At 32.1% G+C, this 57,671-nt stretch carries 59 protein-coding genes and 6 tRNA genes (1 of these 65 cut by a window edge); 31 read left to right on the top strand and 34 right to left on the bottom strand.

All coding sequences use genetic code 11. The features are described 5' to 3' along the window. Positions 1–756 carry the 3' portion of a UDP-N-acetylglucosamine 1-carboxyvinyltransferase gene (gene murA / locus WDZ41_01835; protein ID MEX0940073.1) on the top strand. 588 nt of this gene lie to the left of the window's left edge, so 756 of the gene's 1,344 nt are visible here — the last part of the coding sequence; its start codon lies beyond the left edge, outside the window; its stop codon occupies positions 754–756. Here murA and WDZ41_01830 read toward each other — a convergent pair. Together WDZ41_01830 and WDZ41_01825 are read right to left on the bottom strand one after the other, a co-directional pair. Further along, positions 736–1,581, bottom strand: coding sequence for a FoF1 ATP synthase subunit gamma (locus WDZ41_01830; protein ID MEX0940072.1), 846 nt, complete (start codon positions 1,579–1,581; stop codon positions 736–738). The genes murA and WDZ41_01830 overlap by 21 nt on opposite strands. A gap of 90 nt (positions 1,582–1,671) precedes the next feature. Next, positions 1,672–1,899 carry a ChaB family protein gene (locus WDZ41_01825; protein MEX0940071.1) on the bottom strand — a complete coding sequence of 76 codons (228 nt, stop codon included), beginning with the start codon at positions 1,897–1,899 and terminating at the stop codon, positions 1,672–1,674. 129 nt (positions 1,900–2,028) lie between these two features. Here WDZ41_01825 and WDZ41_01820 point away from each other — a divergent pair, with 129 nt between their 5' ends. After that, the gene (locus tag WDZ41_01820) at positions 2,029–2,604 is read left to right on the top strand and encodes an NYN domain-containing protein (protein ID MEX0940070.1); all 576 of its coding nucleotides are present in this window, start codon (positions 2,029–2,031) and stop codon (positions 2,602–2,604) included. A 4-nt stretch (positions 2,605–2,608) separates the two neighbouring features. Further along, on the top strand, positions 2,609–3,031 hold the full coding sequence (gene tsaE, locus WDZ41_01815; GenBank protein MEX0940069.1) for a tRNA (adenosine(37)-N6)-threonylcarbamoyltransferase complex ATPase subunit type 1 TsaE: 423 nt from the start codon (positions 2,609–2,611) through the stop codon (positions 3,029–3,031). A 152-nt stretch (positions 3,032–3,183) separates the two neighbouring features. Here tsaE and WDZ41_01810 read toward each other — a convergent pair whose 3' ends face one another. Beyond that, positions 3,184–5,304, bottom strand: a complete 2,121-nt coding sequence (locus WDZ41_01810) for a hypothetical protein (GenBank protein MEX0940068.1) — start codon at positions 5,302–5,304, stop codon at positions 3,184–3,186. A 380-nt stretch (positions 5,305–5,684) separates the two neighbouring features. On the opposite strand from WDZ41_01810, the gene WDZ41_01805 reads away from it, so the two are divergent. From WDZ41_01805 to WDZ41_01715, 19 genes are all read left to right on the top strand, one after another. Next, a tRNA-Tyr gene (locus WDZ41_01805) sits at positions 5,685–5,770 on the top strand. Positions 5,771–5,792: 22 nt separating this feature from the next. Further along, positions 5,793–5,868: transfer RNA gene (locus WDZ41_01800), tRNA-Gly, on the top strand. A gap of 9 nt (positions 5,869–5,877) precedes the next feature. Beyond that, a tRNA-Thr gene (locus tag WDZ41_01795) sits at positions 5,878–5,953 on the top strand. A gap of 85 nt (positions 5,954–6,038) precedes the next feature. Beyond that, a tRNA-Thr gene (locus WDZ41_01790) sits at positions 6,039–6,114 on the top strand. A 46-nt stretch (positions 6,115–6,160) separates the two neighbouring features. Next, entirely contained in the window at positions 6,161–6,322 is a 162-nt protein-coding gene (gene rpmG / locus WDZ41_01785; protein ID MEX0940067.1) for a 50S ribosomal protein L33, read from the top strand. An 8-nt stretch (positions 6,323–6,330) separates the two neighbouring features. Further along, positions 6,331–6,407 (top strand) — tRNA-Trp (locus WDZ41_01780). Positions 6,408–6,462: 55 nt separating this feature from the next. After that, on the top strand, positions 6,463–6,642 hold the full coding sequence (gene secE / locus WDZ41_01775) for a preprotein translocase subunit SecE (protein MEX0940066.1): 180 nt from the start codon (positions 6,463–6,465) through the stop codon (positions 6,640–6,642). Positions 6,643–6,687: 45 nt separating this feature from the next. Next, positions 6,688–7,212, top strand: a complete 525-nt coding sequence (gene nusG, locus WDZ41_01770) for a transcription termination/antitermination protein NusG (protein MEX0940065.1) — start codon at positions 6,688–6,690, stop codon at positions 7,210–7,212. A gap of 28 nt (positions 7,213–7,240) precedes the next feature. Continuing rightward, positions 7,241–7,666 (top strand): 50S ribosomal protein L11, encoded by a 426-nt coding sequence (gene rplK / locus WDZ41_01765; protein ID MEX0940064.1) that lies wholly within the window; start codon positions 7,241–7,243, stop codon positions 7,664–7,666. Positions 7,667–7,686: 20 nt separating this feature from the next. Further along, positions 7,687–8,373 carry a 50S ribosomal protein L1 gene (rplA, locus tag WDZ41_01760; protein ID MEX0940063.1) on the top strand — a complete coding sequence of 229 codons (687 nt, stop codon included), beginning with the start codon at positions 7,687–7,689 and terminating at the stop codon, positions 8,371–8,373. A 16-nt stretch (positions 8,374–8,389) separates the two neighbouring features. Continuing rightward, positions 8,390–8,911, top strand: a complete 522-nt coding sequence (gene rplJ / locus WDZ41_01755) for a 50S ribosomal protein L10 (protein ID MEX0940062.1) — start codon at positions 8,390–8,392, stop codon at positions 8,909–8,911. A 74-nt stretch (positions 8,912–8,985) separates the two neighbouring features. Continuing rightward, a complete protein-coding gene (gene rplL, locus WDZ41_01750; GenBank protein ID MEX0940061.1) occupies positions 8,986–9,369 on the top strand; it encodes a 50S ribosomal protein L7/L12 in 384 nt (127 codons plus the stop codon). Positions 9,370–9,466: 97 nt separating this feature from the next. Then, a complete protein-coding gene (gene rpoB / locus WDZ41_01745) occupies positions 9,467–13,789 on the top strand; it encodes a DNA-directed RNA polymerase subunit beta (GenBank protein ID MEX0940060.1) in 4,323 nt (1,440 codons plus the stop codon). Further along, positions 13,782–17,915 (top strand): DNA-directed RNA polymerase subunit beta', encoded by a 4,134-nt coding sequence (rpoC, locus tag WDZ41_01740; GenBank protein ID MEX0940059.1) that lies wholly within the window; start codon positions 13,782–13,784, stop codon positions 17,913–17,915. The genes rpoB and rpoC overlap by 8 nt, the downstream gene beginning before the upstream one ends. Before the next feature lie 17 nt (positions 17,916–17,932). Continuing rightward, a tRNA-Val gene (locus WDZ41_01735) sits at positions 17,933–18,007 on the top strand. Between the two features lie 30 nt (positions 18,008–18,037). After that, positions 18,038–18,310 (top strand): 30S ribosomal protein S15, encoded by a 273-nt coding sequence (gene rpsO, locus WDZ41_01730; protein MEX0940058.1) that lies wholly within the window; start codon positions 18,038–18,040, stop codon positions 18,308–18,310. Positions 18,311–18,344: 34 nt separating this feature from the next. After that, positions 18,345–20,438 carry a polyribonucleotide nucleotidyltransferase gene (gene pnp / locus WDZ41_01725; protein MEX0940057.1) on the top strand — a complete coding sequence of 698 codons (2,094 nt, stop codon included), beginning with the start codon at positions 18,345–18,347 and terminating at the stop codon, positions 20,436–20,438. A gap of 7 nt (positions 20,439–20,445) precedes the next feature. Then, on the top strand, positions 20,446–21,204 hold the full coding sequence (gene rph / locus WDZ41_01720; GenBank protein MEX0940056.1) for a ribonuclease PH: 759 nt from the start codon (positions 20,446–20,448) through the stop codon (positions 21,202–21,204). 7 nt (positions 21,205–21,211) lie between these two features. Then, positions 21,212–22,177 carry a hypothetical protein gene (locus WDZ41_01715; protein MEX0940055.1) on the top strand — a complete coding sequence of 322 codons (966 nt, stop codon included), beginning with the start codon at positions 21,212–21,214 and terminating at the stop codon, positions 22,175–22,177. An 82-nt stretch (positions 22,178–22,259) separates the two neighbouring features. Here the strand turns inward: WDZ41_01715 and WDZ41_01710 are convergent, their stop codons facing one another. From WDZ41_01710 to WDZ41_01695, 4 genes are read right to left on the bottom strand one after another with little or no spacing between them, the layout of a single operon-like run. After that, positions 22,260–22,907 carry a DUF502 domain-containing protein gene (locus WDZ41_01710; protein MEX0940054.1) on the bottom strand — a complete coding sequence of 216 codons (648 nt, stop codon included), beginning with the start codon at positions 22,905–22,907 and terminating at the stop codon, positions 22,260–22,262. A gap of 21 nt (positions 22,908–22,928) precedes the next feature. Then, positions 22,929–24,245 (bottom strand): hypothetical protein, encoded by a 1,317-nt coding sequence (locus WDZ41_01705; GenBank protein MEX0940053.1) that lies wholly within the window; start codon positions 24,243–24,245, stop codon positions 22,929–22,931. Then, entirely contained in the window at positions 24,246–24,635 is a 390-nt protein-coding gene (locus WDZ41_01700; GenBank protein MEX0940052.1) for a hypothetical protein, read from the bottom strand. Further along, the gene (locus WDZ41_01695; protein ID MEX0940051.1) at positions 24,589–25,446 is read right to left on the bottom strand and encodes a hypothetical protein; all 858 of its coding nucleotides are present in this window, start codon (positions 25,444–25,446) and stop codon (positions 24,589–24,591) included. The genes WDZ41_01700 and WDZ41_01695 overlap by 47 nt, the downstream gene beginning before the upstream one ends. Positions 25,447–25,564: 118 nt before the next feature. On the opposite strand from WDZ41_01695, the gene trpS reads away from it, so the two are divergent. Then, positions 25,565–26,569 carry a tryptophan--tRNA ligase gene (gene trpS, locus WDZ41_01690; protein MEX0940050.1) on the top strand — a complete coding sequence of 335 codons (1,005 nt, stop codon included), beginning with the start codon at positions 25,565–25,567 and terminating at the stop codon, positions 26,567–26,569. Positions 26,570–26,633: 64 nt separating this feature from the next. Beyond that, positions 26,634–27,212 (top strand): hypothetical protein, encoded by a 579-nt coding sequence (locus WDZ41_01685; protein MEX0940049.1) that lies wholly within the window; start codon positions 26,634–26,636, stop codon positions 27,210–27,212. A gap of 14 nt (positions 27,213–27,226) precedes the next feature. On the opposite strand, the gene WDZ41_01680 is transcribed toward WDZ41_01685, so the two are convergent. The 9 genes from WDZ41_01680 to hflX all read right to left on the bottom strand — a co-directional run bounded on the left by WDZ41_01680 (position 27,227) and on the right by hflX (position 37,021). Next, positions 27,227–27,964 (bottom strand): hypothetical protein, encoded by a 738-nt coding sequence (locus WDZ41_01680; protein ID MEX0940048.1) that lies wholly within the window; start codon positions 27,962–27,964, stop codon positions 27,227–27,229. Positions 27,965–27,976: 12 nt separating this feature from the next. Continuing rightward, the gene (locus tag WDZ41_01675) at positions 27,977–28,738 is read right to left on the bottom strand and encodes a hypothetical protein (GenBank protein ID MEX0940047.1); all 762 of its coding nucleotides are present in this window, start codon (positions 28,736–28,738) and stop codon (positions 27,977–27,979) included. A 3-nt stretch (positions 28,739–28,741) separates the two neighbouring features. Next, entirely contained in the window at positions 28,742–29,320 is a 579-nt protein-coding gene (locus WDZ41_01670) for a hypothetical protein (GenBank protein MEX0940046.1), read from the bottom strand. Between the two features lie 426 nt (positions 29,321–29,746). Further along, positions 29,747–30,766, bottom strand: coding sequence for an ankyrin repeat domain-containing protein (locus tag WDZ41_01665; GenBank protein ID MEX0940045.1), 1,020 nt, complete (start codon positions 30,764–30,766; stop codon positions 29,747–29,749). 7 nt (positions 30,767–30,773) lie between these two features. After that, a complete protein-coding gene (locus WDZ41_01660) occupies positions 30,774–31,805 on the bottom strand; it encodes an ankyrin repeat domain-containing protein (protein ID MEX0940044.1) in 1,032 nt (343 codons plus the stop codon). 104 nt (positions 31,806–31,909) lie between these two features. Beyond that, positions 31,910–34,150 (bottom strand): UvrD-helicase domain-containing protein, encoded by a 2,241-nt coding sequence (locus WDZ41_01655; protein ID MEX0940043.1) that lies wholly within the window; start codon positions 34,148–34,150, stop codon positions 31,910–31,912. Positions 34,151–34,239: 89 nt separating this feature from the next. Then, positions 34,240–35,163 (bottom strand): hypothetical protein, encoded by a 924-nt coding sequence (locus tag WDZ41_01650; GenBank protein ID MEX0940042.1) that lies wholly within the window; start codon positions 35,161–35,163, stop codon positions 34,240–34,242. 99 nt (positions 35,164–35,262) lie between these two features. Beyond that, positions 35,263–35,823, bottom strand: a complete 561-nt coding sequence (locus tag WDZ41_01645; protein ID MEX0940041.1) for a hypothetical protein — start codon at positions 35,821–35,823, stop codon at positions 35,263–35,265. 97 nt (positions 35,824–35,920) lie between these two features. Further along, complete coding sequence (hflX, locus tag WDZ41_01640) at positions 35,921–37,021, bottom strand: GTPase HflX (GenBank protein MEX0940040.1); 1,101 nt, start codon at positions 37,019–37,021, stop codon at positions 35,921–35,923. A 116-nt stretch (positions 37,022–37,137) separates the two neighbouring features. Here hflX and WDZ41_01635 point away from each other — a divergent pair, with 116 nt between their 5' ends. The 7 genes from WDZ41_01635 (at position 37,138) to WDZ41_01605 (ending at position 41,697) form a co-directional block, all read left to right on the top strand. Next, positions 37,138–37,536, top strand: a complete 399-nt coding sequence (locus WDZ41_01635; GenBank protein MEX0940039.1) for a hypothetical protein — start codon at positions 37,138–37,140, stop codon at positions 37,534–37,536. A 9-nt stretch (positions 37,537–37,545) separates the two neighbouring features. Further along, positions 37,546–38,865 carry a signal recognition particle protein gene (gene ffh, locus WDZ41_01630; protein ID MEX0940038.1) on the top strand — a complete coding sequence of 440 codons (1,320 nt, stop codon included), beginning with the start codon at positions 37,546–37,548 and terminating at the stop codon, positions 38,863–38,865. A 38-nt stretch (positions 38,866–38,903) separates the two neighbouring features. Beyond that, on the top strand, positions 38,904–39,155 hold the full coding sequence (gene rpsP, locus WDZ41_01625; protein MEX0940037.1) for a 30S ribosomal protein S16: 252 nt from the start codon (positions 38,904–38,906) through the stop codon (positions 39,153–39,155). A gap of 8 nt (positions 39,156–39,163) precedes the next feature. Continuing rightward, positions 39,164–39,397 (top strand): KH domain-containing protein, encoded by a 234-nt coding sequence (locus tag WDZ41_01620; protein MEX0940036.1) that lies wholly within the window; start codon positions 39,164–39,166, stop codon positions 39,395–39,397. Then, positions 39,394–40,692 carry a tRNA (guanosine(37)-N1)-methyltransferase TrmD gene (trmD, locus tag WDZ41_01615; protein MEX0940035.1) on the top strand — a complete coding sequence of 433 codons (1,299 nt, stop codon included), beginning with the start codon at positions 39,394–39,396 and terminating at the stop codon, positions 40,690–40,692. Before WDZ41_01620 ends, trmD begins: the two co-directional genes overlap by 4 nt. A 127-nt stretch (positions 40,693–40,819) precedes the next feature. After that, positions 40,820–41,251 (top strand): 50S ribosomal protein L19, encoded by a 432-nt coding sequence (rplS, locus tag WDZ41_01610; protein ID MEX0940034.1) that lies wholly within the window; start codon positions 40,820–40,822, stop codon positions 41,249–41,251. Positions 41,252–41,322: 71 nt separating this feature from the next. Beyond that, positions 41,323–41,697, top strand: a complete 375-nt coding sequence (locus WDZ41_01605) for a hypothetical protein (protein MEX0940033.1) — start codon at positions 41,323–41,325, stop codon at positions 41,695–41,697. Between the two features lie 34 nt (positions 41,698–41,731). Here the strand turns inward: WDZ41_01605 and WDZ41_01600 are convergent, their stop codons facing one another. The 18 genes from WDZ41_01600 to WDZ41_01515 all read right to left on the bottom strand — a co-directional run. Beyond that, positions 41,732–42,691, bottom strand: coding sequence for an ankyrin repeat domain-containing protein (locus WDZ41_01600; protein ID MEX0940032.1), 960 nt, complete (start codon positions 42,689–42,691; stop codon positions 41,732–41,734). Next, complete coding sequence (locus WDZ41_01595; GenBank protein MEX0940031.1) at positions 42,688–43,635, bottom strand: ankyrin repeat domain-containing protein; 948 nt, start codon at positions 43,633–43,635, stop codon at positions 42,688–42,690. Before WDZ41_01595 ends, WDZ41_01600 begins: the two co-directional genes overlap by 4 nt. A 24-nt stretch (positions 43,636–43,659) precedes the next feature. Further along, positions 43,660–44,067: an ankyrin repeat domain-containing protein gene (locus WDZ41_01590; GenBank protein MEX0940030.1), complete on the bottom strand. Its 408-nt coding sequence runs from the start codon at positions 44,065–44,067 to the stop codon at positions 43,660–43,662. A 3-nt stretch (positions 44,068–44,070) separates the two neighbouring features. Further along, the gene (locus WDZ41_01585) at positions 44,071–45,009 is read right to left on the bottom strand and encodes a hypothetical protein (GenBank protein ID MEX0940029.1); all 939 of its coding nucleotides are present in this window, start codon (positions 45,007–45,009) and stop codon (positions 44,071–44,073) included. Next, on the bottom strand, positions 45,010–45,756 hold the full coding sequence (locus tag WDZ41_01580) for an ankyrin repeat domain-containing protein (protein MEX0940028.1): 747 nt from the start codon (positions 45,754–45,756) through the stop codon (positions 45,010–45,012). Beyond that, positions 45,749–46,516 carry an ankyrin repeat domain-containing protein gene (locus tag WDZ41_01575; GenBank protein MEX0940027.1) on the bottom strand — a complete coding sequence of 256 codons (768 nt, stop codon included), beginning with the start codon at positions 46,514–46,516 and terminating at the stop codon, positions 45,749–45,751. The genes WDZ41_01580 and WDZ41_01575 overlap by 8 nt, the downstream gene beginning before the upstream one ends. Before the next feature lie 26 nt (positions 46,517–46,542). Further along, positions 46,543–46,941 carry a hypothetical protein gene (locus tag WDZ41_01570; protein MEX0940026.1) on the bottom strand — a complete coding sequence of 133 codons (399 nt, stop codon included), beginning with the start codon at positions 46,939–46,941 and terminating at the stop codon, positions 46,543–46,545. A 158-nt stretch (positions 46,942–47,099) separates the two neighbouring features. Then, positions 47,100–47,471, bottom strand: a complete 372-nt coding sequence (locus tag WDZ41_01565; protein ID MEX0940025.1) for a hypothetical protein — start codon at positions 47,469–47,471, stop codon at positions 47,100–47,102. 155 nt (positions 47,472–47,626) lie between these two features. Then, positions 47,627–48,022, bottom strand: a complete 396-nt coding sequence (locus WDZ41_01560) for a hypothetical protein (GenBank protein ID MEX0940024.1) — start codon at positions 48,020–48,022, stop codon at positions 47,627–47,629. Between the two features lie 148 nt (positions 48,023–48,170). After that, the gene (locus tag WDZ41_01555) at positions 48,171–48,905 is read right to left on the bottom strand and encodes an ankyrin repeat domain-containing protein (GenBank protein MEX0940023.1); all 735 of its coding nucleotides are present in this window, start codon (positions 48,903–48,905) and stop codon (positions 48,171–48,173) included. A gap of 7 nt (positions 48,906–48,912) precedes the next feature. After that, the gene (locus WDZ41_01550) at positions 48,913–49,629 is read right to left on the bottom strand and encodes an ankyrin repeat domain-containing protein (GenBank protein MEX0940022.1); all 717 of its coding nucleotides are present in this window, start codon (positions 49,627–49,629) and stop codon (positions 48,913–48,915) included. A 95-nt stretch (positions 49,630–49,724) separates the two neighbouring features. Then, positions 49,725–50,264, bottom strand: coding sequence for a cyanophycin synthetase (locus tag WDZ41_01545; GenBank protein ID MEX0940021.1), 540 nt, complete (start codon positions 50,262–50,264; stop codon positions 49,725–49,727). Positions 50,265–50,269: 5 nt separating this feature from the next. Continuing rightward, complete coding sequence (locus WDZ41_01540; protein ID MEX0940020.1) at positions 50,270–51,118, bottom strand: Mur ligase family protein; 849 nt, start codon at positions 51,116–51,118, stop codon at positions 50,270–50,272. 90 nt (positions 51,119–51,208) lie between these two features. Then, the gene (locus tag WDZ41_01535) at positions 51,209–51,775 is read right to left on the bottom strand and encodes an ankyrin repeat domain-containing protein (GenBank protein ID MEX0940019.1); all 567 of its coding nucleotides are present in this window, start codon (positions 51,773–51,775) and stop codon (positions 51,209–51,211) included. Between the two features lie 120 nt (positions 51,776–51,895). Beyond that, the gene (locus tag WDZ41_01530) at positions 51,896–53,362 is read right to left on the bottom strand and encodes a cryptochrome/photolyase family protein (protein MEX0940018.1); all 1,467 of its coding nucleotides are present in this window, start codon (positions 53,360–53,362) and stop codon (positions 51,896–51,898) included. 2 nt (positions 53,363–53,364) lie between these two features. Continuing rightward, a complete protein-coding gene (locus WDZ41_01525) occupies positions 53,365–54,738 on the bottom strand; it encodes a deoxyribodipyrimidine photo-lyase (protein MEX0940017.1) in 1,374 nt (457 codons plus the stop codon). 48 nt (positions 54,739–54,786) lie between these two features. Then, complete coding sequence (locus WDZ41_01520) at positions 54,787–55,908, bottom strand: hypothetical protein (protein ID MEX0940016.1); 1,122 nt, start codon at positions 55,906–55,908, stop codon at positions 54,787–54,789. Between the two features lie 84 nt (positions 55,909–55,992). Beyond that, positions 55,993–57,671 (bottom strand): right-handed parallel beta-helix repeat-containing protein (locus WDZ41_01515; GenBank protein MEX0940015.1); only part of this gene is annotated, 1,679 nt, incomplete at its 5' end.

The raw sequence follows: 57,671 nt of genomic DNA, 5'->3' as shown, positions 1-57,671 counted from the left end.
ATTTTAATGACAGCAACATTAACAAAAGGAAAAACAATAATTGTGAATGCTTCTTTAGAGCCAGAAGTAATAGATTTAATTGCGGTGCTGAAAAAAATGGGAGCGCATATACATATCGAAAATCCAGCAACTATTGAAATTGAAGGAGTATCATCATTAAAACCTATAGATCATACGGTTATGATGGACCGATTGGAAGTGGGTGGTTTATTGCTTGCGAGCGCAATAACTGGTGGGAACATTTATTTGCCAGAAGCACAAGCAAATCATTTAGAGGTTTTTTTAGAAAAATTAACAGAAATGGGCCATAGCATTACCTGTGAAATGCCAAGAGGAATTAGATTAAAAGCTACGCTTAGTCCAAAAGCAGTTTCGTTTAGAACGGCGCCATTTCCAGGTTTTCCTACTGATTTGCAAGCGCCTATGATAGCGGCTCTTGCGCTCGCAGAAGGTGATAGTATTGTACATGAAACAGTATTTGAAAACCGATTTCTTCATATACGTGAATTACAAAAAATGGGAGCACAAATAGAAGTTAATGGTGATCGAGCTCGTATAAGAGGAGTTGAACGATTATATGGTACGTCAGTTATTGCTTCAGATATTCGTGCGTCTTGTGCGTTAGTATTAGCAGGGCTGGCTGCGCAAGGGAGTACAACTATTATTGGCATTCATCATTGGCGACGTGGTTATGAAAACCTGGAAAATAAATTGAAAGCGCTCGGAGCTAAAATATCATTGAAGACTAGCAACTAAATCAGTAAGTTCGCTGGTAATTTTTGCTTGCCGCAGTTTATTATAATCTAAACGCATAGCTTCAAGTAAATTAGATGCATTCCTGGTAGAACTATCCATTGCAATAAATCTGGATGCTTGTTCGGCAATGAGTGATTGAAACAAAATATCTTCGACAATACTTTGTAAAAGAAAATAAGAAAGTTGATCCAAAATGACTTCAGGATCTTGTTCCCAATGGAATGGTTCATTGAGTTGTATATTATTAGTGATATGTTCTTGAAAAGGAATGAGTTGATACGCCGTAGGTATTTGCGCAAAAAAAGATTTAGGAAAATTATAATAAATGGTAATTGAAGAATAAGGAATTCTTGCATGCCAAATATGATGGACAATTTTTTGCGCAATAGCGAGCACTTTTCCTTGCGTAAATTCTTCAAATTGCATAACGGTTGTGCCAAATTTATTGCCAATATAATCTATCGCTTTTTTGCCAATGACAATTGTTTGTAATTCTTGTCGATTGGTTTGGGTAATTTCTTTTTCTAAAAAATGAAATAGATGTATATTAAAATTACCACAAAGACCTTTTTGAGATCCAATAATAATATTTAATGTAGGACCATTTTCTTGTTGTGGCCATAAGATTGGTTGCTGCCATTCTGGTAATACATGCAAAATTGATTGAATTAATTCTGATAAAGCTTTGCGAAATTCTTGTAGTGAACTTTTTTGTGTTTTCAAACGGCTATGAGAAGACATTGAAATCAATCGCATTGCATGAGTGACTTTTTTGATTGTTCCCACTGCTTTTATACGTTGCCTCATAGCAATAAGTTCTGACATACGGATATCCTAATTTTAAGCGTGTTTATTCCTTAATGTATCTATTTTTCCGTTAATTTGCAATGAGAAAGGGGATATTTAAATAATGTGTTATTTTTTTACCCATTTTCCTTTATTATTTTTTTCATATTCTTTTTTTACGGCGGCCCACGCTACTCGTGCACTTGTTTCTTCTAAAGAAGCATCATCTCTGCGCTTGGAAGGATCTTGATATTCTTGATATGCATTATTATAAGCTTTTAAATAAATTTCTTGCGCATGTTCAGGCAAATTATTTTGGACGCTTTCGGGTAAATCTGTAATCGATTTGTAGGGCATTTTTTCCTTTTGCTTTTATTTTTATCATAATGAAACTAAAAGAATTTATGGAATGGTTTAGAACTTTAGACATTTTTATTTAATTTCTTAAACTAAGGTTTAGTTCCTTTAATATTAGAAAAGTTTGATATGATAATAGTTATAGATGCGTATAATTTACTAAAGCAACGATTTCAGAGCGATATTTCAGATGAAGAAAAAAGTAATTATATTCAGATGTTGAATAAATATGCGCGTAAAAAAAAACATAAAGTAGTTCTTATTTTTGATGGCGGTTATTTTGCAATGCCTTCACGCGAAAAAATTGGACAAGTAATCATAATTTATCCAGGAAGAGATAAAAGTGCTGATGATGCAATTAAAGAATATTTATATACACATAAAAATAAAGATTTAGTTCTTGTTTCTTCAGATCGCGAGCTTGTTGATTATGCCGATGAATTTGATATTGTTTCCATCGATTCTTTAGCTTTTGATAGTTATATTGAACAAGCAGTACAAAAACCTACTGAGCAAACAATTATTAGTGATGAACAAATATACAAGCTACATCCAGAACAAATAAATAAAGAATTAGATTTACTTATGCAAGAGGCAAGCCAGGTATTAATAAAAAAACCTGAAGAAGATGAATTTGTAATTAAAAAAGAATCGTCATTGAGTAAAAAAGAACGAAAAGTCATGGCTATATTAAAAAAGTTGTAATTCAATGAAAAAATTCATTATTAAAATAGAAGACATTGATAAGGTAGTGAATGAACTTAAAGATCTTATGAATCACTGCCAAGTATTTACTTTTGAAGGGCCATTAGGAGCTGGTAAAACAACTATTATTCGGCATTTACTCAGAAAATGTAATATACATCAACCAATTACGAGTCCAACATTTAATTACGTCAATGTATATGAAAATATACAGGGGCAACTGTTTTATCATTTTGATCTATATCGCATACAATCAGTTGATGAATTTTTAGAGGCAGGTTTTGATGAGTTTTTATATCTTGAAAATAGTTGGGCATTTATCGAATGGCCCGAAGTTATTGAGCCTCTTTTGAAAAAAAATGTATGCCGTGTTGTAATAGATTTTTATAATAATCAACGCAAAATTAGCTATACTGTTTCCTTATAAAAATTGATTTAAGATTCTAAACAATTTCAGTAAAGCAGCCTGGTTATCTTGATGATAGATAATTGAAACTAAAAAAAACAATAAATTTAATTTTAATAATTAAAGAAAAGAATTAGAGGGGCGTTAAGCCCCTCAATTGTTAATGTTAATTATTAAAAAATGCCTTCAGCTTCTAGAAGCTCCATGGCGATATTTAATGTTGATTTACCTTCCTCTAATCTGAATGGGCGGACCCATTTACCAAGTTCATTTTTAAATACTTTAACTTGATAGTTTTTATAAGAAGAAGTTTTCTTTTCTAGTTCTGTTAATCTACCAAAATGTGTAGCAATTGAGCATATGCTATTTTCAAAATTTCCTAATTGTTCAGCATAGCGGAGTGCAGCATCTTCACCTTCTTTTGGCGATGTACCACTAAATACTTCATCCATGATAGTGAAGCTAAACTGACCGGCCTTTAAGTTGCGAATATTTTCAATTAATGTTTTTGCTCTCAGTACTTCTGCTTGGAAAAGTGAAGTGCCAGCAGTAATATCATCAGTTATATTTAAATAACAGTTTATTGAAGTAAATGGAGTTATTGTTAAGCGTTCTGCTGGCGCTATGCCGAATGATTGTGCTAACAAAATATTAAAAATTAACCCTTTTATAACAGTTGATTTTCCACCGGTATTTGGACCAGTTAAAATAATATTATTTGGTTTTTGATGGCCTAATTCAATAGAGTTCGACACCACAACATTTGGGTTTATGAATGGATTCCAAAAGTTTACAGCTTTGATTATTGGTTTATGAGCATTAATAAATTCTACAAAATTATAACGAGCAGGCATTTGCTGATGTGCTTGATATAATTTTGCAATGGAAAGATGCGCATCAATAGTTCCCACAATATTCATAATCGGAATGAATTTATCTTTCAATTCCTTCATAGAAGTATGCGCGGCTAATACTTTTCCAGTCATTGAGAAGAAAGAAGCTTCGCCTTGAAACGTATTTGAATTTAATTGATTAAGTAAATCAATTAACTCTTTATCATGCATAAATGATAAATTTTGATTTTCAATAAGTTGTTTTAGTAATGGATGCTGCTCTGTAAGATTTAATAATTTATTGAATGCATTCATGTAGCGAGAAACTGAAATTAGTTGAGTTTGCAAATGATTAGCAACATCTTTTTTAAGTTTAATTTCTTCCCAGGACTTATAACCATTAAAGCAAGTTATACCAGCTATTAAACCTCCATAGCCAAAAATAGTAGCTTTTATTAAAGCGGGTGACATCGGTAATGCTGATTTGTCGAGAGTGTTTATGTGGTCAAGAATATAAGAAAGATCTCCAAAAGTTTGTGGCATCATTGCTTGCACTGCATTTTGATTATTTTGCCAATGAGGACCATGTAGAATTGCTTGTTCTTGTACTACTTGAGTAATTGACTTATTTTTATACGTTTTTTGTTTAAAACTAAAAAATTGCCAAGTAGATTTGAATCCTTCTTGTAACGCTTTTATTACCGAAATCGGATTGCCAGATTTTTTTGCATTCATATATTTATATTGAGCTGCAGCACAAGCAAATATTGCCGGTGATGAAAGTGTATTTAAACTCAATAAGGCATGATTGAATCGTGTTTTTATTTCTAGGGCTAAAGAGCTTTTATTTAGTTTTTTGAATAAGGATGGAAAATAAATTTTTTTAAATAATTCTTCATTTAGTTTGTTTTCTTTAACAAAGTATGAAAGAAATAACGGTTCAGTCTCTTTTATCTCAGTTAAAACATTATGGAGTTCATTTTGTAACTCTTGATTATCTAATAATTCTTTTGTGATTGCTTGACGAGTTTTCAATAATTCAACATTAGTAGTGGGATGAATTAATATGTTAACAAGATTTGCTTCACCGGTAATAGTATTGGTATGCTGAATAATATTAAAAAGATGGTTATCTAATTTTTCTCCCCCAAGGAAAATTTCCATTTTCTTTAAAAAAATTGGATCTAACTGGACTTGATCACCAATGTTACTTTCAGCGTTATTGAATAAGTTGAAAACTGCCGCTCGTTGATCTAATAATGTTGGGGGTTCTATTGTTAACGTTTTTTCTTTGCGGCTCTGAGAAATGCTTTTGTTTTCTTGTGTTTCAAATGATGAAAGATATAAGTTTTCTGCTTTTTGAAAAAGTGTATCTTTTGCTAGTGCCTGCACCGAAATTAGAAAAAGAATGATGCTAGAAAAGTAAATAATTTTGTATTTGGAAATTTTGCCGTGAAGCATACGAGAACTCCCTATTGAAAAAGGTTATGATATCTTTCAAATAATATAAGATCTATTAGAATAAGCAAATTTTTATTGCATTAATAAGGTTTTTTTAATTTGCTGTTAAAAGTATGAAAAATTTATAAAAAATAGAGCATCCAAATGATTGAGATTTAATTTTTTTTAGATCAATTTTTTTGGGAAGGCTATTTTAAGGGTGATTATTTATATAGGTTTTTTAAATTATGATTTCAATATTAAAAAAAATTGTTAAACTAAATATTAGTAGTCTTAAAAAAGAATACAAAAATGAGTACTTTTTAAGAAAAAAAGTTGAAATCCTTTGAGAAAACCAATAATATAAGAGCTAACTTTTGAAATTTCCTGCAAAAAGAGGAGGCGAGATTCCCGAGTGGTTAAAGGGGACGGACTGTAAATCCGTTGGCATATGCCTTCGCAGGTTCGAATCCTGCTCTCGCCACCAAGAAATTTTTGTGATAGAGTAAGCGGGAATAGCTCAATTGGTAGAGCGACAGCCTTCCAAGCTGTAGGTTGCGGGTTCGAGTCCCGTTTCCCGCTCCAAAAAATTATGCTGGCGTAGCTCAGTTGGTAGAGCAGCTGATTTGTAATCAGCAGGTCGCGGGTTCAAATCCTGCCGCCAGCTCCAATAGATTATCCGTGGGTTTTTAAGAAAATTGAGTTGTCATTTTCCTTTTTTTTATTTAATCTATATGTGTTTATAGAGTTTCCTCGCCCACGTAGCTCAGTTGGTAGAGCACTTCCTTGGTAAGGGAGAGGTCACCGGTTCAAGTCCGGTCGCGGGCTCCAAAAGTAAGTGTGTCTCCAGTTAAAGTGGGCAAAATGTGAGAATCATATGGCAAAGAAAAAAAGAACAGTAACGCATTTAAGTTGTGAGAGTTGCAAAGAGCGAAATTACACACAAGAAGTTTCGGGGCAACGCTCGATAGGTTCTTTAAAATTAAGTAAGTATTGCTCGCGCTGTCGTCAGCATACTGCGCATAAAGAGACCAAGTAGGCCTTTGTAGGCCAGTAGCTCGAATTGGTAGAGCGGCAGACTCCAAATCTGCGGGTTGGGGGTTCGAATCCCTCCTGGCCTGCCAGAACAAAGGATTGTAGTGATTAGATGGAATGTTTTCTGAATAACTTGGTGATGTGATGAAAAATGTATTTCAGTTTTTTGTGCAAGTAAGGCAAGAGTTAGGAAAAGTTGTTTGGCCGAGTTCGAATGAGTTAATTGGATCGGTCATTGTTGTGTTAATATTAGTATGCGCATTTTCGATATATCTCGGTGCGCTGGATTTATTTTTTTATAGGGTTGCGGAACGTGTGTTTTAAAAAGATACGCAAAGAATTTTTTGAAATTTGCAGCAGGAAAAACAAATGAAGCGTTGGTACGTAGTGCAGATTTATGCTGGTTACGAAGATACGATACAAAAAGATATGTTGCGGCGGATTGAAGAGAAAGGGCTTGATCAATATTTTGGTCAAATTCTAGTTCCTTCGGCGCGATTAAAAAAAATGTTTGATGTTACTCAGCAAAGTAATGGAGAACAGCAATTATTTCCAGGTTATCTTCTTATTGAAATGGAATTAGTGCCAGAAGCAATGCGTTTGGTTCAATCAACACCGAAAGTTTTAAAATTTTTAGGTGGAAAAGAGCCGGCGCCGCTATCCCAGCGCGAAATTGACCGTGTTATTTCTCAAATGAAGGGAGAGGTAGCATTGGCTGCTAAGAAAAGTGAGTTTGTTTCTGGTAGTGAAGTGGAGATATCAGAAGGTCCATTTGCGGGATTTGTAGGGGTTATTGAAAAAGTTGAGGAAGAAAATGAGCGACTTACGGTTATGGTAAGTATTTTTGGAAGAATGACTCCGATTGAATTAGGGTTTAATCAAGTTAAAAGATAATGTGCTAAACATTAATATTGGATGAGCTATGGCGAAAGAGATTAAGGCAAAAGTAAAGTTGCAATTACCAGCAGGCGGGGCTACTCCTGCGCCACCAGTCGGTTCTGCGCTTGGTCCTCATGGAGTAAACATGATGGAGTTTTGTAAGCAATTTAATGCCCAAACAGCAGATAAAAAGGGTCAAACGGTACCTATAATTGTAACAGTTTATAAAGATAGATCTTTTGATTTTATTACAAAAACGCCACCAACTTCTGAGCTCATTAAGAAAAAAGTTAATATACCAAAAGGTTCATCAAAGGCAGGAGTTGATTTTGTTGGTAAGATATCTTGGAAAGATATTGAAGATATCGCCACTATTAAGATGCCTGATTTAAATGTCTTAGATATGGATGAGGCAAAAAAAATTATTGCAGGAACTGCACGTAGTATGGGAATCGAAGTGAATGATTGAGTTAGGATTTTGCAATGGTAATGCATGAAAAAAAAAATAAAGCATCTGGCGATATGTTAAAAAATAATCAATATCCCGTAAAAGATGCTTTGGTAAAAGTAAAAGAGTTGGCTCCTGCCAAGTTTGATGAATCAATTGATGTTGATATCAACTTAGGTATTGATCCTGCTAAGGGTGAACAGGTAGTACGAGGTTCGGTAATTTTACCGCATCGTGTTGGCAAAGAAATCAAAGTATTAGTATTTGCCAAAGGTGACTATGCTGATAAAGCATCAAAAGCTGGCGCTGATTATATTGGCGCAGAAGATCTAGTTGAAAAAATACAGAATGGTTGGATGGATTTTGATGTAGCGGTTGCTACTCCCGATTTAATGGGTTTGGTAAGTAAATTAGCAAAAAAATTAGGCCCAAAAGGCCTCTTGCCTAATAAAAAGCTAGGAACGGTTACTTTCGATGTAGATGCAGTTGTAGCCGATTTAAAGCGTGGACGTAGGTTTTTCCGAAATGATAAGACTGGATTAATCCATTTTTCTATAGGAAAAGAATCCTTTGAGGTTGATAAATTGCATGAAAACTTACATGCTTTTATCAAAGCTTTGATGGCAGTTAAGCCTCCTGCGGCGAAAGGTAAATTTTTAAAAAAAGTTACTCTTTCTTCAACGATGGGGCCTGGCATTCAAATTAATCCTGATGAAATAATTAGTTGAATTAGAGGTTGGAGCGATGAATCGTCAAGATAAAGAACAAGTTATTGCATCTTTAAAAAAAGAATTTGCAAAAAGTAGCGCTTCGTTTTTAGTAAAATACAGTGGGCTTACTGTTGCTCAGATGGCTGACTTAAGAAGAAAGCTTAGAAAAGAGGGCGGTGCCTTACAAGTTGCTAAAGTTACATTGATTGAACGTGCTGTTGATGATATACCTGAAGTAAAAGAGATGTCTTCGCTTTTGGGTAATCAAATTGCATTAGTTTTTGCACAGCAAGAACCACCAGCTGTAGCTAAGGTTCTTTATGAATTTTCTAAAAAAAATGAACAGTTGCGTATTGTGGGTGGTTGCTATGAGTCTTCTTTATTGACAGAAGAAGCAGTTAAAATATTTGCGTCGTTACCGCCTCGACCAATACTTCTTGCTCAAGTATGTGGTACGCTGAAGGCGCCACTAAGCAAATTAGCGCGAACGTTGAATATGGTCTTGCTCAACCCAGTATTGGTAATTAAGCAGATTGAGAAGAAAAAGTCATCTTAATATATGTTTTATTTAGATGAAATTATGATGTTGAATAAATATGTTTATTTTTATAATAGCGAATGGGGAATGCTATGTCAGCAAAATCATACGACAAATTAATTGACGAAATTGGCAATATGTCAGTTTTACAATTATCAGAGTTTGTTAAGGCGCTTGAAGAAAAATTTGATGTAAGCGCAGCTGCGGGAATGCCTATGATGGCTGCAGCGCCAGCAGTAGAAGCTGGAGCAAAAGCCGAAGAGAAAACTGAATTCAAGGTTACTTTGCAAGAAGGTGGACCTGAAAAAATTAAAACAATTAAAGCGTTGCGTTCAGTAACTACTTTAGGCTTAGCAGAAGCAAAACAAGCAGTTGAAAATGCTCCAACAGTAATTGGAGAAGCTGTTGCTAAAGACAAAGCAAATGAAATGAAAAAAGCACTAGAAGAAGTTGGTGCTAAAGTAGAATTAGCGTAAAATAGTTAATTCTTGCTGAGGTTAATTTTGTAATTAACAAGTACAGCATTTTTTTGCCGATAAAATTTATTAATTCGTTCACAGGAGGAGCAGCTGCATGTCCAACATGCACTTAGATAAAGGTTTTCTGCGCAAGTCATTCGGAAAAATTAAAGATATAGTGCCTGTTCCTGATTTGATTACGATTCAGTCGAAATCATTCAACGACTTTGCACAATTAGATTATTTGCCGGCTGAGCGTAAGATAATAGGGCTTGAAAAAGTATTAAGAGACATTTTTCCTATCGAATATGATGGGAAGATGTCGCTTGAATTTGTTAGTTATGAATTGGGCGATTGGTCCTGTACGTGTGGAAAACTGAAAGGTATTGTAAACAGATATACCTGGAGCTGCTCTTCCTGTAAAAAAACCGATTGTTCTCGTCTTAACAACTCAACGTGTACTTTTTGTAAAAAACAAACAGCCAAATATCGAGCGTGCCCAAATTGTTTATCACGTGTATCAATAAAAATGCCAATGAGCTTGGATGAATGTAGATCAAGTGGTCAAACATTCTCGATGCCTTTAAAAATAAAAATTCAATTGATTTCGTGGGATATCGATGACAAAGGTAACAAGGTAATTAGAGACATCAAAGAGCAAGATATTTTCTTTGCTGATGTCCCTGTTATGGCTGATGTATATCAAGATCAAGGTACTATTAGACTTGGTGATCAAGGAACTTTTTTAATTAACGGGGTCGATAGGGTAGTTGTAAGTCAGCTTCATCGTTCTCCTGGTGTTGTTTTTACGCAAAGTAAAAAAGTTAAAGATGTCCGTGGTCGACCATACTTTGTAGCTCGTCTTATTCCTATGCGTGGTTCATGGCTTGATTTTGAATTTGATAGCAATGATTACCTGTATGTTCGCATCGATAAAAAGAAAAAATTATTAGTTACTACTTTTTTACAAGCATTAGGCATAGCTCGAGATCAAATTATCAAAAAATTTTATTCATTTGATCGAATACATGCCAAAAAAGGTGAGTTCTATCGATTAGTAGATGAAAATTTAATTGGTCAACGTTTAGAAAAAGGCATGGCTCCGGACAAAGTTGGTGATTCAATATTTGGGAAACGAGTTAATGCTGCAATTATTGAACGGTTAAAAAAAGCTGATGTTGATAAAATTATTATAAAAAAAGCTAATCTGATTGGCCGAGTTCTTGGTGCTAATGTTATTGATCCTGATACTGGTGAAGTATTGATCGAACAAGGTCAAATATTAACAGAGGATCATTACAATTTATTTAAGCAATTAAAAAAGATCGAATTTGAACTTATTAGTTCTTCTGGATATGTTTTACAACCAACCATTGCTTTAACATTAACACAGGATAAATGTTATTCTCAAGAAGATGCGCTTAAAGAACTTCATGCAAAAGTTTGGCCTGGTGATAGTTCTTCATTAAAAGAGATTAATGAACGCCTTGAAGCAATGTTATTCAGTAGCCGCCTATATGATTTAACAAGAGTTGGTCGCATTCGAATTAATCGAAAGCTAAGACTAGATATACCTGAAGATACTCATGTTTTAACATTGGAAGACATTGTAGGTTCTGTCCGTTATTTGGTTAACTTGCGTGAACTAGGAGAAGGCGAGCTTGATGATATTGATCACTTGGGAAATCGTCGTGTACGATTAGTGGGTGAATTGCTTACCAATCAAGTATATTTAGGTTTTCTTCGTATTGAACGTATTGTGCGAGAACGATTTAGAACGCAAGAGGTTCATAGTGCATTAATGCCTCAAGACTTTTTAAATATTAAGCCATTGAGCGCAGTAATGCGAGAATTTTTTGGTACAGGTCAGTTATCTCAATTTATGGATCAAACCAATCCTTTATCTGAAATTGCTCATAAAAGAAGGTTGTCAGCTCTTGGGCCTGGTGGTGTTTTAAAAGATCGTGCGACATATGAAATTCGTGATGTGCATATATCTCATTATGGTCGTATTTGCCCGATCGAAACTCCTGAAGGGCAAACGGTTGGTTTAATTTCTTCTTTGGCAACATATGCAATGGTAAATGATTTAGGATTTATCGAAACTGCTTACCGACCAGTAGCTAAAAATAATATCCAAGATAATGTAGTATTTCTTGATGCATTTGAAGAAATTGATAAATATATCGCTCAGGCTGATGCAGTAAAGCCTGGTACCGCTAAGCTTTCTGGCAATACGCTTGTTGCGCGACATGAAGGTGATTTTATTTATGTTGATTCAAATAAAATTAATTATGTTGATTTATCCCCCAAACAATTGGTATCAGTTTCCACGGCATTAATTCCATTTTTGGAACATGATGATGCTACGCGTGCATTAATGGGTTCGAATATGCAACGTCAAGCAGTTCCTTTAATAAAATGTGAAGCACCAATCGTTGGTACGGGCATGGAAAAAGAAATTAGTAAATCTTCTGGTGCCATGATTGTTGCAAAACGTCCTGGTGTTGTAGAATATGTTTCTTCAGAGCGCATTATTATTCGTGTTGACAAAGAAGTATTTAGTAATATTGATGATTGGATATCGCAAGGTATTGATATTTATACTTTAAGAAAATTTCAGCGATCAAGCTTTAGCACTTGGATTCATCAAACGCCTATAGTTAAAAAAGGTGATATTGTTAAAGTTGGTACGATTTTAACTAATGGTCCTGGTATTGAATATGGAGAGCTTGCATTAGGATCTAATTTGCTCGTTGCATTTATGCCATGGCACGGATATAACTTTGAAGATGCTATTGTATTAAGTAAGCGCTTAGTAGCAGAAGATTCATTAACTTCGGTTCATATTGATGAATACAAAGTAGATGCACGAGATACTAAATTAGGACCTGAAGAAATTACTAAAGATGTACCAAATGTTAGTGAAATCGCATTATCAAGTTTAGATGATGATGGTATAGTACGTATCGGTACTCGAGTGAAACCCGGTGATATTCTTGTTGGAAAAGTAACATTAAAAGGTGACATTCAATATTCTCCAGAAGAAAAATTACTTCGTGCTATTTTTGGTGAAAAAGCTCGTGAAGTAAGAGATACTTCTTTACGAGTACCGCCTGGAATTGAAGGCACCGTAATTGATGTAAAAGTTTTCTCACGTAGTGGAATTCGAAAAGATAAGCGTTACAAAGAATTAGTAGCAAAACGAACCGCTGAACTTGATGCTGAATTTGAAAGTCATTTGCATTTCTTAGAAAAAATGATTTCAGAAAAAATAGTAGATTTATTAGCGAGTGGTGAACCTTCTGGTAAGGTTTCTCAAAAGCTACTAAAAAACAAAAAATATGATAAAAAACAGCTCCAAGATCTTAATTTAGAAGAATTGCTTGCGCTCAAAGTAAAAGACAAAGAGATTTTAGAAACAATTGAAAGAATGAAATTGTCATTTGAAACGCAACAAAGAATTTTAGCTGGATTAAAAGAAGAGCGCATCAATAAATTGAAGAAAGGTGATCCATTACCATCAGGTGTTATCAAGATGGTAAAAGTATATATTGCATCAAAGAGACATATCTCTGTTGGTGACAAAATCGCAGGACGCCATGGTAATAAAGGTGTGGTATCTATTATTGTTCCTAGAGAAGACATGCCTCATTTAGAAGATGGAACAGCGGTTGATATAGTATTAAATCCGCTTGGCGTACCATCTCGTATGAACGTAGGACAAATTTTAGAAACAGCGCTTGGGCTTGCAGGTAAGCAATTAGGTCGACAGTTAGAAAATATGCTTGCAACTGAAGGTTACGGAAAAATTAAAAAGTATTTGCAAAATTGTTATGGCAAAGATCTCCTCGATGAATACGAGAAATTGTATGGTGAAGATGAGGTTATGAAACTTGCCAAAAAAACTGCAAATACTGGTGTATTGTTTGACTCTCCTGTATTCGATGGGGCAAATTTAGATCAAGATATTAAACCAATGTTACGAGATCTTGATTTACCAGAAGTTGGTTCATTTAATTTATTAGATGGTAGAACTGGTGAGTATTTTGATCAACCAGTAACGGTTGGATCAATTTATATGATGAAATTAAATCATATGGTTGATGATAAATTACATGCTCGATCTGTTGGGCCATATTCGTTAGTTACTCAGCAACCTCTTGGTGGAAAAGCACAAATGGGTGGACAACGTTTTGGTGAAATGGAAGTATGGGCACTTGAAGCTTATGGTGCTGCATATACTTTACAAGAAATGCTGACATATAAATCTGACGACGTGAACGGCCGTCCAAAAGTATATGATGCAATTGTAAGTGGTGAAAAAATACCTGAGCCTGGTTTGCCAGAATCGTTTAATGTACTGATTAAAGAACTTCAAAGTTTAGGATTGCGAGTCGATCTATTTAGGACTGGCAAGGAGGAAGTCAATGAGTAACCGAATTTTAGAGCGTTTTAGAGAGTATATTAGCGCCGTTAAATTTAATGCAATTAAACTTGGGCTTGCTTCGCCTGAAAAAATTAAATCGTTATCATATGGTAGAGTTACGAAAATTGAAACAATTAATTATCGAACTTTAAAGCCAGAACGAGATGGTTTATTTTGTGCACGCATTTTCGGTCCTGTTAAAGACTGGGAATGTAATTGCGGCAAATATAAAAGAATGAAGCATCGTGGTGTAACGTGTGAAAAATGCGGAGTTGAAGTAATTCAATCTCGTGTCAGGCGTGAACGTATGGGGCATATAGATTTAGTTGCTCCGGTATGTCATATCTGGTATTTAAAAGGTATTCCAAGCTATCTTAGTTTAATTATGGATATGCCAATTAAAGACTTAGAACGGGTTATTTATTTTGATGCGTATTTAGTTATTAATCCTGGTAAATCTCCATATAGTTATAAAACTTTACTTACTAATGCTGAGTATGATCGTTATAAAGAGCAGCATCCAGAAGATATAGATTTTAAAGCGGAAATTGGTGCCGAAGCTGTTCGTCAAATTCTTGAAGTATTAGATCTTAATTTAGAGATTTCAAATCTCCAACAAGAGTATGCAAAAGTTGCTGCTGTAACTGCTCGTCTTAAAATTATGCGTCGCATAAAAATTTTAACGGGACTTACGCAAGCAGGTATTAATCCATCTTGGATGATTTTGAAAATACTTCCAGTATTACCACCTGATTTAAGGCCATTAGTTCCTCTTGAAGGTGGAAGATTTGCGAGTTCTGATTTAAATGAACTGTATCGACGATTGCTTAATCGTAATATTCGTCTGCAACGATTAATTGAGATTGAAGCTCCTGAAGTAATTATTCGTAACGAAAAACGCATGTTGCAAGAAGCGGTTGATGCACTTATTGATAATGGTCGCCGTGGTAAGCCCCTTACTGGATCTAATAAACGACCACTTAAATCCTTAAGTGAAATGTTACGTGGTAAACAGGGGCGATTCAGACAAAATCTACTTGGTAAACGTGTAGATTATTCGGGTCGTTCTGTTATTGTTGTTGATCCTGAATTGCGTATGGATCAATGTGGATTACCTAAAATTATGGCGCTTGAACTCTTTAAGCCATACATTTACCATGGTCTTATTGAACGAGAACTGGCAGCAAATTTACGTGTTGCAAAACGAATGGTAGAAGATAGCTCACCTGAAATATGGGATGTACTGGAACAAATAGTTAAAAATCGTCCAGTACTATTAAACCGTGCACCAACACTGCATCGCTATGGTATTCAAGCGTTTTATCCAATATTGGTTGATGGAAAAGCGGTTAAAATTCATCCGTTAGTTTGTTCAGCATATAATGCTGATTTTGACGGTGATCAAATGGCCGTGCATATACCATTAAGTGAAAAATCACAAGAAGAATCAGTAGCATTAATATTATCAACGAAAAATATTCTATCAGCAGCAAATGGACGTCCGTTAGCAGTACCATCACAAGATATGGTTCTTGGTCTACATTATATGAGTAAAGTACGTTGTGGTGCGCTTGGTGAAGGAATTGTTTTTTCAAGCATTCAAGAAGTTATTACTGCTTTTCAATTTGGAAAGGCAACCTTGCATGCAAAAATCAAGTTGCGTTTAAAATCTCAAGATAAAGTAGAACTTGTAGAAACGACTGTGGGTCGCGTTATTTTATATGATGCTTTACCAACAGGATCAGAGTTTTATTGGATTAATAAAGTAATGAAACGAAGTGATTTAGTTAAATTAGTAGAAAAAGTTTACTATCGCTTTGGTGACGAAGCGACCGTTGATTGTTTGGATAAAGTTAAGAAGCTTGGTTTTTACTATTCAACTAAAGGTGGTATTTCATTCTCTCTTAGTAATCTAATAGTTCCTGCTAAAAAAGATGAAATTGTAAAAAAAGGTGAAAAAGAAGTACAGCGTGTTGAAAAAATGTACATGGATGGCATTATAACCAATGGAGAACGTTATAACAAAGTTCTTAGCATCTGGGGACATGCAACCGCTGATGTCGCTTCTGAAGTAACGCATGATTTAGAGATAGAAAATAATGAAGCGTTCTTAAATGAGAATAAATCATTCAAGCCATTTAATCCGATATTTATGATGCTTGAATCAGGTGCTCGTGGATCGAAAGATCAAATTAAGCAGCTTGTTGGGATGCGTGGATTAATGGCTAAGCCAACTGGTGAAATTATGGAAACGTGTGTAAAGTCTAACTTTAAAGGTGGATTAAGCGTTTTTGAATACTTTATTTCAACTCATGGTGCTCGTAAAGGTCAGGCTGATACTGCATTAAAAACAGCAAACTCAGGCTATTTAACTCGTAAATTAGTTGATGTAGCGCAAGATGCAGTCATCACTATTAAAGATTGCCAGACGCTTGGCTATATTGAATTAGAAGATTTAAAAGAAGGTGGCGATGTTATTAATCCGTTAGCTAATAGATCATTTGGCCGTGTAGTAGCTGCTGACATTAAGGATCCTATCGATGGCCAATTATTATTAAAACAGGGTCAATTAGTAACAAAAGAAGATGTAAATAGAATTGCTAATTCTGCTTTATCTAAATTAGCGATACGTTCAGTATTAACATGTCAAGCAAAACGTGGCGTTTGTGCTCAATGTTATGGGATAGATCTTTCCAAAGGGCAACCTGTTGATGTTGGAACTACCGTTGGTATTATTGCAGCACAATCAATTGGTGAACCTGGAACACAGTTAACCATGAGAACATTTCATATTGGTGGTATTGCCAGTGGTGCAGCAGAACAATCAGTTTTTGTAGCAAAGCACAAAGGTATTATTCAATTGCGTGGTATGCGAACAGTTAAAAATAAAGAAGGCCACTCTATTATAGTAAGTAGAAAAGCAGCTTTAGTAATTGTCTCGCAGGATGGCAGAGAATTACAACATCATGATGTGGAATACGGTGCTCTTTTGCTTGTGGAAGAAGGTCAAGAAGTAGAAATTGGCAAAAAACTTGCTGAATGGGATGTTAACAATAAAGTAATTATTACTGAAAAAGCTGGTATTATTAACTATGTAGATTTAATTGAAAACAATACTATTCAAAATGTTTTTGATGAAAGTACAAGTAAATCAAGCAAAATTGTGTTAGAACACAAAGGTGAAAAATATCAACCTTCATTGAGTATTGTAAACGAAGAAGGCGATGAGCTTGCACAATATTATCTTCCGACTGGCAGTTATTTATCAGTAGATGATCTACAGAAAGTTGCAGTCGGTGATATCTTAGTTAAAATCCCTCGCGAAACATTTAGAACAAAAGATATTGCAGGTGGTTTACCACGTATTGCTGAATTATTTGAGGCTCGTGTGCCAAAAGATCCAGCGATTATAGCTGATATTGATGGAGAAATTGTTTTTGGTGGTATTCATCGTGGTTTGCGTAAAGTAAGCGTTGTAAATGCATATGAATCATTTGATTATTTCATTCCACGAGGTAAACAGCTCAATGTAATGAATGGAGATAAAATAAATGCGGGAGACCCATTAACAAGTGGCACACCAGTATTGCATGATATTCTACGTATTTTAGGACCAGAAGTCTTACAAAAATACTTGGTAAATCAAATTCAAGAAATTTACTTGTTGCAAGGTGTTGGTATTAATGATCGCCATATTGAATTGATTGTTAGGCAAATGATACGTAAAGTACGTATTGTTGAACAGGGTGATTCAGAATTCCTCATAGGTGATCGGGTGGATAAAATTCACTTTAAATCAGTAAATGCATTGTTGCAAGCTGAAGGGAAAAAAGTTGCAGTTGCTAAACCTACCTTAATGGGTATAACGCTTGCATCACTTGATACTGAAAGCTTTATTTCTGCAGCTTCATTCCAGGAAACAACTAAGATTTTAACTGAAGCGTCAATCGCAGGACAGGAAGATCATCTTTATGGCTTAAAAGAAAACGTAATTATTGGTAAACTAATACCTGCAGGGACTGGGATAAAATCCTTCAGAATGAAATATTTAGGCGATGAAGAATCAGAATATGAAAAAGAAGCTCGTGCGCAAGAGATGTCAACAGTAAGGGTAGAGCAGGAACAAGCAGCATAGAAATAAATGAAAACAGTAGGCGCGTAGCTCAGTGGCAGAGCACTGCTTTGACGTAGCAGGGGTCAGCGGTTCAAATCCGCTCGTGCCTACCAAGAAGTAATACTTATATGGAGATAAAATAAATGGCAAAAAAAGATATGAAAGACATCAAAATTAATTTAGATGAATTTAAAATAAATGAAAAAGACACTGGTTCTGTTGAAGTGCAAGTTGCACAGTTAACGGAACATATTACGCGTTTGACTGAACATTTTAGATCGCATCCTAAAGATTTTGCTTCAAAAAGAGGAATGATCCAAATGGTTGCAAGAAGGCGCAAATCATTGCAATACTTAGAGCGAAAGAATGTTCAAACTTATAAAACATTGATTGAACGTTTAGGTTTACGAAAATAAATAATAATAAAGTACCAAATAGGGAAAATATAGAATGGTAAAAAAATTTAGCTTGCCAGAATTTAATTATGAAGTGGAGATTGGAAAAGTTGCGGCTCAAGCTGATGGTGCAGCATGGTTTAAATATGGTGAAACGGTTGTACTAGCAACGGCTGTTTCTGCTCCTACTGAAGAATTTCCTGGATTTTTACCATTAACAGTAGATTATCGAGAGCAATTGGCTGCAGCGGGCAAAATACCAGGGGGTTATTTTAAGCGCGAAGGAAGATTAACTGATAAAGAAGTATTAACAAGTCGCTATATTGATCGTGCTATACGGCCTCTATTTCCGGAAAATTATTTTAATCAACTACAAGTTCTTGCTACCGTATATTCTGTAGATAAAGAACATATGCCAAGTGTAGTTGTTTTAGTAGCAGCATCAATTGCGCTTTCAATATCAAAAATACCATTTATGGGGCCTATAGGTGCAGTTGAAGTAGCTCGCGTTGATGGCGAATGGATTTTTAATCCAACTTATTCTCAAACACAAAAATCTGACGTACGTATTGTGGTAGCTGGTACAGATGAAGGTATCAATATGGTTGAAGGTTCTTTGAACGAAGTAAAAGAAGATCAACTTATCGATATTTTATTTAAGGCTCATGATAAAATAAAAAAACAAGTTGCATGGCAAAAAGAAATTCAGCAAGCGCTTAATGTAGAGAAAGAACACACAGATGAAGATGACGCATGGAAAAGAATTCGTAATCATGCCAATTCATTTTTAACTTCTGACCGGCTACGCTCTGTTTTTATTAAAAACAAAGTTGAACGTAATACACTTGTAGATTCATTAAGAGATGAATTTGTAGAACAAGAAAAACAAGAAATTGAAGAAAATGGTATCTCTGCAAAATTAGTTAAATATATGTTTGATAAAGTTTTTGCAGAAAATATATCAAAAGAAATTTTTGCATTAGATAAACGAATTGATGAACGAAAATTTGATGAAATTCGTCAAATTGCAGTTGAAGTAGGCTTACTGCCTTATACGCATGGTTCATCATTGTTTACTCGCGGTAAAACACAAGCTTTAGCAACGGTAACTCTCGGTGGTGGACAAGACCAACAACAAGTTGAAGATTTAATGGGTAATACATTAGAAAAATCATTTATGCTTCATTATAATTTTTTACCATATTCTTCAGGTGAAGTGCGGTTTATGAGAGGACCGGGTAGACGTGAAATAGGTCACGGTTATTTAGCAGTTTCTGCACTTGAGCAAGTGTTGCCATTGAAAAAAGATTTTCCTTATACTATTCGTATTGTAGTAGATATTTTAGAATCAGATGGTTCAACCTCAATGGCTACCGTATGTAGTTCTACTATGGCTCTTATGAATGCAGGTGTTCCTATTCGTAAAATGGTCAGTGGTATTGCAATGGGATTATTACAGAGTCCCGATGGCACTTTTAAAGCATTAAGTGATATTAATGGAGATGAAGATGCTTATGGTCTTATGGATTTTAAAGTGACGGGTACTGATATTGGAATCACCGCAATTCAGATGGATATCAAATACAAAGGTGGGTTACCACGAAAAGTATTTGAACAAGCATTAGCACAATCACGAGATGGTCGGCTTCATATTTTAAAAGAAATGCAAAAAGTTATGACTGAACCAAGTCCGACACTTTCTCATTTAGTACCACAAATTATTTCTTTAAAAATTTCTCCGGATAAAATTGGTGCAATTATTGGTTCTGGCGGAAAAATCATCAAGGATATTACTGAAAAAACCAATACAACAATTGATATTGAAAGTGATGGTACCGTAAATATTTATGGCCAGCCTGAAGCTAAATTTGATGTAGCCGTAAGTTGGGTCAAAGTGTTAGCTGGATTTATTCAGCCCGGTGATATATATAAAGGAAAAATTAAACGTGCTACTGATTTTGGCCTTTTTGTTGAAATAGCACCTGGCCAAGATGGCTTGGTTCATATATCAACTATTCCGCGTGAACAACAAGCAACATTGGCAAAAGATTATCCAATTGATAATGAAGTAATGGTGCAAGTTATAGATTATGATGAAAAAAATGGTCGTATTAGATTACGTTTAATTAATCAAAAAGAAGCTGTTTGAGAGATTTATGCAACGATCACATAATCGTGCTTATAATGAATTACGTCCATTGAATTTAACCTGTGGTATTTCTTCTCATGCTGATGGTTCAGTATTATTTGAAATAGGTAATACTAAGGTTCTTTGTACGGTTTCTTTAACTGGGCAAGTACCAATTTTTTTACGGGGTAGAAAAAAGTGGTGGCTTACCGCATCATATTCATTATTACCTGCTTCTACAAAAAACCGAATAGAACGAGAATCTTTATCAAAAAGAAATGAGCGTTCAATAGAAATTTCTCGTTTAATTGGAAGATCGTTACGATCAGTAGTTGATTTATCTAATAAATTATCAGAAAAAACTGTGCATATAGATTGTGATGTTATACAGGCAGATGGTGGTACACGGACTGCCTGCATAACAGGATCTTTCATAGCCTTAAAGCTTGCTGAGCAAAAATGGTTACAAAAAGGTTTGCTTGAAAGTCCTATTATAACCGAAGAAATTGCTGCAATATCAGTAGGGTTATTAAAAAATGAAATACTGCTGGATATAGATTTTGCAGAAGATAGTAATGTGAAAGCAGATTTCAATTTTGTACTAACTCGTTCTGGAAATGTTGTTGAAATACAAGGATCGGCTGAACAAGAACCAGTTTCATGGCAACAGATTGTTGAAATGCAAGAAGTAGCAGATAATGGGGTAAAAAAGCTTTTAGCATTTATTGATCAAATGATTGATTGCCCAAAAAAATCACCTAAAATATTGCATCTCGAAAACATATAAATTTTATATGGATTTACAAATCTTTTTATCAAAAGCTTCAAACCGATCTTTTTTTTATGATTCCTCAGTTATTATTTTTTCTGGCACTTCTTATCCATTATTATTTTGTTCTTTATTACAACAAAAAATAAGAAATATTACTGAAAATAATTATTGTATTATTGATTTAGAACAAATGGATATTGAACAATTTTGTGCACAAGTAAGTATGCCTTTTTTGGGCTCTACTTTTATATATTGGTGTGGCAATATTGGTTCTTTAGATCAAAATAAAATAAAAATATTTTTAAATTTTTTATCGAATTATAATGGGCCGCATGTGATATGTTTTTTTTATGAAAAAACTACAGAAAAAATGAAAAAAACATGGCTGGCAGTAGAGTTACCTGCACAGATAGATCAAAATCTTTTTTATATACTATATCGCTTTTTATTACCTAATTTTAGTGAAAATAAAAAAAATGTATTGGCTATTTTATTTGAAAAACAAAGTAGCATTAGTTTAGAAGTTGCATGTTTATTAATGCATTATTTTTCATTTTTGAATAAAAATACGGCAGATTATTTTATGCGACATTGGTTTTGCAAAATTGTGATTCCTGATAAATCATTATTCACATTAAGTACTTATTTTTTTGCAAAAAAATCTTCTGCATTTTTAAATACTTGGCAAGTATTATCAACCGAATATCCTGCTATGTTTTGGTTGTCTTTTTGGTCTGATCAATTATTTAAAGCTGCTCATTTTGTAAAATTAGCACGAAAAAATGATTTTTTATCAGCTAAAAAAATAGCCTATCGGTTGCCATTTCCATTTATAAAAAAAGATTGGCAATTATATCAAGCGGTAGAACTTATGCATGCACATCATTTTTTGTATGACTTAGATTATCATATAAAAAATGGCGGCTCTGAAATATATCTTGATCTATTTTATGCGCAGTTTTTTTCTAATAATTTTGCAAACAATTAATCCAGTTTTAATATCCATAACAGGCAAAAAATTGCTGGCAGAGCTATAATAAATGTAACATCTGGCTTAATAGTAAGTTCAATTAATCGATGGTAGTCTCATTCTTTAGAAAACGTTCTGGCTGTATAATGCCACCAGATATGATTAATGACATTGCTTCTTGGCGTGTAATATCAATAGTCGTAAAATCCCCTTCAGGAACAATTATCAAAAAACCAGTGGTCGGGTTTGGTGTGGTGGGAATATAAATAGTAAAATATTTTTTGTCTGTGTCAGGTGCCATTTCTGGTGCTACTTCTCGGGTCAAGAAGCCTAAGCTATGAATACCATGACGGGGAAATTCAACGAGTACTACTTGCTTGAAAGTTAACTTTTCAGGAATCGTAAAAGCCTGTACCAATTGCTTTATACCAGAATATACAGGGTTCATTAGTGGAATTTTAAAAAAAACCGATTCAATAAGATTTACAAATGAACGGATAAAAAAGGTTCTAAAGATAGCGCCGATAAGTAAAATGAGAATTAAAACAAGAATAATTTCTGAATGAGGAATGCGTTGAAGATATTCTGGCTCTAAAGCATAAATTGGTGTAAGCCAGTTTTTCAGCAAATGAAAAAAGAATGCAAACAAGGCAAGAGTTAAAGTAATAGGTAAGATGGTTAATAATCCATCAAGAAAAATTATTTTGATATAATTAAATGTTTTGCTAAAGATCTCATTTTTTTTCATTTTTTTTTGGCTCCAGTTATTTTATGAAAGCTCTTGTTGTAATTTCTTAGATAGATTCGTACAGATGTATTCTGCATGTTGAGAATCATCATCTTCTACCATAATACGAAGCACCGGCTCAGTTCCAGAATATCGTATTACTAGGCGACCTTCATGTAATTGAGTTTTGCTTGTAGTAATAATATCAGAAAAAGGAGGTTGATCTAAATCTTTTTTGTTATTGACTGGGATAGCCATTTGTATTTGGGGGAATTTGCTAAAAGTAATCATCTCCCAATTGTTTGTTTTATATATTGTTTCAAGAATTCTTAACGTAGTAAAAATGCCATCTCCCGTTGGCAAATAATCGCGCATAATAATATGGCCGGATGGTTCTCCTCCAAGATAAAGATTATGTTGTAATAATTGTTCAGTAATATATTTATCACCTACTTGAGTACGCATTAAAATTTTATTTTGTTTTTTTAAAAAAATTTCAAATGCTTTATTGGTCATTATTGTACCTACGATCATGTTTTCATGAATATATTGAGGATGTGATAAAAGAAGGGCTAAAATATCATCACCATTCTTATAATCGCCTTGTGCATTTACTGCAATAACTCGATCACCGTCACCATCAAAAGCAAAACCAATATCCGCTTTGTATTGTATAACTGCTTTTCTTAAATTATTTGGGTATAATGTGCCACATTTTTTATTAATATTTAAGCCATTAGGAGTATTTGATAATGGGATAACCTGTGCTCCAAGCTTTTCAAAAATTTGTGGTGCAATGATATATGTAGCACCATGCGCACAATCTAATACAATTTTTTTTCCTTTTAAAAAATTAGGAGGAAAATATGATAAAATATGTTCAATGTATACTTCTTGTAAAGATTCAGAAAATAGACTACCGAGATTATTATAATTCCAACTTTGTTCGTTCAAAAAATATTTAGTAATTGTTTCTTCATCACTTGCTGATAATTTCCCCGATTGCTTATTCATAATTTTGATACCATTGTCGTAATAGGGATTATGAGATGCAGAAATCATAATAGCACAATTAAACTTTTCTTTATTTTTTAGTATTGATGCGAGTGCAGGCGAAGGAACGATTTGTGTATCATAAATTTTTAAGGGATGTAGTAATAATCCAGCTTGTAATGCTGTTTTTAAAGTTGCGCATGAAATACGCGTGTCATGCCCAAGAAGTACAGTGCTTTGTGAACCATATTTTTTTATGATCCATTTACCAATGGCGTTGCCTAATTGTATAATGATTGGTGAAGTAAAAGGAAATTTGCCAAAAATCCCCCGTATGCCATCAGTGCCAAATATATTTTTATTCATTTAAATTTTTTCCGCTTTTTCAACTGTAATTGTTAGTTGTGGTGGTATATAGTGTACCAATTTAATGCTTTCAGGTAAAAATAAATTATTTTGTTTTATCTGAATTGTTTGTTTGCCAAGATTAAGGTTATCGCTATCAATATGAATAGCGAGATTTGTAAAATTTAATGACCATAAATCGGATCGTTTACAATAAAGTTGCAGAGAAACCGTTTCTGGTGCAAGAATTTTTTTTTCCGTAACATTTCCATAAAAATAAAGAGGAATTGGATGAGTAATAGTTATTAATTGATTTTGGTTTAATAATATCCAGATGCAATAACCAATAATTAATGAACATACTTTAAGGTTGAGTTTGCTTGAAATGATTTGTTTTATTGAAATATTCATGAATAGTACTTCCTTTTTTCTTGCAAGAAGCTAATTGAAGATATTGTTGCAAAATATTTAATGCATTATATGCCGTTAATTCTTCAATTACTTTTCCTTGCGCAATGATCTGAAATGTTTTATTTTCTTGCGAATAACTAATTCCTATAGTATCTGTTTTTGAGGTATGCTTTATAGTATCAAAAAGCCATTGTTCATGTAGTGATGTATTCTCTAATCGGTGTTCATATACATGCTGCTTCCATGTGCAATCATAAGCGATAAGAGTGCCATGGTAATTCATTAAAATAAAACTATTCTGATTTGCTGAAGGCTTTTCAAAAACTAAAGAAAGCACTGATTGATGGAATGGTGCATTAAATTTACATGGCATTTTTATAAATGGTTCAATATGATCATATTTTTCGATAATGATTTTTAAAGAAATATTATTGTTTAAATGAAGCAGCGTTTGAAAAAGAGTGATCGTCCAATTGGCAACTTCTTTATCTTTAATGGGTTTAATGCTGCGTTTAGTGATATAATTGCGCTGTAAAAGTTCTTGATGCATAAGCATAAAAAGCATTACCAAAGCTGGTCCGTAAGAAAATAAAAACGTAGCAATAGTTGGTAAAGGCAATAAAATACTTATGCTTCCAAGTATGCAAAAAGCATATACATAATAAATAAATGTGTTTGATTTATCGTTAACAAGCCAATGAGAAAAGATATAAATGCACCAAGAAAAAAAAATAATTTCTATAAAATCGCGTATTCCCAGAATGCCGACATAAATAGCATAATTTTGAATATAATCAAAAATATAATGCATACTTCTCCTTTATTTTTTCAACATAAACAAAATCTATTTAAATTGTAAAAGGTAATGAAGGTAAAAAGATTTAATCTCAGATTATGATACACTTACTTATTATGCTAAAGGAAATACTATGAATAAAAAACCAATTGTTTTGACTGGAGATCGGCCAACTGGGCCATTACATTTAGGACACTATATTGGCAGTTTAGCCAATAGATTAATTTTACAGCAAACTGCACAACAATATGTGATGATCGCTGATGTGCAAGCATTAACTGATAATTATGAGAATCCACAAAAAATTAGACAAAATGTATTAGAAGTTGCATTGGATTATTTAGCGGTCGGAATTGATCCTGAAAAAAGTACTATTTTTATTCAATCAATGATTCCTGAATTATTTGAACTTACCGTATATTATTTAAACTTAGTTACTATCAGCAGATTAAAGCGAAATCCTACGGTGAAAACCGAAATTAAACAAAAAGGGTATGGCGAAAGTATTCCGGCCGGTTTTTTTATGTACCCCGTTAGTCAGGCGGCTGATATTACTTTTATTAAAGCAAATATAGTGCCTGTAGGTGAAGATCAATTACCAATGATTGAGCAAACAAATGAAATTGTACGTTCATTCAATCGAATTTATAAATGTGATGTATTAGTTGAGGCAGAAGCATTAGTTCCAAAAGTAGCGCGGTTACCTGGAATCGATGGAAAAGCAAAAATGAGCAAATCACTTGGTAATGCTATATTTCTTTCTGACGAGCCAGATGAATTAAAAAATAAAATTATGAAAATGTATACCGATCCTGATCATATTCATGTGAATGATCCAGGAAAAATTGAAGGTAACGTAGTATTTGAATATTTAGATGTATTTGATTCAGATAAAGAAAAAGTAGCCGAGCTAAAAGAACATTATCAACGTGGCGGTTTAGGCGACGTTACGGTAAAAAAATATTTATTTGAAGTTCTAAATGCTTTCTTAACGCCAATTAGAGAAAAACGAAAAGAATTAGCCCAAGATAAAAAATCGGTTATGAATATTCTATTAGAAGGTACTGCAAAAACACAAAAAATAGCAAAACAAACAATGCACCAAGTCAGGCAAGTAATGTACTTAGATTATCAATAATCTTTTTTTAGCATGTCATGTTATGCTAAATTTGCTTAATAATGAGAATATAAGGGGGAAAGTAATGAAGAATAAATATATCTCGGGCGCGATTATTGGCATAATTTTATTAGCACTTTTTGGCATCGCATTGTGGGCGTTTTGGCGACAAGCATATAGAAGAAATGATCTTTTAATTGCTGATCATGTGACAGAACTTGCTGAAATTTTTAATCAGATTCATGAAACATGCGGTATCCTAAGTTTTGAACACCAAAGAGATTATATTGATTTTCTGAATGTAATTGCTTTTGAAGGATCTGAAGTTGGCCCAATGAATTTAAAATATCCTGAAAAATGGCGTGGACCTTATCTTAAAGATAATCCTACTATGCAAGAAAAGTATTATCAAATTGCCCAAACTAATCAGGGATATTTTGTAGTACCAGGTCCTGGGGTAGTACTAAACAATGGCAAGGTTATCGGCAAAGATATAAAATTTGATAAAGACGCTGATATTAAAAATATGATTCAACCCGGTGGCGTATTGGATTTTCAAGGTAGGCCACTTGCTGTACAAATTATGGCTGGGCCAATAGCAGAAATTCCAGCTGGACAAACAGTTGATGCTCAAATAATACGCGATCGACTAAAACAAATGTAGAGAAAATAGTACTCTTATTCTCCGGGGTTTAAACCAGTTAAAAATTGATCAAAGTCGATATCATTTCGGGTGATTGTTTTTTCATCAAATGTTTTTCGTACTTTAACCGTTTCTTTTTCTTTGGTGATGTCTCTTGTTACTACTTGTTTTGCAATATAACGGATATGAATAGAGGTTATATTAATGGGGCGCTGGGTATTGGGTAATATATTCTTTGATAAAAAGCTACCATATGGGTTAAATGCAAAGTTTAATTGATACCAAACAACATTAGAAGTCCCTCCAGGAATAAAGTTTGCCAGTAAGGCTTCGAAATCTCCTTTACTAAAATAAAGGTCATAATTTAGATAAGAAGCGAGATTAGTTAAGCTAAATTGAATAGACGTATCTAATTGTCCACCTAAATAAGAAATGACTACAGTAGCTAAATTTTGCGTAGCACCGAGCGGTTGTATAATTAATTGATTTTTATCATCAAGCAGTGTGCCATCTTTTGATTGGGGCTTTAATATAAGGTCTTGGCACATGTTTGGTGAATAAGCATTTTTTTGCTCTAAGCATTGTTGAAAATATTTTTCTATTATATTATTAGTTCCTTTTTTTAATAAAATTCCTGGGTGATTTTTAAAAGTATATAAAATATTTTTTTCTGTGCTATCAATGGTTATGTTTCCCAGTTGAATATCAATATTATATGCTTTGCTTGTTATAAGTAGCATGCAGGTGATAAAAATTATTTTCACTTTTTTCATTATAATCCTTTTTTATTTTTGAGGAGTTAAACCCGTTAAAAATTGATCAAAATTTAGATTATTACGAGTAAAAACTGTTTCTACCCAGACATATTCTGGTTTTGCAAATACAGGATGGCCATATTGATGTTTGATAGGTGCATATGATTTTGGAATTTTTATTCTTTTATAACGGACAACAATTGATGTAATATCTATGGGCCGTTGACTATCTTTGACTATTTCATCTGATAGAAAGCTACCATAAGGATTAAATGCAAAATTTAATTGATACCAAGCAATATCTTTTTTTTCTCCAGATATTTGTCCTGAAAGCAGTTTAAAAAGTAATCTTTCAAATTCTTTTGTATCAAAGTATAAATCATAATTAAGGTATGTAGAAAGATTAGTTACGCTAAACTTGAGAATTGTATTTAATTCATCGCTTAAATAGTTGATTATAACGGTAGCAAATTTTTGACCAGGATATAATGGTTCAATAATTAATTGATTGTTTTTATTTAACAATTTGCCGTTTTCTGATTGAGGAAGTAAAAGAGCTTTTTTACAGATACCAGATTCGCTGTAATTTATTTTTTGTAAGCAGTCTTCAAAAAATTTAGATATTATTGCATTTTTTCCTGGTTTTAATAAAACTGTTGGATGATTTTCAAAGGTATATAAAATATTTTTTTCTGTGCTGTCAATTATTATATTTCCCAGTTGAATATCAATGGCTTGCATAATATTTAAACTAAAAATAAGTATTAAAAATATATATTTATTTTTCATCATTTATTACTCAATTTTTTTCAGTTGTTTATAGAGTTCATCTAATTTTTTTCTAAGTTCAGTTGCTTCTGGGTCAGTTAGTTCTCTTTTTTTTAATTTTTCGATAGTTTCATCTGATTGTTTTGATAGAGGAGCAAATCTATTTTGTAGTTCTTTAGTAAGACGTGCAGATTCGATTTTTAATTCAGTTATTGTTTTACTACTTGCTGATCGTGTAATATTTTCGAGAGTTTTAATTTGTTTTTTTAATTCATTTATTTTTTTTGTTTTGGCAGGCTCTTTTAATTCTGGTGTTTCGAACTCAAGTAGAACTATTTTTTGATTAAGTTTATTAATTTGTGATTTTATTGGCTTAACAGCATCAAATTCTTTTTGAAGAGCATCCCAATTTTTTTTATATTCTACAAGTAATGCCTTTATTTTTTCTTTAATTTTTTCTCGTTCTTTTGATTCAGGCCAATCTTTTTCTATTTTTTTAAGTTTTTGTTTGATTTGATATATCTGTTGTTGTAATTCCTTTTGAAAGACTTGGCAATATGAGCCTGAAAAAGCAAAAAACATTACAACTAAAGCAATTTTTTTCATTATAAACCTTGTTTTTATGTTCTATTCTATTATGAATTTATCATAAATTTACCCCTAAAAACAAGCCTTTGCTCTTGTTGGATTTAGTTTCGCGTTAAGATTGTGTATATGCCCAAAAAAATTACTGTTAACAGGCTTTCTGTGCTAAAATTTTTAAGGATACAAAAAAAGCCTCTTTTTATGTTTAAAAAATAAACTTTATTAATTTAACAATCCTTTTTGTTTTGTTGTTTTTTTTGGCGAATTTTGGCAATTGAGATCAAAAATCGAAAAAGTATTAGAAATAATGTAGTTTTTCTCATTTTTTTCCTAAATTTTTTATTATTCTATTATAAATTTTAATAAAAATTTAGGTTAATATGCAATGCTTTTATTTTTTTATTCGAATTTTTTAGGGTATGATTTATGTAACAAGACCTTTTGCGACTATTTTTTATATTCGTTCAATATTTTAATGATATTTTCATTATCTTGTGCAATATCAAGTGCTGATTTTTTTTCATTGTTTTTTACATTTATATTAATATTAGGATTAGAAAGCAGATATTTAATCATATTTTCATCATTAGATGATACGGCATAAATAAGAAATGTGTTGCCTTGAGAATCGGTTGCATTAATATTGCCTCCAAGTGCAAGATATGTATTTATAATATTAGGTAGTAGAGGTATCGCATTTGCCTCATCTAAATGGAATAAAGTGGTCATAAAATCACGTAATTTATAAATTATCATAGTGTGTTCGAATATTTTATCTAGTGTGATTTTTTCTTCTTGAATTTTATTTTGTAACCAATGTTTAGCGCCAGAAAGTAATGATGATAAAAATAGGGCCAGTTCCCATTCAGGAGCAGGAGGGATCTCTTCTTTTCTGATCTTATTTTGGAATGTTATTATTATTGTGTGAATTGTTTCTTGGTTGTTAATTAAGCTATCTAATTGTTCATTAATTCGTGTTAAATAATGTAGGTTTTTTAATGCTTCATTAAAATTTCGCGCATTATTTATTATGTCAGATACAACTTTATTGATATTTTTTTCATTAATATTCTCTTGCAACCATGCTCGTGCTCCAGGAAGCGATATTAAAGAAAGTGCATATTGCCAATCTTCTTTAGTTCGTTGCGCTATATTTTTTTCATCTTTTTCTTTGAGTATATTTATAACTTTTTGTATTGTTATTGGATCATTAACCCAATCACGTAAATCTTTATCAACTCTTACGATTGCATGTAGATTTTTTAATGTTTCATTGAGGTCTTCCGAAATTGCTACAACTTGCAGTATTATTTTTTGTTTTAATTCAGGAGGTAATAGTTCAAAATCAGAAAACGAAATATCAGCGATTTGTGTAATATCTATTTCGCCGCCTACTTTTATGCCATAGTTGTAAAAGATAGACAATGAAAACCATATTAAAAAAAATACTTTTTTTATATTATTCATATTTTTTTTATTTTTTATGCTGTTCTAATAGCTTTATTATTTCTTTATTGCCTAGTTCGTTTGCAATTTGAAGTGCAGTTTTCGATTTGCCAAATAATGTTTTCTTTTTATTTTTTAATGCTAAATTAATTTCTGGTTGTGTAAGAAGGTATTTAACAAGCTCAACATTGTCTTGCATTACAGCATACATCAATAGGGTGTTACCATCTGTGTCTTGAAAGTTTATATTATTATTAGTTAATTCTAAATAAGTTTGTATAATTCCAGAAATAATTGGTTCTCTAATTACTGCATTATCAATATTTGGATGAGTTTCACCTAAATATAAATTTGCAATAAATTTATTTATTTCTTTAATAGTAACATTTTCTTGAATTAATAAATCGGTTAACCAATTTTTAGCACCAGGAAGTGAATGTAAAAATAAGGCAAAGTGCCATTTTTGGGCGCTAGCTATTCCCTTTTTTCTTACTTTGGCTTGAAATAGTTTTAATATTGTTTCAATTTTAGATTGATTGTTAATTGATTCATTTAATTTTGTATTATTTTTTGTTAAGTGATGTAAATTTTTTAATGCTTTATCAAAATTTTGAGCATTGTTTATTAATTGGGAGATTACTTCATTAATATTATTTTCATCAATCTTACTTTGCAACAATCTTCTAGCTCCAGGAATTGATATTAAAGAAAGAGCATATAACCAATCTTCTTTAATTTCGCTTTCTCGTTTTTGATTTTTTTCTTTGAGTACATTTATTATTGCTTGTATTGTTACTGGATTATTAATTAAATTATTTAATTCTCTGTTAATTAATGAAATCGAGCGCAAGTCTTTTACTACTTCATTTAAATTTGCAGAATCTTCTACTATGTTTAATATTAGCTTACGCTTTATATCTTTAGGTAATGTTTCAAAGGTTGCCAGAGGGATATCGCCGATTTGCGAAATACCTATTTCACCTACTTCCATACCATAGTTATTACAAAAAGCTGAAGTTAAAATTCCGGTTAAAAGAAATATTTTTTTTAAATTATTCATAAGCTCTCCTTAAATATAACTCTCTTATTTTCAAATATACTATATATAGAGCGGCAAGTTCAATAGAAAGATGCTTAAATACAGGTTTTTCAGGGGTGGGTAGGTTATGAAGAAAGAAAGGAAGAATCAATTTTTTTGATGCCAGATTTAAAAAGTGCCGTAATAAATACTTTATCTTTGCCTTGTTCTTCAACTTTTTTGATAATACCAACGCCGAATTTTATATGTTTTACCGTTTGATTTTTTTGCCAAAAAGTAGCTGATTTCAAGCTTTTTGATGAAGATGATTTTTTTATTTTTTCTGTAAGGTTTTGCGTTAAAGTATTAAAAGTTAATACACTAGAAGATGTTTTATTGCCAAGCCAATCAGAAAAAAATGCTTGGATTTGAATATTATTCCAATGTGATGTATCAATAGTAGGTGCTAAATGATTTGGCACTTCATCTAAAAAACGAGACGGTAATTGATCAGTCATATTGCCAAATGAATTACGATAACGAGCATTTGTTAAAAGTAAACGTTCTTTTGCACGGGTAATACCAACATAAAAAAGCCGTCGTTCTTCTTCAATGCAAGAAGGATCATTAATTGAACGAAAACTAGGGAATATTCCTTCTTCTAATCCTGATAATACAATAGTATCAAACTCTAAGCCTTTTGCAGCATGTAAGGTCATGAGTTTTACCGTATTTTCAGTTTCTTCTTGTTTGTGCATTTTTTCTTGCATTAAGGCTACTTCTGCCAAAAATAGCTCAATAGTATTGATGCCAATTTGTTCAAAGTGATGCGCTGCTCGAATAAGCTCTTTAATATTTTCAGTTTTTGTTTCTGCATCTTCTTTATCAAAAGCATTTTTCAAATAACCAAAATAATTAATTTTAGCTACAATACTTTCAATAGTTTTATGTGGGCCATCATAGATACTATATTCTTCAAAAGTTCGTGTAAATGAAGCAAGTGCGGCTTGTTTAACACCCGCAACCGAATCTGTTTTAATAAGTTCTTGTGCACAATCAATAAATGTATGAAACGGTTGTTCATTCCAACGGTTATAAAATAGTTCTTGAAATTTATCACCAAGACCGCGTAATGGGCAGTTAATGGCGCGGAAAAAAGAGATGCGATCAAATGGATTAGCAATTAATCGTAAATAGGCCAAAATATCTTTAATTTCTTTTCGTTCATAAAATTGAATACCACCAATAATTTTATAAGGAATTGAGTGGCGAATTAATGCTTCTTCAAGTGTTCGTGATTGATAATGTGCACGATATAAAATGGCACATGAATTCACTGTATCTTTTTTTTCCAATTGCTTAAGGAATTCAGCAATTACTTCACTCTCTTGATAACCAGACATGCAACGAACAATATGTATACGATTTTTTGCCTTTTTTTCAGACCATAAATTTTTGGGATTTCGTTGCTGATTATGATTAATAACTTGGTTTGCAATTTCTAAAATTGGTTGAACTGAGCGATAATTTTGTTCAATTTTTATCAATGTAGTTTTTGCAAAATCTTTGCTAAAATGTAGCATGTTTTCTACCGTAGCACCACGCCATGAATAAATTGATTGATCTTCATCGCCGACTGCACATAAAGAATCAATAATGAGTTTGTTTTTTTGTTTTGCCATTGCTTTAAGTAATGCATGTTGCGTAATGTTGGTATCTTGATATTCATCAACTAAAATATGACGAATTGTTTCTTGATGCTGAGTAACAAATTCAGAATTTTTTTTAAATAATGTGAGCACTTCCAATAATAAATCATCAAAATCAAGACACTTACTTGCTTTTTTTTCTCGTTCATATTCGATTAACAATTCACGAATTGAAGGGTCGGTAAACAGATGTTCAGTTTGCGAGCTAACCGCACTATTTTTATACATACTGAGTTGATAAGATAAATTCTTAGCCGATATTCGTTTTTCAAAACCAGATTTTTTTATGATGCTTGAAAGCAGCTGTTGTTGATCATCGCTATCAATAATAGTAAATGATGGGTAATCTAATAATTTGGCATTTGTTTTGAGCAATTGTAAGCAATAAGAATGAAACGTGCCTATAAAAGGTTTAATGCCGGTGGGTAAAAATTGATGAATTCGTTCTTTCATTTCTCCGGCTGCTTTATTAGTAAAAGTCAGCGCAATAATTGAACGCGGATCAATTTTTTCATTAATCAAAAGATTTAGAATACGTGCGGTAATAACACGTGTTTTACCTGAACCGGCACCAGCGATAACTAAAAGTGGACCTTTTTTATGTAAAACCGCTTTTTGTTGTGCTGCATTTAAATGATTGTTAAAAAATTCGTCAAACGAAATTTTTGATGTTTTCATAATGGTAAGTGTAACGTTTTTTTTTAATTTGATAAATAAAAAAAGCCGTAGTTTTTGGCTACGGCTTTTTGAGGATATAAGTTAATAATTTATCTTAATTTAAAATAATCAGACCAAGTGTAAGTATGATTATTTTTGCGATCTTCCATTTTTTGTTTTGTTGCTTCTAATTCTGTTAATTGTTGTTTTAATTGATTGCTTGTATTCAATAAGTTTAGAATTTTTTCTTGAAGTTGCATACGTTGGTCTAATACTGTTCTTTCAGCATTTAATTTTGTGTTCAAATCATTATGTTGTTGATCGAGTTCAGACAAACGAGCTTTTAAATCTTTAATTTGTATATTAATTTTATTAATTTTATTTTCTTGGGCTTTTTCTAAATAAGTATTAGCTTGTTCAATAAGTGTCAATTCATTTAATAAATACAATTCTTTTTCTGATTTTGTGCGACGTTGTTCTTGTAAATTTTCAAGATTCTTTTTTGTTTCGATTATTTTTTGTTCTAAGTTAGAAATATCATTTTTAACTGAAGTTGTTTCTTGTAAAAGTGTAGTATGGCGACCTTCATTTCTAATTTTTTGAAGTGCGCGTTTTCGTACAATTTCATAGTCGGATATTTCTTTTTCTGTATCACTCAATTCATCGGCGCAGCCATAAGTTGTATCTTTAATTGATTGGCGATCGCCTTTTTTATTTAAATTATCATACATATTTTTTAGCGTGGTATCTACCGTGCTAATTTTTGAAGGATTGCTAGTTTTGACGGCAATTCCAGCAAAAATTAATTTTTTAGCTGCCTCACAACGATCGTCTTTTTTCTTGTGTACTAGATTAAATTTTTTTTTGCAATCTTCGAAATTTTTCCATTTTGTGAGAGTAGAATCCGGTTCCATCAAAATTTCTTTTTTTTCACGAGGCATGCCTGATGTTACATCTTTTGTTAGCATGGCATTCAAGTTAGAAGAAAAGAAAATTGAAAAGATATTAAAAAAAAGATAAGCACTTTTTTTCATGAAGACTCCTTTTTTTTAGAATTGAATATTCTTAAAAGGTATACACTATTTTTTGGAATCTGTACAGGGAAGAAAATAATGTCATTAATAAAGCTAATTTTAGGGCTTATTTTTTTTAATCAATTCTTTATAAGCGAGAATTCCCATAACCTGATTAGCTTCTGTTTCAGTTTCTTCTTTTGAGTGGCGTAATTGATTTATATATTCTTCTGCTTTTTTTAGTTCAGAATCAATTAAAGAAGTACGTTTTGATGCTTGTTTATGTTTTTCTTTCAATCTTAGTGTATCAAAAGGGTTTTCCTCTTCTATTTTTTTGCGAGACTTTCGTCTTTGTAACTTTTGATTTACATTAAATGCATCATCACCAAAACATTCACTCTTTTCTCTTTTTACAGGAGGTAAAGCAGAATAAGAAGATGATTTTGGTCTTGAAGTTGGTTTCTGGGGTTGTTTTTCATTAGTTAATTTTTTTATTTTAGATTCAAATATTTTTTTTCTTTCTTCTATTGAAGGCCAGCTTTGAGAAGTAGATATATTTTCTTTGGGTATTTGAATGGGAATAGTTCGAATTGATACTTTACGCGATATTCTTTTGTTTGTTTCCATAGAAAAACAAGTGCGTGAAATTATGAATATTAAAGGAATTAATATTTTTTTCATGGAGCGATCCTCTTTTAAGCGTTTCAAGATTATACCACAATAAAGCTCCCAAGATTATAAAATATGTAAAAAAATTTTAACAAAAAAATAAAGTGGTTTATAAAACACTATCAATATAGTCAATTAGTGGAGCTAATCCTTTTTTATTAAGTGCAGATACCGCTACATGTGGCTGGTAACGCTTCATTTGCTCAATAAGTTCAGGACTAATATTTACTTTATCTATTTTATTAAACACAAAAAGCATATCTTTATCGATGTCGAGTTCATGCAAAATTTGTAATACTACATCAATATGAGATTTCCAACTTGGATCTGAAATATCGACTACATTGAGCAAAAGATCAGCATACTGCAATTCATGAAGAGTTGATTTAAATGCATCAATAAGATGAGGAGGTAATAATTGAATAAAGCCAACGGTATCAGAAATTAATCCCTTTTTTTTACCGTTAATATATAATTCTCGGGTAGTGGTATCTAGTGTGGCGAATAATTTATCTTCAGCCAACACATCACTTTTTGTTAAGGCATTTAAAATAGTTGATTTACCAGCATTAGTATAACCAACTAAACATACCAATGGTATTTGACTTTTAATGCGCCGTTTTCGCTGAGTTTCTCTGACTTGTTCAAGGTTTTTTAATTCTTTTTTTAAGCTGATGATGCGTTGATCAAGATAGCGTCGTTCGCGTTCTTTCATGGTTTCGCCAAATCCACCACGCAATCCAAGTATACCAGATTGCTGCGCTAAAAATTTTCCTTTTCCTGCAAGACGGCTTTTTTGATGTTCAAGCATTGCAATAGCAACTTGCGTTTTACCTTCTGCAGATACCGCCGCTTTTTCAAAAATTTCTAAAATAAGTTGTGTACGATCAAATATTCTTACATCTAGATAGTTACTTAAATTTCGTTCTTGTTGTGGAGTAAGTGGCTCAGAAAATAAAACTTCATCTATCTTTTTTTCTTCACAAATTTGCTTTATTTTTTCTAAATGCCCTTTGGTCACAAAAGTACCGGGCTCAACAGTACGCAATTTAAAAAAAATGGTATCAGTATATGCTACTTGATTTGTTCTTACTAATGTCAAAAATTCATCATAATAAGAATCAATATCATTCGTTTTGTTATATGGTGCATGAACACCTATTACTAATAAGCGTGGATGTTCATGTACATCCGTAGATTTTTTTGCCATTGGGATATCTTTTTTGCTTTGTTTATAGTATAATTAATCCTCCATATATATAGTTTAACAGATTTATATTGATTACACTAAAGTTAGATATAATTTTTTTAAAAAGGAATTAGATTATGAAAAAAAAGATTATGATATCACTTATTTTATGTGGACTTTTGGCTGGAAGTGGTCAAATGCAGGCAGTTATTTTGAATATTTTTAATTATGCTGCAGGATTTTGTACGCTTGGATTAGCTGCGGTTTCTGCTAATGAAGCGCGCAAAGAATTTAAAAAAACGCAAAATAACAATGACTACCCTTTGAGTGAAGCAAGATTGACGAATGCAATATCAGAACATGCGGAGCAATTTGCTGACAGTTTTAAAATAAAAAATGAATGGCTTTATCAAAAATCAAAAGAGATGCAAAGCAAAAGTAGCGATTTAGAAAAAAAATATAGCAAAACGGTAGGGTATGGAGCGGTTTCTAGTTTATTGATGTGCATATCGCTCAAATTGTTAATAGCATTTTAAGGTAAGATAATGTTTGATTTTTTAACCAATAAATTTTCTTCAGTATTTTCCTATTTTACGGGTCAAAAATATTTATCAGAAAAAAATATGAACGATACGATTAGTAAAGTTCATGATGCATTGATTGAAGCTGATGTGCCTTATAATGTGGTGCAAAAATTTATTAATGAAGTTAAGCAAGAAACTATAGGAAAAAAAGTTCTCAAATCGCTTAATGCGGGAGAACAATTTGCCAAAATTATCCATGAAAAATTAGTATTGTTTTTGGGAGGCAATGTTCAAAATAATTTTGAGTTTAAAGTGCCATCATTAATTTTAGTAATGGGTTTACAAGGATCTGGTAAAACAACAACTATCGCAAAATTAACATATTATATAAAACAACAGAAAAAATTTAAAAATCGAGCGGTTCTTTTAGCTTCAGTAGATTTTTATCGTCCAGCAGCTATTGATCAACTTGAGATATTATCAAAACAAGTTGGTGTTCAGTTTTATCGTGCTGCTGCACAGAATTCATTTGATGCGGCAAAAGAAATTTATAAATATGCACAACAGCATAAATTTGATTTAGTTTTTCTTGATACTGCCGGTCGCATGCATATTGATAATACGATGCTTGAAGAATTGCGCAATATTGATAATTCATTGCAACCCAAACATAAATTACTTGTATTAGATGCGATGACTGGCCAAGAATCATTAAAAGTTGCCAAAGCATTTGATCAAGCAATAGGTTTTGAAGGGGTTATTTTAAGCAAAATGGATAGTGAGACTCGTGCCGGGGCAGCATTTGCTTTTAAATATGAACTTAATAAACCGATTTTATTTTTGGGTACTGGTGAAAAAGTTGATGAATTACAATTATTTAGACCAGAGCGCATAGCAGGACGCATTTTGGGAATGGGTGATGTACAAAGTCTGATTGAGCATGCTAACCAAAAAATTAAAAAAAATGAACAAGAAGATATGGAGCAAGCGTTCAAGAAAGATACGCTCACCTTATCTGATTTTGCAAAACAGCTGGAAATGATGAATAGGTTAGGGTCATTTTCACAGCTTATGCAGTATATCCCTGGTGCTAACTCAAAAAAAGTTTCTGCTGACCAAATGGCAAAAGCAGAGCAAGAAATAACGCAATTTAAGGTAATTTTTAGCTCGATGACCCTTAAAGAGCAATTGAATCATAAGATTCTTAATGGTTCTCGGCGTATGCGAATAGCAAAAGGAGCCGGTGTTCAAGTATCTGAAGTAGATGTTTTACTATCTCGATTTGAACAAATGCAGCAATTTGTTAAACTCTTTAAAAGGGGCAAATTCCCCAATATTTAATTTTTTAATCATACATAGTGTATGAAAGGAAGCTTTCAATGGCAGTAAAATTACGGTTATCCCGTTTTGGTAAGAGACATGCACCACAATATCGTATTGTAGCAATCGATTCACGTCGTAAGCGCGATGGTGAATTTCTAGAAGATTTAGGAACTTATAATCCAACAACTCATACCTTGGTTCAATTCCATGAAGACCGTATTGCTGATTGGGTATCTAAAGGAGCAATTATGACTGAATCAGTTCGTAGATTGCAAAAGCAGTATCGCAAAAGCCAAAGGGCTGAGTAGGGTTTATAATGATCAAGCAATTGGTTGAACATGCGATTAAAGAACTCGTAGAAATGCCAAAACTAGTTCAAGTAAATGTTTTTCATGATGGCCCTAAAAGCAACATTGAAATCAAAGTAGCTCCTGATGATTTTAAGCGTGTTATTGGCAAAGATGGCCGCATTATTAAAGCAATTCGAGCGATGGTTTGTGCAGTGGAGCCTGGTGAAAAAGATATTCTTGTAGATATCGCACAAGAATGAATATTTCTATTCTATCGGTTTTTCCAGAACTCTATAATCAATTTTTAAAAACAAGTTTAATTGCTCGTGCGCAGGAAAAAGGGCTTATTCAGGTTAACCTGGAAAGTTTTTTTTCTTTTGTTGAGCCAAAAGAGCGTATTGATGCGCCAACCTTTGGCCCTGGTGCAGGTATGCTTATTCGCCCAGATGTAGTTGAAAAAGCTATTAATAAGCAAGAAGAGCAAGTCGGCCCAGCATTCAAGGTGTTTTTTTCTCCTCAAGGCCAGAAAGTAAACCAGAAAGTGCTCAAACAATTGGCCAATATCTTGCAGCAAAAAAAACATGTGATGTTTATTGCGGGCAGATATGAAGGCATGGATGCGCGCGTAGAAGAGCATTATGCAGATATGACGCTTTCCATTGGCGATTTTGTGGTTATGGGTGGAGATCTCCCGGCAATGCTGGTATTAGAAGGTTTTTTGCGTCTTATTCCGCAAATAGTAGGTAAACAGGAATCGGTAGAACAAGAATCTTTTTATGGTCCATTTGTAGATTATCCTGAATATACCGCACCGATTGAATGGAAAGGGCTCAAGGTTCCTGATATTGTGCGTTCTGGTAATCATGCGGCAATTGAACAATGGCGCCATGAAAAAGCGATAAAAAAGACGGTAAAACATCATTTTAATTGGCTGAGAAATTGGCCTCTTGATAAACAAGAAAAAATACAAAGCAAGCATTTTATACCGCCTCATTATATAGTATTAATGCATACTGATGTTTTATTGCCTAACGATGAAGTTGGTACCACTTCAGTTACTTCAATGGATATCCATGATGTTGCTCGTTCTGCAGCTACTTATGGCATAGAAAATTATTTTTTAGTGACTCCGCTATTAGATCAACAAAAAATTGTTAATACGTTAATTGATTTTTGGCAAAAAGGGGCAGGCAAAGCATATAATATCCATCGATATCAAGCGCTACAATTAGTACAGATGCGCAATAATCTTGACGAAGTAATTGAGGTTATTCGAACAAAAGAGGGAAGAGACCCGCTTATTATTACTACTTCAGCGCGTGAAGTTGAAGAAAAAAGAGCCATTAGTTATTACGATCAATCGAAGATTTGGCAGGAAGATCGTCCAGTTCTATTGCTATTTGGCACTGGTAAAGGGCTTGCGCCTCAGATCATTGAGCGTTCTGATTATACGCTTATACCGGTAGAAGGCTTTTCTGATTTTAATCATTTATCGGTCAGATCAGCGATAGCAATCATATTGGATCGATGGATGGGGATAAATATTCAGCCTTAGGATTGGCATAATTTCTTTTTTCGGTTAGAATAAAGAGTAAAATATCTAATTTTTAGTTAAAATGATAACGTTTTGAAACGTTAAAAAAGATAAGCGTCAATATATTGATTAATGCTGAGGATTAAGCATGAAAGCAAAAAAATACACTAAAGAAACTATTCATCAACTTGGAATTACTCCAAGAAATTTCCCAAAATTTGCTATTGGAGATACTATTGCAATATCACAGTTAATTAAAGAAGGTGATAAAGAGCGGATTCAGATGTTTGAAGGTGACATTATTGCAATGCATAATAAAGGTGCTTCAAGTACTTTTACAGTACGTAGAATTGGCGCAAATGCAGTTGCAGTAGAAAAAATTTTTCCTTATTATTCTCCGTTAATTGCTGGCGTTAAATTTATTCGTAAGGGTAAAGTAAGGCGTGCAAAATTATATTATATTCGAGAACGTATTGGTAAAGCGGCTCGTGTACGCGAACAAGTATTAACCAAAGAAGAAAAAGCAATGCAAGCTGCATTCCGTGAAAAAAACATAAGATCAGAGCAAACGGGACAATAAAAACCTTAAGAATATAAAAAAGGAGAGTTTTTATTATCCTCTATTTTATTAAGCATATTAATATATCTTTTTTGTTTATTTTTTTAATTATTTTATCAAGTTGTGTTCCGCAGAATAATATATTTTTAAAAAAAGAAGATATATGGTCTGAGTGCGAAGCACGAATTTATGATATTCCTATTTTGATTGATGCAATGCCAGAAAAAATAGAAGAGAAAGATTCTGGCGTATTTATTTCTTATAAAGCCACACTTTCTTTACAAGACATTGTGCATTTTTATGAAGATGAAATGGAACGGTTAGGTTGGCAATTATTTGCTTCATTTGAACAATTTGAGCAATTGTTAATTTTTGAAAAGCCATCTAAAATAGCAGCAATTTCAATACGTCCAGATAAAAATAAATTTTTAGTAGTTCTTTCAGTTACGCCAAAAAACATATTTTAAAAAAGGTGATAAATTTATCACCTTTTTGATGTAATTATTCTTTTTTCCCTAACACTTTTTCAAGCATTTTAATAATATTTTCATTTCCTATTTTTTTTGCAATACCTAAAGCAGTTTTGCCTTTAGGATTTATTTTTTCTAGATCTATATTAGGAACTGTTAAAAGATAAGCGACAATTACTTCTTGATTTTCCTCTATTGCGAGCATTAATGGTGTATAGCCTGCAATAGTTTGATTTATATTAACATCAAGATCTATGAGCATTTTTAACATTGCCAATTGGATAGTAAGATCTGGATCAAATTTCCAATTGGCAAATTGGAAATTCTTTGCAAAGCCAAAAGGATCAACCGACCAAGAAAGACTTCTTTGTAGTGGCTGAAATTTTTCTTTATTATGTTTAATATAATTTTTGGTACCTTCCAGTTGACTTAATAGGAGGGAGTAGTATAAAGGATGCATTTGATGTTTTGCTTGTAATTGATCAAAAATGAGATTGATAATATCTGAACTATTTATTAAAGAATACAATATATAGTTTGTACTAGATAATGCAGCTAAGCTATCAATAATAGTATTCAAATTATTTTCTTCTTTTATAAGCTTTTCAATTAAGTTAGTTAAAACTTCTAGATTATTTTGTAAATAATTATGTATTCCTGGAAGATTGCTTACGATCAAGCTATTTATAATGTTACTTGCGCTATATTTTTGCCTAAACGTCTCAAGAATTGTTTTAACAAGATAAGGGTTTTGATTAATCAATTGATAAAACTGTTTGTTAGTACTGGCAAAGGCAAGCAGGTTATCTACGGCATCGTGTGCGGTTTTTGCATCAAGAAGATCAAGAATAATTGATTCAAGTACCTCATTGGGTAACATGCCAATATTAAATTTTGTTTCTTCTTGTTGTTTTTCGCCAGTTTCTATACCATAATTCACTGGCGAGTAAAAATGGAAGATGATTAATAATATGAATATTAATTTTTTCATTGAAAAGCTCCTTTTTTTTCTAAAGCTTTTTCAAGCATTTTAATAATATTTTTATTTCCTTTTTTTTCTGCAATGTTCAATGCAGTTTTACCTTTGTTATTTCTTCTTTCTATATCTATCTCAGGGATTGTTAATAAATAAGCAACCATAGCTTCTTCGTTGTGATCTATTGCAAGCATTAATGGTGTATTGCTTAAAACAACTTTATTCATGTTAGCACCAAGCTCTTTTAACATATTTAGCATAGCCAATTGGATTTTAAGGTCTCGATCAAATTCCCATTTGGATAATTTTGCAAAACTATAAGGATCGATCGCCCAATAAAGACCTCTTTCCAGCGGCTGAAATTTTAGATAGTTTTGATTAATATAATTTTTGATACCTTCTAATTGACTTAATAGTAGAAGGTAATACAAGGGATCCATTTTATGTTTTTTTTGTAATTTATCCTGGATGAGATTGATAGTTTTTTGATTATTAATCAAAGAACGTAAGAGGGAATTTGCATTATTTAATGCAACAAAGCTATCAATTATAATATTCAAATTATTTTCTTCTAATAAAAGTTTTTCAATTAAGTTAAGTAAAATTTCTGGATTTTCTTGTAAATAATCTTGCATTGCTGGAATATCTCTAACAATAAAATAATTAATGATTTCGCTTGCTTTAAATTGATTAATTAAAGTATTAATAGTGGTTTTGATAACAAAAGGATTTTGATTAATTAATTGATAAAATTGTTTATTAGTACTCGCAAAAGCAAGAAGGTTATCTACCGCATCTTGCGCAGTTTTGGTATCAAGAAGATCAAGAATAATTGATTCAAGGACTTCATTGGGTAACATGCCAATATTAAATTTTGTTTCTTCTTGCGTTTGCATAGGGCAACTTGTCTGTTCATAAAAATTTACCAAAAATAATAATATAATAATAAATTTTTTCATGATAGTTACCCTATTTTTATTTTCTTATTTAGTTGCTTGTTTTAATAATTCTTTAACGCTTTCATCTTCAGTTATTTTTGCATGGTCATGCGCAGTAGAACCTAGAATACTTTCGCTATTTGGATCTACACCATGATCAAGAAGCCATTTTATAAAGGATTTATCCTTGGCTTTAATTGCATGAATGAGTGGATTTGCTAAGGCAGTATTTGGATTTGCCCCATTTTGTATTGCTTTCATTATTTCTTGTTTTTTTTCGTTCCATGTTTTATCTGAAAGAATAATATGGGCAAGCTTTGCATCTTTTTCATTAGCAAATGCTATTTCTAATTCTTCTTCATCCAACTCGATTTTTAAGTTATGCTTCGCATGCGTTAAAAATGGTATAACTGATAAAGTTAATATAAAGAGTAAAAATATATTTTTTTTCATTATTTACCCTTTCTTTTTTTCGTATTCTTGAAGCATTTTTATAATGCGTGGATTTCCTACTTTTTGAGCAATTTCTAAAGCGGTTATATCTTCGGTACTTGTCTGAATTCCAGGAATAGATAATAAATACTCAACAACTTGTTCTAGATTATGAATTACAGCGATCATTAAAGGAGTAACATTGGCAAGATTTTTTTCAGCTGATACCGATACTCCTAATCCTTGCAAGTTAGTGAATACTTCTAAATTAATGAAAACATTAGCACCTAAACTCATCAAGTTTTTTATTACCGGTAAAATAATAGATGATTCAGGTTCAAATTCCCATTTATAATAGGCGAGTATGTCATTTTTTAATCGCTTAGGATTGAGAAAAAGGAAAAAATTAGCTCTTAGGTCACCTTTTGAGACTTTTAATTGCCCAGTTTCTATTTTTTTCTGTATCCATAGTTGTCCGCCAGGCAATGTGCTTAATAGAGTTGCATACAAAAGAGGATTTTCTCGTCCTTCTTTTTGTTTTTCTTGTATTTTTTGAAAAGCTTTATCAAAAAATAGTGCTTGTAAATATTTATTATTGGTAATCAATATCTTTAGATTATCTAAAGCTTTATTTAAATTATCTGTTGCAAGAGCATTTTCAATTAATTGATTAATTTCGCCTTCATATTTTTCTTCTAATATGTTGGTTATCAAATTAAATACATAGGGATCTTTAAGCAATTGATTAAAATATTGGTCGGTTTGTGCAAGTGCTGATAAACTATTTATGGCCTGTTTTAAATTATCGGCATCGGTTAAATAGGTTGTAATATAAATTTGCAATTCCGTAGGTAATTGTTCTACTAAAGCGCTTATTTCTTCAGTTTCTTTACCTTCTTCCATGCCAAAACTATATATAGTTGATAAAGTTAATATAAAAAGTATAAACATATTTTTCTTCATTTATTTTCCTTTCTTTTTTTCATATTCTTGCAGCATTTTTATGATTTGAAAATTTCCATATTTTTGTGCAACTTCGAGCGCACTTTTGCCTTTGCTGACATTTTTGGTATTGATGTTTGGCACTTTTAACAAAAATTCGATAATCGGTATATTTTTATCGAATATCGCTTGGGCAAGTAAGGTATCTCCAAAAGAATTGGGGGTATTTGGATCAAATCCAATATTGATGATTCCCTCTAGAATTTTTTTAGCATGTTGGGGTGTTAAATCAAAATCAAATCCTGCTGCCAATATTTTACCTCTAAAATAACTTGCTATAAGCCAAGAAAGGTGTAAAGATAATTTGTTTGTTGTTATAGTGCCATCAGATAATTTTTGTTGTATCCATTTTTGTGCACCGGCAAATGGCGCAAGTGCAAGCGCATACAGTAAATCGTTGGCTGGATTTCCTTTTTTTAGTTTTTGTATTATATAATTGATTAATGTTGGATCATTAAGAAGTTCTCTAAAATAAGTATTAGTTTGAGCAATTTGAGATAAATTATAAATAATATTATTTAAATCTTCTTCTTCAGACAAAATAATTATAATTTTTTCAAGAATTTCTGGTGGAAGTTGTTCTAAAATTGGTGGTAGTTCTTCTTTTTGTAATTTTTTAAAAGGATCACTTTTAGGAACTTCCATTGCATAGAAGTTTTGATTTAAAAAAAAGGATAGAAACAGTAAAAAATATTTTGAACTATTCATTTTTTTCCTTTTTATTTTGTAATAACTTTGTAATTTCTTTATTTTGTATCGATTCTGCAACATCAAAGGCAGTCCGGTCTTTTTGATTTTGAATATTGAGGTTAATCTCAGGAATACTTAAAAGAAATTTAACCATAGGAATATTTTCTAGAATGATGGCGTACATCAATGGTGTATAGCCTTCGTGATTTTGAATATTTGGGTTTATACCCGCTTTGAATATTGCGTTCATAATACTAAAAATAATCGGTAGCGTTGGTTTAAATTCAAATCCGATTGAATTTGTTACAATTCTTTGAAATCGATTAGGAGATTGTGTTAATGTAAAAAGATATTTTTCCAGATCGCTTAGTTCTATTTTTTGATCAGCTATCTTTTCTTGTATCCATTTTTTTGCACCAGGAAGTTGAGCTAAAATTAGCGCATAGAGTAAAGGTTCAGCAGGATTTTTTTCTTGTAATTTTTTAATAATAGCACCAATTGTATGTGAATCCTGAAGTGACTCATAAAAAAATTTATTGGTTTGTGCAAAAGAAATCAAATTATGAATGATTGTGTTTAGATTATTTTCGCCTTCTGCTATCGCCGTTATAATTAAAGTCTGAATTTCAGGTGGTAATTGCTCTAAAGCGTTTATTTCTTCAGTTTCTCCAACTTTTTTTAAAGGTTCAGAGCTGCCTTCTTCCATACTAAAACTATTTGGCGTTAACGTTATACTTAATAAAAATAAATAAATTTTAAATGGTTTAATAATATCCATTGCTATACCTTTTATTTTTCAACATTTTACTTTTCTTCTAACTTTTGTACTTTTTGTTTATTAATTTTTCTCTCTAATCTTCTTATTTCAGCTCGTTGGTCAGCCAATTGTTCTTGCTGTTCGCGAATAAGTTGCCGAGTTTCTTGCAATTCACGGTTATAACTTTGCGTTAAAGGAGCAGCAGAAGCAGGAGCTTGCTGAATATACACTGGTTGTTGTTGACGCTCTATCACCACACGTTCAGGTTCGCGATAATAACGGCGTTCTCGGCCATTTTTTACCGCACTTGTAATAAGAGCACCGGTGACTGCACCACCAGCGAAGAGCCCAAACCCTTTACCTGCTCCAGCAAAAAGGGAACTTTCTGTAAACAAAAAAGTGATTAAAAATAAAAATAGTATTGATAATTTTTGACTTTTCTTCATTACTCTCTCCTTTTTTAATACTGAAACACCGAGATGTTTCTAATAGAAATAATAGTAATTTTCAAATAGAAAAGTCAATAAAAACATGGGTATTTACTCGATTTGATAAAAAGCTTAAAAAGATTTAATTGCTTAAAAAAAATTAAATCTGAACTTTGTTAGTCATGGCTAAAATAACCACCGGTATCGCCGCCAAACCATATATCTTCCGCCTTCCAACCAGCAGGCAAATACTGTAAGGCGATTTTTTTAAATTTTTTATCCTGACTTATATCTACATTCTGAGCATATTCATATTCTTTGGGAATAAATATTCTATCTTTATACCTTCCAGGAAGACTAAGATAAGCAAGTAAATATATACCATTGCCAATATAAGTTCTCCTTGGCTTATGCGTATATATTGCAACGAAGCCCCCATCTTTGCCTTTATAGTGGAAATATATTGGCACTTCTGGTTCACCTTCTTGAGCATAAGAAGAGGCAATGAACAACGAAAATAGTAATAAGCTGAATGTTTTTAGCTTCATTAAATTCCTTTTTTTACGAATTAAGTTGTATTGGTTTTCTAATAGAATAATAGCAAAAATTAACGCTAAAATTCAATATATAAATCAAAAATGCCATAAGAGAATAGACGTGTTCTAGTCTAATTTTCTTATGGCATTAATTATTAAAAAATAGCCTACAGTGATGTTTTTTTACTTGAATATACCTTAGATTCTAGCTTATCAATAGTTTTTTCTTGCTCATTGATAATGCTTTTAAGCTTTCGAGATTCCTTACGGTGTTCTCGGTTTTCTTTTTCAAGTTTTAAGTTTAAATTTTCATTTTCATCTTCAAGTAAACTAATTTCTTCTTTTAACAGCCTAATTTCATTTCTTAACCAAGAAATATCAGGTTCTACTGTATGAACTTCAATATATCGGCTTCTTGGGCATTCATGTGCCATTTTAGAGCCAATAATTCCTGTTGCCGTACCGATACCAAATCCGGCAAAGAAAGAACCGCTTCCGGCATGTAAAGATGATAGGGCTATAGTCAGTGTTGTTAAAGTTAAAATAATTATTTTCTTATACATAATCAACCTCTCATTTGATAATTGTATTTTTTTATCAATAATTATTTTATATTATTGCTCAATAAAATCAATTGCTTAGGTAGAAAAGCTTTCAGGTTAGCCAAAAATGAATTTTTGCTAAAAATTAAGGAATTCAAGGAAAGGACTATCATTTTCCCACATTTTTTTGAAGTATTTCAATAATTTCAGGTTTATTTTTGTTTTTAGCGATATCTAATGCAGTACGTCCATAAAGATTCTGCGCATTTATATCAATCCTGGGCGTTGCCAATAGAAGATAAACTAAATTTTTTTGACAAGTTTGAATTGCTTTCATGAGTAGCGTAGTTCCTTGTGAATCGGCAAGATTCGGATCAATGCCTAAAGTTAGCAAAGTATCTGCTACTTGCAAATGTAAAGAAGGGGTTTCTTCAAAAGTAAGGATTGATTTATCAGTGCCTGATTCAAGAAAATATTGTTCTTTGAGTGCTTGATGATGCGAAAAAAGGAATAAAGCGAGTTTATTAAAATACGGCTGATATTGGGTTTTGTTTTTGAAAGCAAGCCATTTTTTTGTTCCAGGCAACTCAAATAATAGAAGGGCAAACCACAGGGGATTAACATCATCTTTTACGCTCAGTTTTTGTATAATTTTATTAATTGTTTTTGAGTCGCTTAATAAGTCATAAAATAATTTTATATGAGAAAGGGCGGAAAGGCTTGTAATAATTGTATTAATATTTGTGTCATCGGCGACTTGCATAATTATATGATCTAATATTTCAGTAGGAATTTCTTCCAGCGTAATTTCTGATTCTGCAGGTTCTTCCACTTGCATACTGTTTGTTAGAGTAGACAGGGTTAAGAAAATAAATAAAACGAGTTCTTTTTTTAATATATTCATTTTTAACCTATTTTTTTGACGTATGATTTTTTAACATATTAATGATTTGTGTATTATTTGTTTTTTGTGCAATATCTAATGCAGTTTGTCCTTGTGCATTTCGGATTGTGGTATCAATTTGAGGAAGACTTAATAAAAATTGCACAATGGGTATTTGATTTGATAATACCGCATATATTAAAGGCGTATTGCCTTTGCTATTTTTTATATTTGGATCTATGCCTAACTGGATAATGGTTTTTAGCGCAGAAATTGTTATTGCTGGCGTTTGAGAAAATTCCCAACGAGTTAAATGGCTCAGGGTATTTTGTAAATAATTAGGTGTTTTTGTTATAAAAATAAGATTTTCTTGGAGTTCTTCTTTTGTGATGTCATCAGTTTTCATTTTGTTTTTTAACCAATTTTTCATACCAGGAACATTGCTCAAAATTAATGCATACAGAAGTCTATCTGCAGGATATTTTTTTTGTAGTAACTTAATAATGTAATTAATAGTTATCTGATCATGCATTAATCTATAAACCTTAGGATCCGGACTTACAGGTTGAGATAAAAAAAGAATTATATTATTCAGATTATTTATCTGAGCAATACTTTTTTCTAAAGTCCGAAAAATAACTGATCTAAGCTGAGAATCTTTAGTTTGAGCTTCAATATTAATGTCACAAATTGAAATCATAAAAATACTACATAAAATAGCATAACTTTTTTTTATTAAATTCACTATCACACCTTTTTGGGAAATAAAAATAGCCTTTATTTACAGTATATCAAAATAAAGGTTGCAAATTGAATAATTATGGATAGTTATTTATTTAGTTATGATTGGGAGTTGATTAAAACAGGGGCAATTTTATTGATTTTACCGGCACCCAAAAGGAGTAAGAGATCATTTTTAGCAAGAATAGTATTTAAATAGGTTTGCATTTCATTAAAGTCTTTCTCATAACGGATATAAGTCACCTTAAATGAGGGATTATGTTGTTTTAATGCCTCAACGAACGTGAGGCTTGAAATTCCTTCAATTGCTTCTTCGCTTGCCGGATAAATATCGGTAATTATTAGGTGATTTATATCGCTTTGCAAAAAAGTATTAATGAAATGATCCCACAATTTTTGGGTCCGGGTAAAGCGATGGGGTTGAAACAAAACAATTAAATTTCCTTTCGCTCTTTTGCGTGCTACAAGCAACGTATTTTCAATTTCGACGGGATGATGGCCATAGTCATCAAAAATTTCAACGTCGCGATATACTCCTTTGAAGCTAAATCGTCGATCAATACCGCTAAAATTAGCAAGTGCTTTTTGTGTACTCTCTAAAGGAATACCAAGTTCGGTGGCTACTGCAATAGCGGCCAATGCATTTAAAACATTATGTTTGCCAGCATATTTATGCGTATAATGCCATGCTTTTCTTTTTTTATATAAAGTTCAAACAATGAATGATCAGCTTCTAATTGGATATTTTCTGCTTTAAAATCAGCAAGAGGATTTAATCCATATTTTATTGTTTTTAAATGAGCAAGCGGTAATAATGAACGAATATGAGGATCATCAATGCATAAAAAAGCTTTACCATAAAATGGCAAGTTATTTAGAAATTGTTTAAAAGTATTTTTGATATCATCAATGTCAGTATATGTTTCAAGATGTTCAAGGTCAATATTGGTTACTACTGCAAGCGTGGCTTGTAAAGAGAGTAATGAGCGATCACTTTCATCCGCTTCGGCAACTAAAAAGTCGCCATTTCCAAAGCGTGCATTTGTTGAAATATTTTTTAAATGACCACCAATGATAACCGTTGGGTCACGCTCTGCTTCAATTAAAATATGAGAAATCAATGAAGTTGTGGTTGTTTTGCCATGAGAACCAGAAATTGCAATGCTGTATTTAGTGCGCATAAGTTCAGCAAGCATGAGTGCTCTGCTAATTGTGGGGATACCCCGCTGCTGAGCATTTATTATTTCAGGATTATTTACTTTAATTGCTGAGGAATAAACAAGAATATCACTGGGCGCATTTTGGCAATGCACAGTATTATTACCTTCAAAAATAAGACAACCTATTTTTTGTAAATCAATAATACTTTGTTGTTGTAGGTCGTTATCACAACCAGAAATGGTATAGCCTTGATATTTTAATATCGTAGCTATACCACTCATTCCGATGCCACCAATACCAACAAAATGTATATGCGCTTTTTTATGATACATATATTGCCTTTATAAAGAATGGCAACATCGTATCAAAAAAAAGCTATAGAAGCAATATACATTCGATTGATATCATAAATCTAATTTTAATTAATCTATAATTAATAATTGATCGTTTTGCTCAAATTTTATTAAATCTTGTATATGACTTTGAGTTAAAAAATGCTTAAGTTCTTCGTCTTTGCAATATTCATATGGATTTTTATTTTCATTATTTTTTTGTTCTAAGCACTTAGTATGACTTTGCTTATAAGAAGTACGTAAGAAATTATTAATGAGCTGAGTATAAGTATTTCTAATTTTTGGTGCTATTTTTTTTTCTACTAAAAAATGCAATGGATTATTGCCTATATCATCAGTAAGGCTGCAATCGGCTCCAGCTTTAAGTAAGCTATTAAATACTTTGTGATGGTTTTCTGGTTGTGCATTAACAATTGCCGCTGCAATATGTAAAGGAGTGCAGCCACCATCTTCTTTTTGATTTAATATATCTTTTGGCATATTTAAAATAATGTCTTCTTTTTGCTCATCGGTGAGATTTCGGTTTAAGATTAAATTCATTATAGGAGAAAAATTAGTATTATTATTTTCCATTGCTTGATTTGGATTAAAAAATACGCAAAGCATACCAAGGGTAAATAAATAAATTTTATTCATAATAAAGACCTTTCAACTTTTGTTGTAAATAAGTACGGTTCAATCTGAATATAAAAGCGCTTTTTTCTTTTCGATTGAATAAATAAAATTATAAACAATTTTGTCTGAAATGCTAGTGGGTTACATTTTTTTTAAAAATTTTGCTGCAGTATTAAGATATTGTTTCTTTTTTTTGGCAGACATTTTATTTAGATGATAGTACATGATTTTTGTACGTGGATTTTTACTCAATTTGTTCTTATGTTTTTCTAGAAAATGCCAATAGAGTGCATCCCAAATGTCGGTCCATTTATTTGATTTATAATCGCTCATTTTTAGCACGTAGTTTGAGCTTGAAATATATGGCTTAGTCGTCATTAATCCACCATCAGCATATTGGCTCATGCTATAAACATTTGGTACCATAACCCAATCATAGGCATCAATAAAAAGTTCCATAAACCAAGTATAAATATCGTCAGGATCAAATTGACAGAGTAACATAAAGTTGCCAAGTACCATTAATCGCTCGATATGGTGTACATAAGCATGTTCAAGAACTTTTTGAATAGTTATATCAATTGGCTTGATATCGATCGATGCTTTCCAAAATGATTTTGGTAATTTTTTTTTATGTTCAAAAAAATTAGATTTTCGTTGTCTTTTTTCTGCAAAAAGATATACGCCACGAACAAATTCTCGCCATCCAATAATTTGTCTGATAAAACCTTCTAAAGAATTTATTGGAATATCATTTTTATCAGCATAATCAAGAGTTTTTTTAACAATATTTTCGGGCAATAATAAGCCACTATTGAGCAAAGGAGATAAAACGGAATGAAAAAGAATCAATTCATCTTTGGCAATTGCATCTTCATAGGGTCCAAAATTGTTAAATCTTTTTTTTAAAAAATCATTAAACCATTTTTGAGCATCAGAAAAAGTGACTGGATAAAAAAAATTTTTAGTAGATCCCGGGTTTTTTGCAAAATGATCGTCAACATATTGTGTTGCTTTTTTTACGTATTTAGTTGCTTTTGGCTTCCAAATTTTTGGAATTTTTATTTCATCATCAAGTGTTTCTCGATTTTCTTTGTCAAAACTCCATTTGCCACCGACCGGTTTTTTGTCCTTCGTAAGTAAAATATTCATGCGTTTGCGTTGCTTGATGTAAAATGAATGCATCAAGAAATTTTTTTTATTTTTCAGTTGTTTTTCAAGCCAATCATCTGGAGTTAAAAAGCTGGTAGTTGCATGCTTTTGATGTGCAATTTTTTTGGGTAATATTTTCAGAAATTCTTTTTCAAAAGGAATATCCACGGGATCGATATAATGTATTTTTTCAATTGGTAAATCGTTTAATAATGTAAAAAATTTTTGATATTGATTAAATGGTATGTATGCAACTTTAAATTTCTTTTTAGTTAAATAATCTTTGTATGCCTGCATGCTAGCGCGATGAAAAGTGATTTTCTTTTTATGAAATTTAAAATCGATAAAATAGCGTGGCGCTTCAATTAAATAGACAACACGTTTTTTGTCTAATGCTTCATGTCGCTCAAATAACTGGTGAGGAAAAATAATAGTAGCTTCTGTTGAATGTTTCATTTTTATTTCGCCTTTTTATAAAGCTCTTTTGCTAATTTTTGTTCTTCATCATGATTAACTATGGGTTTTGGATAATTTTTTACGAAAATATTTTTTTTATATAGCTGATGAATAGTTTTAACATCAATATTTTTTAATTCTGGTATCCATTGCTTGATATACTTTGCATCAGGATCATATTTTTTTTGCTGCGTCCATGGATTGAATATACGGAAATATGGTTGCGCATCACAACCAGTTGAAGCGCACCATTGCCAATTACCATTATTTACTGCTGGATCATAATCTACTAATTGTTTTGCAAAATATTTTTCTCCCCAAAGCCAATCGATATGTAAATCTTTTGTTAAAAATGAAGCAACAAGCATGCGTGTGCGATTATGCATAAATCCTGTTTTATTTAATTGACGCATGCCGGCATCCACAATAGGAAATCCTGTTTTTCCTGCTTTCCATGCTGCAAAATCTTTTTTGTTATTTTTCCATTTCAAATTGTTATAGCGTTCATGAAAGGCTTGTCCAAAAACAAAAGGGGAGTAATAGGCGACATGTGTAAAGAAATCGCGCCAAAATAATTGTTGAATGAGTAAATGATTTGAGTTGAGTTGTTTTTTTATGGCATGATACACTTCTCGAATTGAAACCGTGCCGAATTTATTGTGCGCGGATAAATGAGTAGTTGGAATGGCAGGAAAGTTACGTTCTTTTGCATAATTTTTGAAGTTTTTTAGTTTCTTTAAAATTTTGAGCCCTTCAGCTCTTCCACCATGCATGAGAATATTTTTATTTTTGTTTTTTAATATTTTTTCATATATCGTTATTGATTCTGCTTTTTCAATTGATTTGATATAAAAATTGGCAGCGGAAATTTTTTGCGGCTCAGGAATATTTTTTTTAGAAGCTTTTTTAAAGAAGGGTGTAAATTTTTGATATGGTGTTTCTTGTGTAGTAAGTATTTCTCCAGGTTCGGTTAATAAAGAATCATGAAATTGATGGAATGCGCTATTATATTTTAAACATACTTTTTGAATCATTATGTCACGCTTAAGGCTAAATGGTGTATAATCCATGTTACAAAAAACCGCATCAATTTTTTTTTCTTTTAATAATCTTTCTACAATTTCGTGCGCAATTCCATAAAAAAGATATAGTTTTCCTTTTTCTTTTTTTAACTGTTTTTCTAGATCTTGTAATGATTCAATCATAAATTGTAGAGCATTAGAGCTTTTGTATTCATTTTGATTGGTGATTTGTCTTGGATCAAAAATAAAACATGGAATAATTTTTTTTGATCGGTTTATTGATTGCTGTAACCCGATGTTATCAGTTATTCGTAAATCTCTGCGAAAAATAAAAAGTGATAAATTGTATTTCATAATCTCAAAAATGGAGCTGCTTTAAAAACAGCTCCATTTAATTAAAAGTTATGGACTGGTGACCGAAATATTATCAATACAAACATCCTGACTCGTTGTTAAGGTGAATGTAGTTGGGTCATATAGAGCGATAGGGCCTACTGAGCTGCTAAAATTTGTAGCACCGGTATCTTGTACTATATTACGAAAATAGATATTATTTGTACTGCTTCCAGTTTGATTAATGCCAGCTCCACCAAATCCTCCATTATTGCTAGATATAAAATTATTATCAATGAAACATTCATTGCTACTATCAAGATTAATACATGAAACTGTGCCCATTGTGCTGTTATTATTTATTATAGCATTTTCTTTAGCTAAGCATTGATTTGACGAAAGAATATTAATTCCCCTAAACGGACCAACGCCTATTGACGGGTTATTGACAAGATTGTTATTGATATTTGTTGAATTTATTTGGCATGAATTACAAGTATTGATTTGAATGCCATCTAGTGAATCGATAGATGAATTGTGATTAATATTACTCATAAAAATATTACAATTGGATGAATTGAGAAATCTTACACCGATAAATCCTGCGGTTGTTGTGTTGCTGTTAATGTTTAATGCGGATAAATTAGTATCGACAGAATTTGAAATATCGATAATAAATGATGAATTATTAAACTCAAAGTTACAATTGTTTATTTTACTATTAGTGATGTTAGAATATAAAATTGATTGATCAGTGTTATTTCTGAATGAACAATTTTCAATGAAAATACAAACAGTGGTTTGTGCATCAATTACAGTAAAGTTTTGTATAAAATCAATATTTGCAATAGTGATATTAGTACATGTATTGATAAATATTCCTCGATTAGTTGCCTCTTGGATTACTCCATTATGAATAAAAACATTTTCATGTTCTGGCAATACTTCAATATTATTAAATCCGCCAGAAATCACATGATTTTCTAAGCAAAAATCTACATTATCGGCATCAATAGTTACTGTACCTACTATATCATTGGCAAGCCTATAATTACCCGGTTGAGAAATGGTAGCGGGTGCTACAACACTCATCCCGCTACCAGAGGGAATTGGATTTGCTTGAAGAAGTAATGGATAACATAGTAAAAAATAACTTTTGAATAAAATGCTAATTATATTTTTATGGTTCATTTTTTCCTTTCAGAGTTTGTGAAAAAAGAGCAAAGTAGGTTTTTTTCTGCTTTGCTCTTTTTGCTTTTTTAAAAATATTATTCTTTATGAAATATCAATATTATCTAGTACGGTTGGTATTGCGCTTAATGCTGCCGTTGATTTGGTATACAGTACGCGTAAAATAGTACCAGGGATTATAATATAATTGGATACATGATCTTGCGATTGGTTGGCAAATAAGAGATTGGTTAATGGTGCTCCTGTTGGACTGATTACTTCAAGACCAATACTTGCAGTAGCGCCGATATTGCCGCTCACTATATTTTTTTCCACAATACAATTAAAACAATCTGTTAAATATATACCACGTCCAGTATCACCACCTTCATTACGTTTTGCTATACAATTAAGCATACATCCAGTAGTAGTACTTATTAACTCAAATCCATATGCTGTTGTTGAAGCTATATTATCAGTGGCAATACAATCTTTAAAGATTGTTTTTATAGGTCTATTATTTAAAACAGCGTCTTGAAATCCTCTGGATGTACTGGTTAATCCAATATTACTTACTGATACACAAGAATCATAAAGGATATCGATACCACTAAAATTTTTAAATCCACCGACGTTGCCACTTTCTATGTTTGTAACGGTACAATTTTTAGTAGTAATTCGAGTACAATCTAAATATTGCATGCCTGATGCAGTTATTCCTCCCGAAAGTTGCCGCACTTCACAATTAGTAAGAGATATATCATTTGAAGTATCTAAAAAGATTCCATCACATACACTTGAAATTGAATTATTATTGCCAATAAAAACATTTGTAATTAATCCTTTTTGAACAGTATCAAAATTAATATAGCGCGCGACTCCCAAAGAGCTATTGTTACTAATCAATACATTGTTTATTTTTATATCATTGCATGCGGTTGCAAGAATACCATTGAAAGTACTGACAGGGTTGCTATTGAGTGTTGTTACAAAATTATCAATAATAGTGTTATTCACTCGAGTAAATGCAAAAATGCTTAAATTTCCAGTAGTTGCTATGTTTGCGTGGGATTGTATTTTTTCAAGAGTTATACTATCAGAATCTACTGCAGCAAAGGAAGATGCACTTGCAGTTCTAAATGAGCAATTATTAACATTGATACTAGTAGATGTTTCTATAAAAACTGATGTTACGCCGCCGATAAAATCAATATTATTCATAGTAATATTAGTTGCATCGGCCATAGTAATATTTGTATCTACCGGGCTATCTAAAATACCATTTCGAATAACAATATCGGAATGGCCTGCAGCAAGGGCAATATTATTAGTGCCACCAGAAATTTGTTTTTCATTTAAATTAAGAAATACGCGATCAGCATCAATAGTTATTAAATCACCTGCGCCCGTAATATCATTTACAAGACAATAGCTTCCTGGTGCAGTAATTGTAGTCGGTTCGGTAATCGGAATATCAGTGATGCAAGCTAAAACAGTAAACACTTCACTCAAATCAGTCGTTGCTGTTACAATTAAATTATCGAGTATGGTCCAGGTCTGAAAAAACTTATCACATAAGATTGTTTGAGTATCAAATATATCGATTTCAATTTCATCTAATACGGTAAAGGTTGATCTGCAGCAATCTAAAATTTCATCAAGTACAGTGAATACTTCACTAAAATCAACAGTAGTGGTTACAGTTAAATTATCGAGTATGGTCCAAGTCTGAAAAAACTTATCACATAAGATTGTTTGAGTATCAAATATATCGATTTCAATTT

Source organism: Candidatus Babeliales bacterium, assembly GCA_040879965.1.
Lineage (GTDB): Bacteria > Babelota > Babeliae > Babelales > JACPOV01 > JBBDJI01.
Note: the sequence above shows the minus strand (reverse complement) of the source record. Positions and strands in the feature narration are given on the sequence as shown.

Bases quoted from the DNA above. Each gene is read 5' to 3' on its own strand.
- WDZ41_01830 (MEX0940072.1), bottom strand. From the start codon at position 1,581: ATGTCAGAACTTATTGCTATGAGGCAACGTATAAAAGCAGTGGGAACA.
- WDZ41_01825 (MEX0940071.1), bottom strand. From the start codon at position 1,899: ATGCCCTACAAATCGATTACAGATTTACCCGAAAGCGTCCAAAATAAT.
- WDZ41_01820 (MEX0940070.1), top strand. From the start codon at position 2,029: ATGATAATAGTTATAGATGCGTATAATTTACTAAAGCAACGATTTCAG.
- tsaE (MEX0940069.1), top strand. From the start codon at position 2,609: ATGAAAAAATTCATTATTAAAATAGAAGACATTGATAAGGTAGTGAAT.
- WDZ41_01810 (MEX0940068.1), bottom strand. From the start codon at position 5,304: ATGCTTCACGGCAAAATTTCCAAATACAAAATTATTTACTTTTCTAGC.
- rpmG (MEX0940067.1), top strand. From the start codon at position 6,161: ATGGCAAAGAAAAAAAGAACAGTAACGCATTTAAGTTGTGAGAGTTGC.
- secE (MEX0940066.1), top strand. From the start codon at position 6,463: ATGAAAAATGTATTTCAGTTTTTTGTGCAAGTAAGGCAAGAGTTAGGA.
- nusG (MEX0940065.1), top strand. From the start codon at position 6,688: ATGAAGCGTTGGTACGTAGTGCAGATTTATGCTGGTTACGAAGATACG.
- rplK (MEX0940064.1), top strand. From the start codon at position 7,241: ATGGCGAAAGAGATTAAGGCAAAAGTAAAGTTGCAATTACCAGCAGGC.
- rplA (MEX0940063.1), top strand. From the start codon at position 7,687: ATGCATGAAAAAAAAAATAAAGCATCTGGCGATATGTTAAAAAATAAT.
- rplJ (MEX0940062.1), top strand. From the start codon at position 8,390: ATGAATCGTCAAGATAAAGAACAAGTTATTGCATCTTTAAAAAAAGAA.
- rplL (MEX0940061.1), top strand. From the start codon at position 8,986: ATGTCAGCAAAATCATACGACAAATTAATTGACGAAATTGGCAATATG.
- rpoB (MEX0940060.1), top strand. From the start codon at position 9,467: ATGTCCAACATGCACTTAGATAAAGGTTTTCTGCGCAAGTCATTCGGA.
- rpoC (MEX0940059.1), top strand. From the start codon at position 13,782: ATGAGTAACCGAATTTTAGAGCGTTTTAGAGAGTATATTAGCGCCGTT.
- rpsO (MEX0940058.1), top strand. From the start codon at position 18,038: ATGGCAAAAAAAGATATGAAAGACATCAAAATTAATTTAGATGAATTT.
- pnp (MEX0940057.1), top strand. From the start codon at position 18,345: ATGGTAAAAAAATTTAGCTTGCCAGAATTTAATTATGAAGTGGAGATT.
- rph (MEX0940056.1), top strand. From the start codon at position 20,446: ATGCAACGATCACATAATCGTGCTTATAATGAATTACGTCCATTGAAT.
- WDZ41_01715 (MEX0940055.1), top strand. From the start codon at position 21,212: ATGGATTTACAAATCTTTTTATCAAAAGCTTCAAACCGATCTTTTTTT.
- WDZ41_01710 (MEX0940054.1), bottom strand. From the start codon at position 22,907: ATGAAAAAAAATGAGATCTTTAGCAAAACATTTAATTATATCAAAATA.
- WDZ41_01705 (MEX0940053.1), bottom strand. From the start codon at position 24,245: ATGAATAAAAATATATTTGGCACTGATGGCATACGGGGGATTTTTGGC.
- WDZ41_01700 (MEX0940052.1), bottom strand. From the start codon at position 24,635: ATGAATATTTCAATAAAACAAATCATTTCAAGCAAACTCAACCTTAAA.
- WDZ41_01695 (MEX0940051.1), bottom strand. From the start codon at position 25,446: ATGCATTATATTTTTGATTATATTCAAAATTATGCTATTTATGTCGGC.
- trpS (MEX0940050.1), top strand. From the start codon at position 25,565: ATGAATAAAAAACCAATTGTTTTGACTGGAGATCGGCCAACTGGGCCA.
- WDZ41_01685 (MEX0940049.1), top strand. From the start codon at position 26,634: ATGAAGAATAAATATATCTCGGGCGCGATTATTGGCATAATTTTATTA.
- WDZ41_01680 (MEX0940048.1), bottom strand. From the start codon at position 27,964: ATGAAAAAAGTGAAAATAATTTTTATCACCTGCATGCTACTTATAACA.
- WDZ41_01675 (MEX0940047.1), bottom strand. From the start codon at position 28,738: ATGATGAAAAATAAATATATATTTTTAATACTTATTTTTAGTTTAAAT.
- WDZ41_01670 (MEX0940046.1), bottom strand. From the start codon at position 29,320: ATGAAAAAAATTGCTTTAGTTGTAATGTTTTTTGCTTTTTCAGGCTCA.
- WDZ41_01665 (MEX0940045.1), bottom strand. From the start codon at position 30,766: ATGAATAATATAAAAAAAGTATTTTTTTTAATATGGTTTTCATTGTCT.
- WDZ41_01660 (MEX0940044.1), bottom strand. From the start codon at position 31,805: ATGAATAATTTAAAAAAAATATTTCTTTTAACCGGAATTTTAACTTCA.
- WDZ41_01655 (MEX0940043.1), bottom strand. From the start codon at position 34,150: ATGAAAACATCAAAAATTTCGTTTGACGAATTTTTTAACAATCATTTA.
- WDZ41_01650 (MEX0940042.1), bottom strand. From the start codon at position 35,163: ATGAAAAAAAGTGCTTATCTTTTTTTTAATATCTTTTCAATTTTCTTT.
- WDZ41_01645 (MEX0940041.1), bottom strand. From the start codon at position 35,823: ATGAAAAAAATATTAATTCCTTTAATATTCATAATTTCACGCACTTGT.
- hflX (MEX0940040.1), bottom strand. From the start codon at position 37,021: ATGGCAAAAAAATCTACGGATGTACATGAACATCCACGCTTATTAGTA.
- WDZ41_01635 (MEX0940039.1), top strand. From the start codon at position 37,138: ATGAAAAAAAAGATTATGATATCACTTATTTTATGTGGACTTTTGGCT.
- ffh (MEX0940038.1), top strand. From the start codon at position 37,546: ATGTTTGATTTTTTAACCAATAAATTTTCTTCAGTATTTTCCTATTTT.
- rpsP (MEX0940037.1), top strand. From the start codon at position 38,904: ATGGCAGTAAAATTACGGTTATCCCGTTTTGGTAAGAGACATGCACCA.
- WDZ41_01620 (MEX0940036.1), top strand. From the start codon at position 39,164: ATGATCAAGCAATTGGTTGAACATGCGATTAAAGAACTCGTAGAAATG.
- trmD (MEX0940035.1), top strand. From the start codon at position 39,394: ATGAATATTTCTATTCTATCGGTTTTTCCAGAACTCTATAATCAATTT.
- rplS (MEX0940034.1), top strand. From the start codon at position 40,820: ATGAAAGCAAAAAAATACACTAAAGAAACTATTCATCAACTTGGAATT.
- WDZ41_01600 (MEX0940032.1), bottom strand. From the start codon at position 42,691: ATGAAAAAATTAATATTCATATTATTAATCATCTTCCATTTTTACTCG.
- WDZ41_01595 (MEX0940031.1), bottom strand. From the start codon at position 43,635: ATGAAAAAATTTATTATTATATTATTATTTTTGGTAAATTTTTATGAA.
- WDZ41_01590 (MEX0940030.1), bottom strand. From the start codon at position 44,067: ATGAAAAAAAATATATTTTTACTCTTTATATTAACTTTATCAGTTATA.
- WDZ41_01585 (MEX0940029.1), bottom strand. From the start codon at position 45,009: ATGAAGAAAAATATGTTTATACTTTTTATATTAACTTTATCAACTATA.
- WDZ41_01580 (MEX0940028.1), bottom strand. From the start codon at position 45,756: ATGAATAGTTCAAAATATTTTTTACTGTTTCTATCCTTTTTTTTAAAT.
- WDZ41_01575 (MEX0940027.1), bottom strand. From the start codon at position 46,516: ATGGATATTATTAAACCATTTAAAATTTATTTATTTTTATTAAGTATA.
- WDZ41_01570 (MEX0940026.1), bottom strand. From the start codon at position 46,941: ATGAAGAAAAGTCAAAAATTATCAATACTATTTTTATTTTTAATCACT.
- WDZ41_01565 (MEX0940025.1), bottom strand. From the start codon at position 47,471: ATGAAGCTAAAAACATTCAGCTTATTACTATTTTCGTTGTTCATTGCC.
- WDZ41_01560 (MEX0940024.1), bottom strand. From the start codon at position 48,022: ATGTATAAGAAAATAATTATTTTAACTTTAACAACACTGACTATAGCC.
- WDZ41_01555 (MEX0940023.1), bottom strand. From the start codon at position 48,905: ATGAATATATTAAAAAAAGAACTCGTTTTATTTATTTTCTTAACCCTG.
- WDZ41_01540 (MEX0940020.1), bottom strand. From the start codon at position 51,118: ATGTATCATAAAAAAGCGCATATACATTTTGTTGGTATTGGTGGCATC.
- WDZ41_01535 (MEX0940019.1), bottom strand. From the start codon at position 51,775: ATGAATAAAATTTATTTATTTACCCTTGGTATGCTTTGCGTATTTTTT.
- WDZ41_01530 (MEX0940018.1), bottom strand. From the start codon at position 53,362: ATGAAACATTCAACAGAAGCTACTATTATTTTTCCTCACCAGTTATTT.
- WDZ41_01525 (MEX0940017.1), bottom strand. From the start codon at position 54,738: ATGAAATACAATTTATCACTTTTTATTTTTCGCAGAGATTTACGAATA.
- WDZ41_01520 (MEX0940016.1), bottom strand. From the start codon at position 55,908: ATGAACCATAAAAATATAATTAGCATTTTATTCAAAAGTTATTTTTTA.